We start from the raw sequence: 51040 nt of genomic DNA on the forward strand, positions 1-51040 counted from the left end.
CGCGAAAACCGAGGATCGCGTGGTGCTACCGACAAGCCCAGGGTGGCCCCCTGGGCGCAGGAGGTAGTACCGCGCGAGACCGGTTTATCGCGCGTTGCAGCCGATGCTCCTTCTGCCGCGCAGACTCCTAGCTGCGGGATCCGCACCAACGACAACGGGGCCGCTGGCCCCGTTGTTCATGGTGCGTCCGGCGTCAGGCCCCGCGCGTGATGGGCACGCTGGCGTCGCGGCCGTAGCTGCCGTACTTGCCCAGTTCCCACTTGGCGATGGCGTTGCGGTGCACTTCGTCCGGGCCGTCGGCAAAGCGCAGCGTGCGTGCGTTGGCGTACGCGTAAGCCAGGGGGAAGTCGTCGCTCACGCCGCCGCCGCCGTGGGCCTGCATGGCCCAGTCGATCACCTGGCAGGCCATGCTGGGCGCCACCACCTTGATCATGGCGATCTCGGTCTTGGCGACCTTGTTGCCGGCCACGTCCATCAGCCAGGCGGCCTTGAGCGTGAGCAGGCGGGCCATGTCGATCTTGCAGCGCGCCTCGGCAATGCGCTCCTGCGTCACGGTCTGCTGCGCCACGGTCTTGCCAAACGCCACGCGCGAGGACGCGCGCTTGCACATCAGCTCCAGTGCGCGCTCGGCCAGGCCGATGAGGCGCATGCAGTGGTGGATGCGGCCGGGGCCGAGGCGGCCCTGGGCGATCTCGAAGCCGCGGCCCTCGCCCAGCAGGATGTTGGAGACCGGCACGCGCACGTTCTCGAACGTCATCTCCACGTGGCCGTGCGGGGCGTCGTCATAGCCCAGCACGTTCAGCGGGCGAACGATGTGGATGCCCGGCGTGTTGGCAGGCACCAGCACCATGCTCTGCTGCGAGTGCTTGGGCGCCTCGGGGTCGGTCTTGCCCATGGTGATGAACACGGCGCAGCGCGGGTCGGCCGCGCCGGAGATCCACCACTTGCGGCCGTTGATCACGTACTCGTCGCCCTGGCGCTCGATGCGGGTCTCGATGTTGGTCGCGTCGCTGGACGCCACGGCCGGCTCGGTCATGGCAAACGCCGAGCGGATCTTGCCTTCAAGCAGCGGCTTGAGCCAGCGGGCCTTGTTTTCCTCGCTGCCGTAGCGGGCGATGGTCTCCATGTTGCCGGTGTCGGGCGCCGAGCAGTTGAACACCTCGCTGGCCCAGGGCACACGGCCCATGATCTCGGCCAGCGGTGCGTACTCCTGGTTCGTCAGGCCGGCGCCGTCGTAGCCCGATGCCGCCGCGCTGTCCACGGGCAGAAACAGGTTCCACAGGCCTGCGGCCTGGGCCTTGGGCTTCAGGTTCTCGATGGTCTTGAGGGCGCTCCAGCGCTTGCCGGCCGCCGTGTTGGCCTCCAGTTCGGCGGCGTAGGTACCTTCGTTGGGATAGATGTGGTCGTCCATGAACTGGAGCAGCTTGGCCTGCAGTTCCTTGGTTTTGGGCGAGTAGTCAAAGTCCATGGGGTCTCTCCGTTGGTAATCAGGGGCTTATCCGCGCTGGGCGAACGACCAGGCCAGCTCGGCCATAGGCCGCGCCGTGTCTCCCGAAGCCTTGGCCTGGGCGCTGGAGGCCGTGCCGGCCTCCACGCGCTTGGCGATGCCTTGCAGGATGGCCGCAATGCGGAACATGTTGTAGGCCAGGTAGAAGTTCCAGTCGGCCGCCAGCGCCTCGGGCGTGGCGATGCCGGTGCGCTCGCAGTAGCGGCGGATGTACGAGGTCTCGTCTGGAATGCCCAGCGCCGCCAGGTCCTGCCCGGCAATGCCGCGGCCCAGGGCGGCCGGGATGTGCCAGCTCATGCAGTGGTAGCTGAAGTCCGCCAGCGGGTGGCCCAGCGTGGACAGCTCCCAGTCCAGCACCGCGACCACGCGCGGCTCGGTGGGGTGGAACATCAGGTTGTCCAGCCGGTAGTCGCCATGCACGATGGACACTTGGCTCTCGTCGCGGGCGCTGGCTGGCATGTGGGCCGGCAGCCATTCCATGAGCTTGTCCATCTCGGGGATGGGCTGCGTGATGGAGGCCACGTACTGCTTGCTCCAGCGGCCGATCTGGCGCTCGAAATAGTTGCCCGGCTTGCCGTAGTTCGCCAGGCCCCGGTCCGCGAACTTCACCGTGTGCAGCGCGGCGATCACGCGGTTCATCTCGTCGTAGATGGCGCCGCGCTGCGCGGGCGTCATGCCGGGCAGGGACTGGTCCCACAGCACGCGGCCCTGCATGCACTCCATCACGTAGAACGCGCGGCCGATGACGGACTCGTCCTCGCACAGCACGTGCATGCGCGGCACCGGCACATCGGTGCCGTACAGGCCGCGCATCACCGCGAACTCGCGCTCAATCGCGTGGGCCGAGGGCAGCAGCTTGGCCACCGGACCGGGCTTGGCGCGCATCACGTAGCTGGCCGTGGGCGTGATGAGCTTGTAGGTGGGGTTGGACTGCCCGCCCTTGAACATCTCGACGGTCAGCGGGCCGGCGAAGCCCTCCATGTGGTGCGTGAGCCAGGCGGTCAGCGCATCGATGTCAAAGGCGTGCTGGTCCGAAACGGGCCGGGTGCCGACGAAATGGTCAAAGTTGCTCATGGAGTGCGGAAAGGGGTTCGGTCAGTCAGTTATCGGTTTCTGCAATGCGCATCAGGGCTTCGCGGTCACGCACGACGAGGCCGCCCGGCTCGATGCGGATGGCGTCCTCGCGCTCCATCGCCTTGAGCTCCTGGTTCACGCGCTGGCGCGACGCGCCCAGCAGCTGCGCCAGCTCTTCCTGCGCCAGCTGCAGGCTGATGCGGATTTCGCTGCCGTCCGACAGGCTGGGCACGCCATAGCTGCGCACCAGGTGCACCAGCTGCTTGGCCAGCCGTGAGCGCAGGGGCAGGGTGTTGAGGTCCTCGACCAGCCCGAACAGCTGCCGGATGCGTCGCGCATGCAGGCGCAGCATGGCCTCGTACAGCTCGGTGTGCACGGCCAGGATCTTCTTGAAATCGGCCTTGGCCACGCACAGGATGGTGGTGTCCCCGTGCGCATAGGCATCGTGCGTGCGGCGGTCCCCATCGAAGATCGCCACGTCGCCGAACCAGATGCCCGGCTCCACGTAGGTGAGCGTGATCTGCTTGCCCGAGATGGAGGTGGAGCTCACCCGCACCGCACCGCGTGCGCAGGCAATCCACTCCTCGGGCGGGTCGCCGCGCGCGGCGATCAGGCCGCCATCCTTGAAGCGTTTGACGTAGGCACATCGGAGAATGTCGTGGCGCAGCGAAGGGGAAAGGGATGAAAACCAGCGACCGGAGTTGATCGCTTCACGTTCTTCGATAGTAAGAATCGGGTCGTCCATGGTCTGTCTTTTGCGTGACTGGAAACGGGGCCATTGTCGCGTGAGGGACCTTCGTGCTGCGTCAGGGTTGTCACCTGCGCGTCTGCGGCCGACCCCATGAAAAAGCCCCTGGGCGCCGGGCTGGCGCACAGGGGCTCGCAAAGCGGTGGAGAGGGCGTGCTATTCGTAGCGCGGCGCGCGCTTTTCCAGGAAGGCGGTGATGCCTTCGCCGCCATTGGCATGGTGCAGGTTCTTCACGAAATGATCGCGCTCGCGGCCCAGTTGCTGCGTCAGCGTGGCGTGGGGGGCCTCGCTCAGCAGCTCCTTGATGCTGGCCAGCGTGTTGGGGGCCTTGGCGTTGAGTTGCACGGCCAGCGACAGCGCCGCGTCCAGCGCGGAGCCGGGGTCGGCAAGGCGGTTGACCAGGCCCAGCGCATGCAGCCGTTCGGCGCCGATGCGGTCCCCCGTCATCAGGATCTCGGTGGCCACCTGCCGCGACAACGCCTGCGACAGGCTCCAGCTGGCCCCGCCGTCCGGCGAGAGCGCAACGTTGCTGTACGCCATGACGAACACGGCATCGCGCGCGGCCACGATGAAATCGCAGGCCAGCGCCAGCGAGAAGCCCGCGCCGGCGGCCGCGCCTTCCACTGCGGCAATGACCGGCTTGGGGTAGGTGCGGATGGCTTCGATCCAGTGGTGCAGACCCTCAATGCTTTGCGCTTGCACCGCGGGGGGCTGCTGCCGGTTGGCCAGCAGGCGCTGCAGGTTGCCGCCGGAGCAGAACATGCCGTCGGCGCCGGTGATCACCACGCTGCGGATGTCCGGGCTGCTCTCGGCAACGCTGAGGGCCTCGATGCCGGCGGCATACATCGCCGGGTCGATGGCGTTGCGCCGCTCGGGGTTGCGCAGGGTCAGTACCAGGGTCTGGCCCTGGCTGGTGCTTTGGAGTTCTGCGGGCATGGTGACCTGTGATGGGTGCGGTAGTCAGTGTTCTTCCACATGCGTCAGGCTCAGGCCGATGGCTCCGCGCCGCCGCAGCCAGGGGCTGGGACGGTAGCGCGTGTCGCCGTACACGGTCTGCAGGTTGAACAGCACTTCCAGGATGTTGGTGGGCCCCCAGCGGTCGCCCATGGCCAGCGGGCCGAGCGGGTAGCCCAGGCCCAGCGTGACGGCGGTCTCCAGATCGCGCGGGCTGCAGATGCCCTGCTGGCAGATGTCGCTGGCAATGTTGACGATGGTGGCCACGACCCGCTGCGTGACGAACCCGCCGCTGTCGCGGATCACGCTGACGGGCTTGCCGTCCCGGGCGAACAGGGCATGGGCGGCGTTGCGGATGTCCACGCGCGTGGCCGGGTTGGTGGCCAGCACGCGGCGCTTGGTGGCGGCGTCTTCGATGAGCATGTCGATGCCCACCGTGCGCGCCGGGTCCAGCCGCTCCACCACGGCCACCGTGGTCACGTCAAACCCCAGGGGCGCAACCAGGGTGATGGCCTGGGGCGAGGGGGACTGCCCGGTCTCGATGGTTGCGCCCAGGTCCTTGAGCAGCTGGTACAGCTCGGCCCGCCGGGAGGCCCGCGGCGACACCCACACCGGCGGCAGGTGGGCCACCGAAGGCGGCGGCGCCTCGGCGGGAACCTGTGCGGCACCGTCCACATAGCGGTAGAACCCTTCGCCCACCTTCTTGCCCAGCACGCCGCCGGCCAGGCGCTGCGCGGTGATCACGCTGGGGCGAAACCGCGGCTCTTCGTAGTACTGGTGGTAGATGGACTCCATCACCGGGTGCGAGACGTCGAGGGCCGTCAGGTCCATGAGTTCGAAGGGCCCGAGCCTGAAGCCGACCTGGTCGCGCAGGATGCGGTCCACGGTGGCGAAGTCGGTCACCCCTTCGCCCACGATGCGCAGCGCTTCGGTGCCGAAACCCCGCCCTGCGTGGTTCACGATGAAGCCCGGCGTGTCCTGCGCCTGCACGGGGGTGTGCCCCATCTGCTGCGCGCAGGCCGCCAGGGCGGCGCACACGGCGGGGTCGGTCTTGAGGCCGGCCACCACTTCCACCACCTTCATGAGCGGCACCGGGTTGAAGAAATGAAAGCCCGCCAGCCGCTGCGGCCGCCGCAGCCCCGCGCCGATGGCGGTCACCGACAGCGAGGACGTGTTGGTGGCCAGCACGGCATCGTCCCGCACCACGGCTTCCAGCTCTGCAAAGAGTTTCTGCTTGGCGTCCAGCCGCTCGACGATGGCCTCCACCACCAGATCGCAGGCGGCAAGCTCTGCCGCGGCCTGCACCGGGTGCAGGCGTGCCGCAAACGCCGCGACCTGGTCCGCGCCCAGCCGGCCTTTGGCCGCCAGCTTGTTCCATTGCTCCACCAGCGCCGCCTGGGCCGCCTGGGCAGCGCCCGCTTGCGCATCGAGCAAAAAGACCTCGCTGCCGGCCTGGGCTGCGATCTGTGCAATACCCCGGCCCATGGCGCCGGAGCCCACCACGGCAATGTTGGGAAACTGAATTTTCATAGCGCGCCATTATGGCGTTCGCGTTGCGCGGGCGTTCTGTGCAAGAATGGTTTGCACCTAAAATTGAAATTATTGTGAAATTCAGTAACGCCATTATTGGGGCCGGCCTGTGGGTGGTGGCCGCAGGTGCCTCAGCCTTGTCCTTGGGAGGCGGCAGAGGGACGGTGGTGCTGGGTTCACCCGTGGACCTGTCCTTCGATGTCCAGCCCGACCCGGGCTCGGATTTGGCTTCCTCCTGCGTCGCTGCGCGGGTGATGGCTGGCGACACCGTGGTGAGCGATGCCAAGGTGCAGGTGGTGCCGCTGCCCGATCTGCGGGGGCGTCCCCCGGCCGTGCGGGTGCATGCCGCCATCGCCGTGGATGAACCGGTGGTGACCGTGACGCTCTCCGCCGGATGCGCAGGAAAAGTCACCCGGACCTATACCTTTCTTTCGGAATTCCCTGCCGCCGTGGCGCGGACGGCATCGCCTGTGGATGTCGCACGCCTGCCCTCCGTGGCCGGGCAGGGCGCGGACTTGCCCCGCGTGCAGCAGGGCGCGGCGCCCGCCCGGGCGGACGCCCCGCGCGCGCCGGCTGCCGCTGCGCCAGCGCCGGCTTCGCCCGAGCCCGCGTCGCCGCCGCAGCGCAGCCCGGCGCCCGTTGCGCCCAAGGCCAGGCCGGCATCCCCGGTGGCAGATGCACCGGTGCCGGCGCGCCCGTCGCCGGCCCAGCGGCCTGCGCCAGCGGCACGGTTGGCCAAGAAGGCAGCGCCAGAGCCTCGGCCCGCCGAGAAGCCGCCGAACCGCCTGGTGGTGGAGCCGCTGGACCTGTGGACGGACCGCCCCGTGGCGCTGCGTGCCGCCCCTGAACTGCAGGCCGCCCCTTCAGACCAGCCTTCAGCCGAACGCGCCCAGGCGGCGGCGCTGTGGAAATCACTGAACGCCCAGCCCGGCGATGTGCCGCCCGAGGCCGAGCGGCTGAAGGCGCTGGAAGCCGACGTGGCAGCGTTGCGCGCGCGGGCGGCCCGCGACCAGGCGCAAGCCGCCCAGCTGCAGCAGCAACTGGCCCAGGCCGATACCGACAAGTTCCCGGCCACGGTGGTGTACGCCTTGGCGGGGCTGCTGCTGCTGGCCGGCGCATTGGTGGCGTGGGCCTGGTTGCGCCTGCGCCGGGCCACCGACAAGGCGGTGCGTGCCTGGCGCGACTCCGTGGCGGCCATGGGCGGGCGCGACGCGCTGGCAGCGCACGAGGCGGCGCTGGGCCTGGTGCCGCATCCCGACGATGCCTGGACTTCCTCTGCCGGAACCGACGGCGGCGCGGACGCGGGCGCGCAGACCGTGGCGCTGGTGCCGCCGTTTGTGGCCACGGCGCCGGCCCCGAGCGCTCCGGCGCCGCTGAAGCCTGCGGTGCCCGCGCCTGCGCCCCTGCCCGTGGCGGCCGTAGCGGCGTATGTGCCGGCCCCCGGACCCGCCCCCGTGCCGGCGCCGCAGCCCGTGGTGCACATCGTCAGCCCCGAGGAGCTGTTCGACATCCAGCAGCAGGCCGAGTTCTTCATCTCCGTGGGCGAGCACCAGCAGGCGATCGAAGTGCTCAAGAAGCACATTGCCGAGCACGGCGACACCTCGCCGCTGGCGTATCTGGAGCTTTTGCGCCTGTACCACTCGCTCAGCCGCGTGGAAGAGTTTTCGCAATTGCGCGCGCAGTTCATGCAGTCGTTCAACGCGCAGGTGCCGGAGTTCGCCGGCTTCCACCGCACCGGCCGCATGCTGTACCACTACACCGAGGCCCTGGCGGAAATCGAGGCCGAGTGGAGTTCGCCGGCGGTGCTGCTGGTGCTGGAAAAGATGCTCTTCCGGCGCGAGGCCGAGAGCCCTGTGGAGCGCTTTGATCTGGCGGCGTATGACGATCTGCTGCTGCTGTTGTCGATCGCGCAGACCACGCCCGCCAGCGCGCGCGGCGCCGCGCCGCCGCGCAAGCGCACCACGCCGCTGTCGGCGCCTGCGATGGTGGAAGGCCTGCAGGAACGCCCCGCCGTGCCCCAGCAGGTGCTGGCCCCCGAGCACGACCTGCCGCTGGATTCGCTGAATGCGGCGCTGGAGTTCGACTTTGACGAGGTGTTCCCCTCGGCGCGCCCCGCTGCGCCGCAAAGCGCTGTGGCACCCGCGCCGGTGGACACGCGGGGGGCTCCGCTGGACCTGGACCTGACGGAGCCGCCGCACCTTACGCTCAGCGATCTGCCGCCGGTGCCGGTCACGGCGCCGCCCCCGCCGGGCCACGCCGTCGGCTTTGGCCTGGACAACGATCTGGTGGAACTGCGCCTGGAGCTGGAGCAGAAGAAAACCGACTCGCGCTAGCAGGCCGGTGGTGGGGTTGGCCAATCCGAAGGGTTTGGCGCCGGTGCAGGGCCCGGGCCCACGCCGCCCCGCCTTCGTTCAGCTTTCGCTCAGCCTGCCGCGTCCATCAGGCGCATCAGCTGCGCCGCGGCAGCTTCCGGGTCTGGCGCGTTGACGATGGCGCGCACCACCGCGATGGAGCCCACCCCCGTGGCACGCACCTGCGCAAACTGCTCGGCCCCGATGCCGCCGATGGCCACCTGGGGGTAGTGCCGCATCAGCCGCGCATAGGCGCCCAGTCGGCCCACGCCCTGCGGGGCCGTGGCCATCTTTTTCAGGGTGGTGGGAAACACCGCACCCATGGCGATGTAGCTCGGGCCGGCGGCGTCGGCCCGCACCATTTCGGCATAGCCGTGCGTGCTGACCCCCAGACGGATGCCGCGCGAGCGCATGGCCTGCAGGTCGTCCTGCGACAGCGCGTCCAGGTCTTCCTGGCCGAGGTGGACCCCGTAGGCGCCTGCCTCCAGGGCCGTGCGCCAGTGGTCGTTGATGAACAGCAGGGCCCCGGTGCCTCGCACCGCGTCGACTGCCGCCTGGACTTCGCGCGCAATCGCCTGCGCATCGGTGGACTTGAAGCGCAGCTGCACCGTGGGCACGCCCGCGCGGGCCATGCGCCCCACCCACTGCGCATCGGGCAGCACGGCATAGAGGCCCAGCCGCTGGGGGCAGGGGGCAAAGGCGCGAGGGTGCGGCAGGCCTTGCAGGCCGAAATCCTGGGGATCGTCCGGCCACAGCGCGGGCTCGAAGGCGCCGGTGCGGACGCTGCGCGCCAGCCAAGCCTGGGCCAGGCATTCTGCGTCGTGGGCAATGAAGCCCAGGGCGCTGCACGCCCGCAACGCGGCCAGGTACACGGCCTCCTGCCGGGTGGCCGCGGGCACGGGCTCGGCCTCGAAGCCAGCAAAGCTCGCACCGTGGTGCTGCAGGATCGCCTGCGCCATGGCGCCGGTATCGGCTGCGGCGGTCATGCGTGGTGCCAGAAGGGGGTGCCCAGCACGGGGGTGCTGGGCTGGGCTGCGTCCTGGGCCGACATGGCGCCGGCACGGTGCGCCGCACGGCCTGCGCTGACTGCGTCGGCAAACGCGCCGGCCATGGCCACTGGGTCTTGCGCCAGTGCCACGGCGGTGTTCAGCAGCACGCCGTCGTAGCCCCATTCCATCACCTGGCAGGCGTGCGAGGGCAGGCCCAGGCCCGCGTCGACGAGCAGCGGCACATCCAGGCGCTCGCGCAGCGTGCGCAGGGCATAGGGGTTCACCGGTCCGCGGCCGGTGCCGATCGGGGCTGCCCAGGGCATCACGGCCTGGCAGCCCACGTCCACCAGGCGCTGGCACACCACCAGGTCTTCGGTGCAATAGGGCAGCACCAGGAAGCCCTCCTTGATGAGGTGCTCCGCGGCGCCCACCAGGTTCAGCGTGTCGGGCTGCAGGGTGTAGTCGTCGCCAATCAGCTCCAGCTTGATCCACGGGGTGTTGAACACCTCGCGCGCCATCTGGGCGGTGGTGATGGCCTCTTGCGCGCTGTGGCAGCCGGCGGTGTTGGGCAGCACCGGCACGTTCAGCTGGTGCAGCAGCTCCCAGAAGCTGCTGCCGCTTTCGGCCGGGTTGCTGCCCTGGCGCCGCAGCGACGCGGTGACCATGGCGGGCTGCGCGCGCCGCACGGCGGCTTCCAGCACGGCAGGCGAGGGATAGCGGGAGGTGCCCAGCAACAGGCGGCTGGCGAAGCGCTGGCCGTACAGCACCAGCGGGTCTTGGGGCATCGGAGTGGTCATTTGGTTGCTACTGTATTGATAGCTGCTCGCGCTTGATGAAAAAGCGCTGGTGGCCATTTTCTTAAAATTTTTACGCTGCGCACCCGTGGCTCAGCCGCCGGTGACGGGCGAAATGATTTCCACGCGGTCGCCCGGCTGCAGGGTGTGGACGGCGTAGCGGCTGTTGGGCACGAAGGTGGTGTTCACCGCCACGGCGAACGGCGGCCGCGCGGCGATGGCGGCCACCGCATCGGCCACGGTGGCGCCTTCGGGCAGCTCGTGGGGAATCTGGTTGATGGAAATGTTCATGCGCAGGCGGGGGCGGCCACCGCACCGGTCGCGGACGCTGCGGGCTCCAGCTCCAGGGCGAGGTCAAAACGTGGTGAAAGCTCCGATTGTCCCGTGTTCAGCACTTCCAGCGCGACGTCCAGCATGGCCGGCGCGATCATGAAGCCGTGGCGGTACAGGCCGTTGATTTCCAGCACACCGGGGCGGGGCTGGCGGATCGCGGGCAGGTTGTCGGGCAGCGTGGGGCGGCACTGCGTGGCCAGCTCCAGCACGCGGCCCTCGGCAAAGCCGGGGTGCACGGCGTACACGGCGGAGAGCAGCTCCAGCGTGGAGCGCACGCTCGCCGGCGAGAGGTCGTCCGACTCGATCTCGGTCGCGCCGATCACAAACAGGTGGTCCTGCTTGGGCGCGACATAGATGGGATAGCGCGGGTGCACCAGCCGCGTGGGGCGCTGCAGCGTCACATCGGGCGCATGGATGCGCACCACCTCGCCCCGCACGCCGCGCAGCGCGCTCCAGTCGGCCCGCGCGCCCAGGCCCCGGCAGTCCAGCACCCAGTCGGGCTGGCCGGGCGTGCCGGGGCGGAAGGCCTCGGGCGTTTGCGGGGTGTTCCAGTGCGTGCGCACCGCCAGCCGCTGCATCTCCACCACCAGGGCCGCCAGCAATTGCCGGTTGTCCAGCTGTCCTTCGCCGGGCAGGTAGAGGCCCTGCGCAAAGCGTTGGGCCAGCGCAGGCTCGGCCTGGGCCAGGCCCGCGCTGTCGAGCTTTTGCAGCGCGGGCAACTCGGGCACCTTCTGCTGGTTCGCTTCCAATTGCCGGGTGAGCCGCGAGGCTTCCGCCGCATCCTGCCGGTGCCATACGATGAGCGTGCCCTCTTGCTGGAAGTACACCGGTTCGGCCAGGCCGGCCAGCAGCTGGGGCCAGCGCGTGAGGGCATGGTGGCCCATGCGCACCACGCCCGGCTCGGTGATGGCGGATTCGGCCAGCGGCGCCAGCATGGCGGCGGCCACGGTGGCGGCGGACTGTTCGGCGCCGGGGCCGCCGGCGTCGTAGATGTCCACCCGGTGGCCCTGGCGGGCCAGTTCCACGGCGAGCAGGCGGCCCATGAGGCCGGCGCCCAGGATGGCAAAGGAAGAGGAGGGCAGTGGCATAGCGTGTGTCGGTGAGTCCAGGTGGCGGCGGGCGCAACAATGGACAAAACGGGCTGTGCCGTTGGCAGAAACTCCCCACGCCAGCATGACCTGGATCGGGTAGCGGGGCCGCATGCCGCTTGGCATGGCGCAGCGCGCTGCGCAGGCCCCAGGGTATTTCTCAGTCGCGCACCATTACGGCGGGACACCCCTGTTTCGTCCGGAAAAATCAATTACAGCACAACCCTCCCGCCGACTTTTTGCGCTGGCGCATAAGCCATAATTTTTGCCATGACTTCACAGAACACTGCGCCAGCCACCGGCCGGCGCTATGCGCGCGTGCTCTCCATCGCGGGCTCCGACAGCGGCGGCGGCGCGGGCATCCAGGCCGACCGCAAGACCTTCAGCGCCCTGGGCTGCTACGGCATGACGGCCATCACCGCCATCACGGCGCAGAACACCTGCGGCGTCACCGGCATCCACGGCATTCCGCCCGAGATGCTGCGCGCCCAGATCGACGCCGTGGTGCAGGACATCGGCGTGGACGCGGTCAAGATCGGCATGCTGCACTCGCCCGAGGTGGTGCGCGTGGTGGCCGATGCGATCCGTACCTACCAGCTGCCGCATGTGGTGCTGGACCCGGTGATGGTGGCCACCAGCGGCGACCGCCTGATCGCCGAGGAAACCGTGGCCGTGCTGGTGCGCGAGCTGTTCCCCTTGGCCGAAGTGGTGACGCCCAACCTGGACGAAGCCGGCTGGCTGCTGGGGCGCCCGATTGGCGCCGCCGACCAGCTGGAAGCCGCCGTGCAAGACCTGCGGGCCCTGGGCGCGCCGGCCGCGCTGCTCAAGGGCGGGCACCTGCCGGGCGACTGGGTGGAAGACGTGCTGGCCTTGCCCGATGGCAGCGTGCACCGTCTGGCCTCGGGCCGCATTGCCACCCGCAACGGGCACGGCACGGGCTGCACGCTGTCGTCCGCCATTGCTGCCCATCTGGCGCTGGGCCTGCCCTTGCAGCAGGCCGTGGAGGCCGCGCGCAGCTACATCCTGGGGGCCATTGCCGCCGGGGCCGATGTGACCACCGGCCGCGGGCACGGACCGTTGAACCACGGCTACGCGCCCGTGGCGCAGAAAGTGGTGGTTTTGTAGTGTTTTGGGGCTCCAGCGCTTGCAGGGAAAGCGCTGGCAGCTATCGAAAAAGGAGCAACTAGGCGGCAGCCCGCGGCTGCGTGGCCCAGGCCAGCACCAGGCTGAACGCCAGCGCGGGCAGGGCCGAGCCTGCATCCGCCGCCACCTTGGGCGCCAGGTGGTACACCGCCACCCCCGCCAGCCAGATGGCGACCGGCACCGCCTGCACGGCGGGCGCACGCGCCACCAGCGCGGCGGCATCGGCACCGAATGCCAGCCGCCCCAGGATCACGCCAAACAGCGGCACGAACACCGAGCTGAGCAGCAGCAGGAATGGCTCCAGGCTGTGCATGGGCAGCACCAGCGCGAGGGCGGTGCACACCACCGCCACGCCCAGGCCCCAGCGGCGCACGCTCCAGCGCGGCAGCAGGCTGTGGGCCGACACGGCGCCCGAATACGCGTCGCCATAGGCGTTGTCCACCTCATCGATCAGGATCAGCGACAGCGCAATTAGCCCGCCCTGGGCCAGCAGCAGCGCCTGCACCAGGTCCTGGCTGGGCAGCGTCAGCGCCACCAGCACGCCCAGCGCATAGCACCACATGTTGGCCAGCGCATAGCCCGCCCAGGTGCCGCGCAGCGCGGCGCCGCCGCTCTTGCCGTGCCGCGCATAGTCGGCCACCAGCGGCAGCCACGAGATGGGCATGGCAATCACCAGGTCCAGCGCGGGCAGCATGCCCATGCCGCCTTCGCCCTTGCGCGTCCACAGCGCTTCAAACCCTTGCGCCTGCGCCAGCGACAAAAACTGCCACGACAGCCACAGCAGCGACAGCACCACCAGCGGCAGCGCCACCCGCGCAATCAGCTTGCGCACCAGCTGCACCATCGAGCCGCTGATCAGCAGCATCACCACGCCTCCCCACAGCAGCGTGGCCAGCACGGGCCAGTGGGCACCCGCCATGGCGCCCGACTGCCGGCCGATGGCCACGGTGGCATCGCGCATCACCACCAGCTCAAACGTGCCCCAGCCCACCAGCTGCACGATGTTCAGGAGGATGGGCAGACCCGCAAACGTGCGGCCGTACACCGCGTGCATCAGGCCCGCGCTGGCCAGCCCGCTGTCGGCCCCCAACTTGGCCACCCAGCCCAGCAGGCCCGCACCCACGATGGACCCGGCCACGATGGCAACCAGCGCCTCCTGCGTGCCCAGCGCAGGCATCAGGTACGCGCCCACCTGCATCACCAGCAGCCCCACGCCCAGGCTGAACCAGAGCGAGGCGTGGTCGTGCCACTGGAAGACGCGGCGGTCAGGGGGCACAGGGGCCAGCGCTTCGTTGGTGGTGGGCGCGGCGGGGGATGAGGACATGGATGACTCCGTGGCAGTACAGAGCAGGGGCGGTCCGCCAGTGCACCCAAAAGTCATTTCATTCAGGGCTAGGTCGAAGCGGACGTGCTTCCCTGCGCGAGGATGAACTCAAGCCTGCAAAGAAACGATGCAGGCAACAGGTTCGAGGGGCGTGATCTCAGCCCCTAACTGATATCAGCGAAGGACGCCCCCATTGCGCCTCAAGCGGAGCGCGCTGCGATTCTACGAGCAAGATGAACCAGTTCGACTTTGGCAAACTCGCCAAACACCAGTAACGACGAGATCGGCTTCTGGTAAGGAATCTCAAAAACCTGATTCTTGAGAGTTTGACTATTTGCTCAAGTTGTCGCAATGCAGGCGCCGCTAGGCGATGATTGGTGGGTCTTGCTCCCTCTTGTTTTCTTGATGTGCAATGCGCTGCATTAACGACGATGCAGCTTGCTCCAATGCATAGTAGCGATGAAGAAATATGCCGTAGTAGTTTTGGCTTCCCGTTTTGCAGGTCGTGAGTACGGTATCGACTGCCTCCTGATTTCCCGCTGAAATGGCCTCAAGCCAGAGCTTTTGGCAGTCCAAGTGAAATGTCGAAAACTCTTTATGTGTTTCGAAAAGATCGACTACCTCCGGCCTGAGTTCAGGGAAGTACAGGGCGCACAGTGTCGTAAGAGTGTCAGACGAGTCGCTGGCAATGTCGACTTTGTTGTCGATACGGAGATTCGTTATGTAGTCCCGCATCCTATTCGCTGAAATGAGAAGCTCTTCCAGCTTCACGCGTCGGATGGTCCGCCATTCTTTGTCGAGCCAATCAGTCTTGGTAATCTGAATACGTATTGCTTCCGTGGCCTTTGTTGTAGCTGTTATCTGCAACATGGCGTTCTCGAAGTCAACCTTTGTCGCCAGTGCTTCCGCGCGTCTGGTTACATATGGCCCTACAAGAGCGTCCAGAAATTTGAATATCAGCCACATGCAGGCCATCAGCGCGTAGATATGCCAGTTCGTCAGTAGTTCTTGCATGAACACTGCGTTTGCCACCTCCCGAATCAACTCCTTGTCCATAGCAATCCTCCTGAGACCACATTCTGATTTGGTTGCTTGTGGCAACTATCCGGTTGTTGCTCGCCGGGTGGGATGCATCGCCATCTGAGCTGGCCTCAAGCAGCAGCTGAAGGGGCAGGCGCCACCCCCAACAACTGATGCAGCCTAGGACTGGTCGTCGTGTACTGCAGCGCCACCTTGTCCCCCTTGAGCGCCTCTGCCGCGCCAAACGCGGCCAGTGTGGCTTCGTGGAAGCCGCAGAGGATCAGCTTGCGCTTGCCGGGGTAGGTGTTGATGTCGCCCACGGCGTAGATGCCGGGCACGCTGGTGCGGAAGGCTTCGGTGTCCACCACCAGTTGTTTGCGGTCCATGGCGATGCCCCAGTCGGCGATGGGGCCGAGGCGGGGGGAGATGCCGAGCACGGGAACCAGCAGGTCCAGCGCCAGGGGGCGGGTGCTGCCGTCGGGGTCTACCACCAGCAGGGCGGTGAGCCGGGTGCCCGCGGTTTCGATGCCGGTGATCTGCGCGGCTTCGACGTGCAGGCGCTGGGCGTCGCGCAGCTGCTGCAGGCGCTGCAGCAGGGCATCGGGCGCCTGGAATACGTCGCGGCGGTGCAGCAGGCTCACCCGGGCGGCCGCGCCTTGCTCGGCCAGTTCCACGGCCAGCGCCACGGCGGGCTCGTCGCCGCCGTGCACGACCACATGGCGGCCGGCCACTTCTACGCTGGCGGGCACGCGCTGGTAGTGCACTTGGCTGCCCACGAACGGCTCAATGCCTTCGACCTTGAGCGTGCGCGGCACAAAGGCGCCTACGCCGGCGGCGATGAAGACGGTGCGGGCCAGCAGCTGCGCGCCCTGCGTGGTTTCGACCCGCAGGCGCCCGTCGGCCTGCACGGTGAGGGCGGACACCAGGGTGTTCAGGTGCCACTGGGTTTTGAAAGGGGCAATCTGCTTCAGCAGCAGGGCCGCCAGCTCGCGCCCGGTGCACACGGGGATGCCGGGGATGTCGTAGATGGGCTTGTCGCCGTACAGCTCCACGCACTGGCCTCCCGCATGGGGCAGGGCGTCGATGAGGTGGGCGTTGATGCCCTGCAGGCCCAGCTGGAAGACCTGGAACAGGCCCACGGGGCCTGCGCCGATGACGACGGCATCGGTTTCTTGGATCATGCGCAAGCCACGCGCGCAGCGCCCGAAACGGGCGCTGCCAAAGACCAGTGCCACCGTGGAACTGGCTTTGCCAGGCCACTGGTGGCGTCCCCCTTGGGGGATGGCGCGAAGCGGCTCAGGGGGATCACTTAATCAAGTCGGCGATCTTGCCCGGCTTGCCGTTCCACTCGTCCGCGTCGGGCAGCGCGGGCTTGCGCTTGGTGATGCTCTTCCAGCCGTCGGCAAAGGCCAGGTCGGCGTTGAGCTTGATGAAGGCGATCTGGTCCGCGGGCAGGTCTTCTTCGGCAAAGATGGCGTTGGCCGGGCACTCGGGGATGCACACGGCGCAGTCGATGCACTCGTCGGGGTCGATGACGAGCATGTTCGGGCCTTCGCGGAAGCAGTCCACGGGGCACACGTCCACACAATCGGTGTACTTGCACTTGATGCAGTTTTCGGAAACGACGTGGGTCATGACAGGAGTTGTGTGGGTCGGTGAAAACCCTCGATTTTAAAAGCTTTCACCGACCTTTGGTTACAGGGCCCCTTGCGGCGAAGGGGTGTCTGGGGCGCGCGGGGGCTGATCTGGATCAGTTTCGGGTCAATTGACCAGCACGGCGCCCGCCGTTTTGTGGCTGGCGGTGTCCACCAGGATCAGCGAGCCCAGCACGCGGGCCTGGGTGAACGGCGCGGCGGGAAGGGCCTCCTGCAGCAGCAGTTCCACATGGCCGATGGCGTTGGGGCCCAGCTGCGTGGCGGGCTCTTCGGCCAGGGTGTTGATGTTGAGCTTGTGCACCACGGCTTTCACCTTGGCCTTGACCCAGCGGTGGCCGTGCAGCGCCCAGTACACGCGGCCGGCGACCAGGGGCTCGTCGTCCATCCAGGCGATGGTGGTGCGCAGTTCGCGGCTCGCAGGCCATGCGGGCGTGGCGGTGGGCGTGTCGCCAAAGTCGTCGTCGGCAGCAGGCGCTGCAGCGGCCGTGGGCGCGGCCAGGATCCAGTCCCCGCGCGAGACGTCCACCTCGCGGTCGAGGATGATGCCGGCGCTGGTGCCCGCGGGCACGTCCTTGGGCCGGCGGGCGTGGTCCAGCACCTGGGCCACCGTGGCCAGCTGGCCGCTGGGGAAGATCTGCACGGCGGTGCCGGGCGCGAAGGTGCCTGCAGCCACGCGGCCCCAGAACACGCGGCGGCCCTGGGAGGTGTCGGACGAGGAGGAGAACTTCTCCACCCACTGCACCGGGAAGGCCGGGGCCAGCGCCGTGTCGGCGGGGGTGTTGGGCAGCTCTTCCAGCACCTGCAGCAGCGTGGGGCCGGTGTAGCCGCACCAGCCGGCATGGGCATCGACCACGTTCCAGCCCTTGAGGGCAGACACGGGCACCGTGGCGCGCACGGTGATGCCGGCTGCCTGGGCAAAGGCTTGCAGCGCGCCCTGGATGTGCTTCCAGGCCAGCGCCGGGTCTTCTACCGCGTCGAGCTTGTTGACGGCAAACACCAGCGAATGCACGCGCAGCAGGTGCACCAGCAGGCTGTGGCGGCGAGTCTGCGGCAGCAGGGCCAGGCCGGGGTTCTTCCAGTCGAGCTTGGTGGCGTCGACCAGCACCACGGCGGCGTCGGCGCTGCTGGCGGCCGTCACCATGTTGCGGGTGTACTGCTCGTGGCCCGGCGCGTCGCCAATGATGAACTTGCGCTCTTCGGTGGCGAAGTAGCGGTAGGCCACGTCGATGGTGATGCCTTGCTCGCGCTCGGCGCTGAGGCCGTCGGTCAGCAGGGCCAGGTCGGTCTCGCCCTGGCGCTGCACGCCGGCCAGGTGGTCTTGCAGCACGGCCTTGCTGTCCACCAGCAGGCGGCCGATGAGGGTGCTCTTGCCATCGTCCACGCTACCGCAGGTGATGAACTTGAGGGCAGAGATAGGGTCATTTGGGGCTCCAGCGCTTACTGGATAAGCGCTGGCAGCTATCGAATTGGTAGTGTTTGTCATCAGAAATACCCGTCTTTCTTGCGCTTTTCCATCGACGCATCGCTGGTCTTGTCATCCATGCGCGTGGCCCCGCGCTCGCTCACGTCGGCGGCCAGGGTTTCGATGACGATCTCGGCCGGGGTGGCCGCCGTGCTTTCCACCGGCGCGGTGCAGGTGATGTCGCCCACGGTGCGAAAGCGCACGTCGCGCGTTTCCACCACGTCGCCGTCGCGCGGCGGCGTCAGCTCGGTCACGGGCATCAGCAGGCCCTTCTTGTCCACCACCTGGCGCTTGTGCGTGTAGTAGATGCTGGGCAGGCCGATCTGCTCGCGGTCGATGTACTGCCACACGTCCAGCTCGGTCCAGTTGCTGATGGGGAACACGCGGAAGTGCTCGCCGGGCTGCAGGCGGGTGTTGAACAGCGTCCACAGCTCGGGGCGCTGGGCCTTGGGCTGCCATTGGCCGAAGCTGTCGCGGTGAGAGAAGATGCGTTCCTTGGCGCGGGCCTTTTCCTCGTCGCGGCGGGCGCCGCCGATCAGCGCGTCAAAGCGGAATTCCTCGATCGCTTCGAGCAGCGTCACGGACTGGTGCACGTTGCGGCTCTCGCCCGGGTGGGCCAGGCGCACGGTGCCACGGGCCATCGAATCCTCCACGCTGCGCACGATCAGTTCGGCGCCCAGCTCCTTCGCGCGGAAGTCGCGGAAGTCGGTCACTTCGGGGAAGTTGTGGCCCGTGTCGATCATCAAGAGCGGGTAGGGAATGCGGCCTGCGCCAAACGCCTTCTCGGCGCACTTGAGCATCACCAGCGAATCCTTGCCGCCCGAGAACAGCAGGGCGGGGCGCTCGAAGGCGGCGGCGACTTCGCGCAGGATGAAGATGGTTTCTTCCTCCAGCGCATCCAGGTGCGAGTTGTTGAGGTGGTAGCTCATGTTGTTGTGGTTGTTCTTGTTCTCTTGCAGCAGCGTGGCGTCGGTGCGGGCGTTCATGTCGGCTCCGGCGGGTCAATGGGCCAAGTGCAAACCGCACTCGCGGTTGTCTTCGCCCTTGGTTGGGTCCACGTAGTCGAAGTTGTTGGGCAGGCCGTGCTTCACGCAGTATTCGTGCAGGTCCTTGGACGACCAGTGCAGCAGCGGCGCCACCTTGATGAGGCCGTCGGGGTTGATGCTCACGGGGTCCATCTGCGCGCGCACGGCGGTGTCGGTGGCGCGCAGGGCGGTGAACCAGACCTTGGGCGCGGTCTCGCGCAGGGCGCGGGCAAAGGGCTCGAGCTTCACTTCTTCGGTGAAGGCGGCATGGCGCGGGTCATCCAGCGCGGGCGTGGGGCCGTCCACGGCCTCGCGGTGGGCGCGCGAGCGCAGCGGCAGGTAGATCTTGAGATTCAGCCCCAGCTGCTGGGTCACCTCGTCGGCAAAACGGTAGGTGGCTTCGGTGTTGTAGCCGTTGTCCATCCACACCACGGGCACGTCGGGGTTCACCTGCGACACCATGTGCAGGATCACGGCTTCAAACGGGCGGAAGTTGGTGGTGACGATGGTGGGCTGGCCCAGGCCCAGGGCCCATTCGACCAGGCCGGGCGCATTGCGGCCCAGGTCGGCATTGATGCGGGCGAGGTCGATGGTGTCGTTGTTCATGGCATGGGGGTCTCGGGCATTCATGATCAGGCGGCCTCGCGGAAGTGGGGCAGGGGGTGCGTCACGTCGCCCTGGTAAAAGGCTTTGAAGCGGTCGAACTGGCGCTGGGCGTCGGCCATGTCCAGGCCTTCGCGCAGCACGGCCACGTCAAAGCCGCAGCGCGCCATTTGCACCAGCTGGTCGATCAGCACGTCGCCGGTGGCGCGCAGCTCGCCGGCAAACTTCAGACGCCCGCGCAGCAGGCGGGCCTGGCTGAAGGCCCGGCCGTCGGTGAACTTGGGGAACTGCAGGTCGATGCGGTCCACGCCCGCCAGGTCCAGGTCGAACGGGTTGGCGTCGTTGGGCAGTTCAAGGACCTTCTGGCCCGCGGGGCTGGCCACGTGCTCGTGGGAAGCGATGATTTTCATGGTGTGCAGAGCCTTCAGGCGGCTTCGGTTTCAGCGGGGTGGCGCGCGGCATTGGCGGCGGCCTTGAAGGGGTCGAGGCCGACACGGCGCACCGTGTCGATGAAGTGCTCGTAGCGCGGCCCGTCGGCGTCGCTTGCCAGCAACTGCCGCTCGGCGCGGTAGGTGTCCAGCAGGGCTTCGATGACGCCCGGCACCTCGGCGGCGCTGAACGAGGGGCCGATGATCTTGCCCGGCGTGGCGGGGCCCGAGAGGTCGGAGCCATCGGCCCCGCCCAGCGTGATCTGGTACCACTCCTTGCCGTCTTTATCCACACCCAGGATGCCGATGTGGCCGCTGTGGTGGTGGCCGCAGCTGTTGATGCAGCCGCTGATGTGCAGGTCGATCTCGCCCAGGTCCCACAGCTCGTCCAGGTCCTGGTAGCGCTCGGTGATGGCCTCGGCAATCGGCAGGCTGCGCGCGTTGGCCAGCGAGCAGAAGTCGCCGCCGGGGCAGGCGATCATGTCGGTCAAAAGGCCGATGTTGGGCTTGGCCAGGCCCAGGGCCTTGGCGGCCTGGTACAGCGCGGGCAGCTGGTCGCGGCGCACCCAGGGCAAAAGCAGATTTTGCTCGTGCGTCACGCGCATTTCGCCGGCGGAGAAGCGGTCGGCCAGATCGGCGGCGGCTTCCATCTGCTCGGCCGTGGCGTCGCCGGGGGCGTAGCCCAGGCGCTTGAACGACAGCATCACGGCGCGCAGCTGCGGGTGGCGGTGGGGCAGCACGTTGCGCTGCAGCCAGCGGCCGAAGTCCTTGTCCTCCTCCGCAGCGGTGCGCAGCAAGGCCAGGGTTTCAGCCTCGGCGTTGGCGGGCGAGAGGTCCAGCGCGGGCTCGCGGAAGTTGGCGGCCACGCGGTCGTATTCAGCCTGGGTGATGGTGTGGGGCCCGCCCTCCACTTCGACGATCTGGCGGAACTCTTCTTCCACCTGGTCCACATACGCCTGGCCCTCGGCCTTCACCAAAATCTTGATGCGGGCCTTCCAGCTGTTGTCGCGGCGGCCGTAGCGGTTGTACACGCGGATCACGGCCTCCAGGTAGTTCATGAGCTGGTTCCAGGGCAGGAACTCGCGCAGCACCGGGCTGATGGTGGGGGTGCGGCCCATGCCGCCGCCCACGCGCACCTTGAAGCCCAGCTCTCCCGCGTTGTTCTTGACCAGCTGCAGGCCCACGTCGTACCAGCCCAGTGCGGCGCGGTCTTCACGCGCGCCGTTGATGGACACCTTGAATTTGCGCGGCAGGAACGAGAACTCGGGGTGCAGCGTGCTCCACTGGCGCAGGATCTCGGTGAACGGGCGCGGGTCGGCGATCTCGTCGGCGGCAATGCCGGCCAGCGCGTCGCTGTTGATGTTGCGGATGCAGTTGCCGCTGGTCTGGATGCCGTGCAGGTTCACGGTGGCCAGCAGGTCCATCACGTCGGCCGCCTTGGACAGCGGGATCCAGTTGTACTGCACGTTGGTGCGCGTGGTGAAGTGGCCGTAGCCGTACTTCAGCCGGGTGCCGATGCGCCGGCCGTCGGCCAGCGGGATCTCGCCCAGCTTCTCTTGCGTGGCCTGGGCCTCGGCCAGCAGGGCGGGCTCGGGCTGGTCGTATTCGCGGGCCACGCGGGCCAGCACGCGCAGCTGGGCGCTGGAGAGCTCGCCGTACGGCACGGCCACGCGCAGCATGGGCGCGTAGCGCTGCACGTACCAGCCGTTTTGCAGGCGCAGCGGGCGGAACTGCTCTTCGGTCAGCTTGCCGGCCTGCCAGCGCTCCAGCTGGTCGCGGAACTGCTCGGCCCGCAGGCGGATGAATTGGCGGTCAAAGTCGGTGTATTGGTACATCGTGGAGCAACTCAGATCAGAATCAGTTTGAAGCCCGCCCAGGCGAGCAGCAGGGAGAGGGCGGAGCGAATGACGCGCTCGGGCGTGCGGGTGACCAGGCGCGAGCCCAGCCAGATGCCGGGCAGCGAGCCCGCCAGCAATTGTGCAAGCAAAGGCCAGTCCACCGAGCCCAGCGTGGCATGGCCCAGGCCGGCCACCAGCGTCAGCGGCACGGCGTAGGCGATGTCGGCGCCGATGATGCGCGGCAGCGGCAGCAGGGGGTAGACCAGCAGCAGCACCGTGACGCCGATGGCGCCCGCGCCCACCGAGGTGAACGTGACCAGCGTGCCGATGACGGCGCCCAGCAGCACGGGCAGGCTCCAGTGGCGGGGGCGGGTGGCCTGGGTGTCGCTGCCGGCGCGGCGGGCCTGGTCGGCCGCCTGGCGTTCGCGCGAGAAGGCCACCACCTTGTAGAGCGTGGCGGCCGCCGTCAGCAGCAGGGCAAAGCCCAGCGTGGTGGTCATGATGTGCTGGGCCTGCGCGCTGGCCGGGCCCAGCACCCGCAGCGCCCACAGGGCCAGCAGGGCGGCCGGGATGCTGCCGGCGCACAGCTGCGCCACCACGCGCCAGGGCACCAGGCGCTGGCGCGCCATGCTCACGGTGCCGCCCAGCTTGGTGAAGGCGGCAAACAGCAGGTCGGTGCCGATGGCCAGGTGGGGCTTGATGCCGAAGAAGAAGATGAGCACGGGCGTCATCAGCGAGCCGCCGCCCACCCCGGTGAGCCCGACGATCAGGCCCACCGCAAACCCCGCGAAGACAAACGCCAATTCATGCATGGCGGCGAATGTAGAGGGGCTTCTTATGGAAGCAAACTATTGTTTTGTGCTTCGAATATGCAAATATCGGTATAAGCAGGGGCCGGCGCGCCTCCAGCCCGGGGCGCAGGGGCAGCCTGCTGGGGTGTGGCAGGCTGCGCCCGCAGAGGTCACATGCGCTCGCTGGCCAGGGCGCGGGCCAGCTTGGCGTCCAGGGGCAGCGGTTCGGCGTTGACGCGGGCGGCCAGCAGTTCGCCGCACAGCAAGGCCAGGGTCAGGCCCCGCGCGCCCATGGCCGTGCACACCCACAGGCCGGGCAGCGTCTGGGCATCCACCGGCCCCACGATGGGCAGCCGGTCCGGGGCGGTGCAGCGCACGGCGGCCCAGTGTTCGACGGCGGGCTCGGTGCCACCGTTGTCCCCGGCGGCGGGCCGGGCCTGGAGGGCCTGGTGGAAGCGGGGCGCCAGCGCGCGGGCCGCTGCGGGCGCAAGGGCTTGCAGCTTGTCCCAGTGCAGCCGGTGCGCCGCAAGCTGGTCTGCGGCGCTGGCGGGCAGGGTGGTCACGCCGCGCTCAAAGGTGGAGCCCATGATCCAGCCGCGCTCGGGGGCGTCGCCCGCGGGGCTGGGGGCGTCGTCCCCGCAGCCGAACGACGGCACGAGGTTGCCGTGGCCGTTGGCCGGAAACGGCGCGGGTGGCGGCTGGTGCGCCGGGTAGCGCCCCCAGGAAACCTGCCCGCGCACAGGTTGCAGCGGCCAGCGGTCGGCCAGCAGGGTGGGGCTGCCGGCCCCCGCGGCAATCACCACCAGGGGGGCCTGTGCCAGCACCTGGCCCTGGGCGTCCAGCACCTGCCACTCGATGGGGGCGCCCGCGCTGGCAGGGGCATCGCCTGGCAGGGGGACGGGCACGGCGCGCAGGCTGGCCACGTGGCAGCGGCCGTGCCAGGCCACGCCGGGCTCGCGCAGCAGCGCCTGCACCATTCGGGGCGGGCGTATCCAGCCGCCTTGGAGGTGCCAGCAGGCCACAGCCTCGGCGGGCAAGCCGGCCTGCTCGCGGGCGGCTGGGGGGGCGGAGGTGCTCCAGTCGGCGCCCGGGCCGTCCTGCCCGTCGGCGGGCAGGCCGGGGCTGCCATCGGTGCGGTGCTCCAGCACGCCCGTGGGCCCCCAGTCAAGCCCGGCCTGCAGGCGTTGGCGGGCCTGCTGGAGCGTGAAGCGCACCCCGCTGCGGGACAGGCGCGACAGCACGGCATCGTCGGGCGACACATGGGGCGCAAACACCCCTGCCGGCAGGCCCGAGGCGCCGGCGGCAGGCTCCGGCGCCTCGTCGAGCACTCGCACCTGCCAGCCCCGGCGCGCCAGGCTGGCCGCGGTGGCCGCGCCGGCCAGGCCGCCGCCAATCACCAGGCAGTGGCGGGCCTGCGCGCTGGCGGCGGGGGTGGTTTCGGGGAGGGAGGCGATGCGGGGCCGCGGATCCCACGCCGGGTTGTAGGTGGCGTGCAGGTTGTCGCGCTTGGGCGGCACCCCGGGCACGCGGTGCACCTCAAAGCCGCATTCGGCCAGGGCGTCGCGCACGGCGCGGGCGATGGTCCAGGTGGCCAACTGCGTGCCCCGGCGGCAGCAGCGAGCCACCGCCTTGAGGGTGTGGGCGCTCCAGATCTCGGGGTTGACCGAGGGGCTGAACCCGTCCAGGTACACCGAGTCCGCCGTGGGTGCCTGCTGGCGCAGCATGGCTTGCGCATCGCCGATGTACAGCGTGAGCAGCACGCGGCCGTCTTCAAACGCGAGCCGGTGCACGCCGGGCAGCAGGCCCCACCATTGGGCGTGCAGCTGCTCGGCCAAGGGGGCCAGCTCGGGGTGGGCAGCGGTGGCGCGCAGCAGGTCTGCCGCGCTGACCGGCCAAGCTTCGGTCGACACGAAGTGGAGCAGTCGGGGGCGGTGCTCGTCGGCCCGCCATGCGGCCCAGGTGACGAGAAAGTTGAGCCCGAAGCCAAACCCGGTTTCCAGCACGCGCCACTGGGGCTGCCCCGCCCAGGCCGCCGGCAGGCCGCAGCCTTGCAGGAACACCTTGCGGGCCTGGTCCAGCCCGCCGTTTTCACTGTGGTAGCGGTCGCCAAAGCGCGGGCTGTAGGGGGTGCCGTCGGGCAGCCAGTGGATGGACTCGGACATGGGGTTGCGCGCAACTCAGAAAAAGAAAGGGCGCCACCAGGGCGCCGTGTTGGGGCTGTTTTGTACCGGAATCCGGGGTGCGGGCGGTTGTGCTAGATCACTGGCTGGGCGGGACGTAGCCCGCCGCGGCGTCTGCGCCGCCGCCAAAGAAGTGATTTTGCAGAAACCACTTTTTGCAGTGCTTCACTGCGTTACGCACTGGGCGGGACGTAGCCCGCCGCAGCGTCTGCGCCGCCGCCAAAAAAGTGATTCTCCATCTGGCGCGCCAAGTACTGGCGAGCGCGCGCGTCCGCCAGATTCAGCCGGTTCTCATTCACCAGCATGGTCTGGTGCTTGAGCCAACCGGCCCAGGCTTCCTTGCTCACGTTTTCCCAGATGCGCTTGCCCAGTTCACCGGGGTAGGGCGGAAAGTCGAGGCCTTCGGCTTCCTTGCCGAGCTTGATGCATTGAACGGTGCGTGCCATGGGGGTTCCTTGGAATGATGAGAAAAAAGAGGAGCCGGCCAGCGAGGGCCTGCACAGATGTTTTGGATATAAAGAACTGAAATCTCAGTAGTTCCAGTTTTGAGGAGGGGCTTTCAGAATGCGTTGCATCGGTGTTCCGCACCGCAACCCATTTCCAAAAAAGAGGCCCTCCGTGAACTTTCGCCGCGACTTTATCAAGTTTCCTCTCGCTGCCGCCCTGGTCGGCGGTTTGGCCCTGACGGCATTGCCAGCGTTGGCGCAGTCGGTGACCCTGCTCAATGTTTCGTACGACCCGACGCGCGAGTTGTACGTGGATTTCAACCAGGCCTTTGCCAAGCACTGGAAGGCCAAGACGGGCCAGGACGTGACCATCAAGCAAAGCCACGGCGGCTCGGGCAAGCAGGCGCGGTCCATCATCGACGGGCTGGAGGCCGATGTGGCCACGCTGGCCCTGGCGGGCGACACCGATGCGCTGCACGCCAACGGTGGCTGGATTCCGAAAGACTGGCAAAAGCGCCTGCCGCACAACAGCTCGCCCTACACCTCGACCATCGTGCTGGTGGTGCGCCAGGGCAATCCCAAGGGCATCAAGGACTGGGACGACCTCGTCAAGCCCGGCATCAGCGTGATCACGCCCAACCCCAAGACCTCGGGCGGCGCGCGCTGGAACTACCTGGCGGCGTGGGAGTTTGCCAAGCGCAAGTACGGCAGCGATGCCAAAGCCAAGGACTTCGTCGCCAAGCTGTACGGCAATGTGCCCGTGCTGGACACCGGTGCGCGCGGCTCCACCATCACCTTTGCGCAGCGCAACCAGGGCGATGTGCTGATTGCCTGGGAGAACGAGGCCTACCTGCTGGAAAAAGAGTTCGGCGCCAAGTTTGACGTCGTTGCCCCGTCGATCTCCATCCTGGCCGAGCCCGCCGTGACGGTGGTCGACAAGAACGTGGACAAGAAGGGCACGCGCGCCGTGGCCGAGGCGTACCTGCAATACCTGTACACCGAAGAAGGCCAGGACATCGCGGGCAAGCATTTCTACCGCCCCGCTGTCTCGGAAAAAGCCCAGGCCAAGTACGCCAAGCAGTTCCCCAAGCTGAACCTGTTCACCATCAACGATGCGTTTGGCGGCTGGGACAAGGCGGCCAAGGAGCACTTTGCGGACGGCGCGAGCTTCGACCAGATCTATACGCGGAAGTAAGGACAAGAGCGCCCGCTCAGGCACCGATCTCCGATGGCTCCCACCCCCTCTCCCCTGGTGGGAGAGGGCCGGGGAGAGGGGGGGTGAAACGGGCGCAGCGCGGGTGCAGGCCCCCTCTCCCCAACCCTCTCCCGCGAGGGGAGAGGGGGTCAACCCCAGCGCCGCTGCGGGTGTGCAGGCTGATGCCCCCTTCTGAGATGGGTAAAAAATCAAGCCAAATCGGCCTCTAGCGCTTATCCATAAAGCGCTAGCAGCTATCAAAACAGTAGTAAAGGAACGCTATGTCCGCCTTGTTGATTGCCGGCAGCCCCTCCGAGCGCTCCCGCTCCGCCGCCTTGCTGGACGCCGTGGCCCAGCGCCTGCAAGTGCGCGGCGCCCTGGTGGACCGCATCCACATCCGCGACCTCTCGCCCCAGGCCCTGTTGCTGGCCGACTTTGGCCACCCCACGGTGGTGAACGCCATCGACCAGGTGGCCGACGCCAGCGTGCTGGTGGTGGCCACGCCCGTCTACAAGGCGGCGTACAGCGGCGTGCTCAAGGTCTTCCTGGACCTGTTGCCGCAGACGGCTCTGAAGGGCAAGACGGTGCTGCCCCTGGCCACGGGCGGCAGCCCGCACCACATGCTGGCGCTGGACTACGCGCTGCGCCCCGTGCTGCAGTCGCTGGGCGCCAAGAGCATCCTGCCGGGCATCTATGCCACCGATGCCCAGGTCACGCTGTCGCCCGAGGGCGGCTACCACCTGCAGGCCGACATTGCCGCGCGGCTGGACGACGCCGTCCATGTGCTGGTGACCGAGACCCTGCGCCCATCGCCCGCCCAGGCCACGCGCTTTGCGCCGGTGCCGTTCTCGCAGGTGCGATGTAGCGTCTGACGGCATGGGCGCTGCGATCACGCAGCGCCCATGCCCGCCTTCGTTCCCATCCCTTTTTGATTTTTTGCTGCGCCGGGTGCGCGGGCAGGGCGGTGTGCCGCCTGCTGCCAGCCCATCGGACGCTCTTTCACCCTTTTGCCTCTGGAACCGCACCATGAACGAACTTGCCCGTTTCTCCCTGCAGCGCCGCCAGCTGCTGGCCGCAGGCACCGCCGCCGCTGCCACCACCCTGGCACCCCAGGCCTGGGCCCAGGCGCCGGCCCGCGTGCTGCGCGTGGGTCACCAAAAAGGCTGGCTCTCCATCCTCAAGGGCCGCGGCACGCTGGAAAAGCGCCTGGCCCCGCTGGGCGTGAAAGTGACCTGGACCGAATTCAATGCCGGCCCCGTGCAGCTCGAAGCGCTGAACGTCGGCTCCATTGACTTTGGCGACGTGGGCGAGGCCCCGCCCATCTTTGCCCAGGCCGCCGGCGCGCCGCTGGTCTATGCCGGCGCCACCGTGCCGCGCCCCGCGCTGGAGGCGGTGGTGGTGCCCAAGGATTCGCCCATCCGCAGCGTGGCGGACTTGAAGGGCAAGCGCGTGGCCTACAACAAGGGCTCCAACGTGCAGTACTTCCTGGTCAAGCTGCTGGAAAAGCAGGGCCTGAAATACGGCGACGTGCAGTCCGTCTTCCTGGCCCCGGCCGACGCGCGGGCGGCCTTTGAAAAAGGCGCGGTGGACGCCTGGATCATCTGGGACCCCTTCCTCGCCGCCGCGCAAAAGACGCTGGACGCCCGGCTGCTGGCCGACGCCACGGGCGTGGTGAACAACCGCGCCTACTACTTCACCTCGCGCGAGTTCGCCACCCGGAACGCCGATGTGCTGCGTATCGCCATCGAAGAGGTCAACGCCATCGACACCTGGGCGTCCAGGAACAAGGACGCCGCCGCGGCCGAGCTGTCGGCCGTGCTGGGCCTGGACAAATCCATCACCGCGCTGTACCTGAACCGCGCCCGCTTCGGCACCGCGCCCGTCACCCGCGAGATCCTGGCCGAGCAGCAGGCGATTGCCGACACGTTCTACGACCTCAAGCTCATCCCCAAGCCGCTCAACCTGCTGCACGCCGCGCCGGTGGATCTTTGAGGCCCAGGTCCACGCATTGCAAGGAGTCACCATGGCCCACCTTCCCCTGAGCCCCGAGCGCCGCCGCGCGCTGCAGCTGCTGGGCGTCACCGCCTTTCACTGGGCGCTGGCCAGCCGCTATGCCCATGCGCAAAGTCCGGCCGCGCCCGGCCCCGAACAACTGCGCATCGGCTACCAGAAGTCCGCCGTCAACCTCGTCATCCTCAAGCAGCAGGGCGTGCTGGAAAAGCGCTTTCCCGGCACGCGGGTGAGCTGGCTGGAGTTTCCGGCCGGGCCGCAGCTGCTCGAAGCCTTGTCGGTCGGCAGCCTGGAGTTTGGCCTCACGGGCGACTCGCCGCCCGTGTTTGCGCAGGCCGCCGACAAAGACCTGCTCTACGTGGGCGCCGAGCCGCCCAAGCCCGACAGCTCGGCCCTGCTGGTGCTGCAGGATTCGCCCCTGCGCACCCTGGCCGACCTCAAGGGCCGCCGCATCGCCGTGCAAAAGGGCAGCAGCGCGCACTACCTGCTGGTGCGTGCCGTGGAGCGCGCCCGCCTGCAATGGACCGACATCCAGCCCGTGTACCTGGCCCCGGCCGATGCACGCGCCGCGTTCGAGCGCAAGAGCGTGGACGCCTGGGCCATCTGGGACCCGTTCTACGCGGCGACCGAGCTGGCCATTCAGCCCCGTGTGCTTGCAACCGGCCGTGACCTGGCCAGCAGCAACAACTCGTTCTACCTGGCGGCGCGCCCCTTCGTGCAGGCCCATCCCCAGGTGTTGCGCGTGCTGTTCGAGGAACTCAGCCGCGCCGACCGCCTGGCGCAAGAGGCGCGCAAGGACGCGATCAAGCTCATTGCCGACTTCAGCGGGCTGGACGCGGGGGTGGTGAGCCTGTTCATCCAGCGCCGCCCCGCGTCGCCCGTGGGCCTGCTGAGCCACGACACCGTGGCCGACCAGCAGCGCGTGGCCGATGCGTTTTTCAAGCTCGGCCTCATCCCCAAACCCGTGAACGTGGCCGACATCGTGTGGCGGCCGGCGGCTGCGCAGCTGGCGGCGGCGGCGCGGTCTTGAGTGCGCTTTGACTCCGCCCCCCCTTCAATCCGTTCACGCTGAGCCTGTCGAAGCGTCGCGCACGGCTTCGACAAGCTCAGCCCGAACGGTCCGTTTCCACTTGGCCGCGGCCTTCATACCCACCCTTCGAGGCAATCACCCATGAAAATTTTCTGGTTCATCCCCACCCACGGCGACAGCCGTTACCTCGGCACCGCCAAGGGCGCGCGCCAGCTCAACCACGACTACCTCAAGCAGGTGGCCGTGGCGGCCGACAGCCTGGGCTATGAAGGCGTGCTCATCCCCACCGGCCGCTCGTGCGAAGACCCGTGGGTGGTGGCGGCCAGCCTGCTGCCCGTCACGCGCAACCTCAAGTTCCTGGTGGCCGTGCGGCCCGGCCTGCACCAGCCTGCGCTGGCCGCGCGCATGGCGGCCACGTTCGACCGGCTGTCGGGCGGGCGCCTGCTCATCAACCTGGTCACCGGCGGCGACCAGGCCGAGCTGGAGGGCGACGGCGTGTTTCTGGACCACGCCACGCGCTACGAACAATCGGCCGAGTTCATCCGCATCTGGCGCGAAATCCTCACGCGCAGCCACCGCGGCGAAAGCCTGGACTTTGAAGGCAAGCACCTGGCCGTGAAGGGCGCCAAGCTGCTCTTCCCGCCGGTGCAGCAGCCGCACCCGCCGGTGTACTTTGGCGGCTCGTCGCCCGCCGCGCACGACCTGGCGGCCGAGCAGGTGGAGGCCTACCTGACCTGGGGCGAACCGCCGGCCGAGGTGGCAAAGAAAGTCGCCGACGTGCGCGCCCGTGCCGCCAAGCATGGCCGCACCGTCAAGTTCGGCATCCGCCTGCACGTCATCGTGCGCGAGACGGATGAGCAGGCCTGGGCCGCCGCCGAAGAACTCATCCGCCACGTCGATGACGACACCGTGGTGCGCGCCCAGGCCGTGTTTGCGCGCATGGACTCCGAGGGCCAGCGGCGCATGGCGGCCTTGCACAACCAAGGGGTCAAGCGCACCCGCAAGGACCTGGAAATCAGCCCCAACCTGTGGGCCGGTGTGGGCCTGGTGCGCGGCGGTGCGGGCACGGCCCTGGTGGGCGACCCGCAGACCGTGGCCGCGCGCATCCAGGAATACGCCGCGCTGGGGCTGGACACCTTCGTGCTCTCGGGCTACCCGCACCTGGACGAGGCCTACCGCTTTGCCGAGCTGGTGTTCCCGCTGCTGCCCTTGCCGCTGCGCAACCAGCTCGCCAGCGGCAACCCCTTGTTCGGCAACCCGCTGGGTCCGTTTGGCGAAACCGTGGCCAACGATTTTGTGCCGCGTGCATCGCAGAGCTGACCAGCTTGCATCTCCACCGGAAGCCATCCCATGAACCAGACCGTTAGAGAACTTCAGATATCCCCGCTGGCCGACACGGTGGACCTGCCCATCGCAGGCCCTTGGGTGCCCGCATCCGTGGCGCGCCTCGCCCGGCAGATCGCGCAGCGCCTGCTGCCCTGGGCCGTGCCCATGGGGCTGGTCGTGCTGTGGCAGGTGGCGTCGTCGCAAGGCTGGCTCTCCACCCGCGTGCTGCCCGCGCCGCTGGACGTGGTGCGCGCTGCGTGGGCGCTGGCTGCGTCGGGCGAGCTGTGGACGCACGTCAAGGTCAGCGCCGGCCGGGCCTTGACCGGGCTGGCGATTGGCGGCGGCCTGGGGCTGCTGCTGGGCCTGCTCACCGGCTCCATCAAGCTGTTCGAGACGCTGCTGGACTCCACGCTGCAGATGGTGCGCAACATCCCGGCGCTGGCGCTGATCCCGCTGGTCATCCTGTGGTTCGGCATCGACGAGTCGGCCAAGCTGTTTCTCATCAGCGTGTCGGTGTTCTTCCCCATCTACCTCAACACCTTCCACGGCATCCGCAACGTGGACCCGGGGCTGATCGAGATGGGCCGCACCTACGGCCTCGGCCGCTGGCAGCTGTACCGCCAGATCATCCTGCCCGGGGCGCTGTCCAGCATCCTGGTGGGCCTGCGGTTCTCGCTGGGGCTGATGTGGGTGATCCTGATCGTGGCCGAGACCATCTCGGCGCAGGCGGGCATCGGCTACCTCACGATGAATGCGCGCGAGTTTCTGCAGACCGACATCGTGCTGGTAGGCATCCTGCTGTACGCGCTGCTGGGCAAGCTGGCGGATGTTTTTGCGAAGGGCTTGGAGCGCTACTGGCTGCGCTGGCATCCTGGGTATCAAACGTGACACCCCCCTGAGGCGCTGCGCGCCTTCCCCCCCGCTCTCGCATCGCTGCGCGATGCGGGCAGGAGGACGACGCCAGCGCGGCGGGGCGGCCCTTGCGCGGCGTCCCTCGCATGGGGTCGCGCCCAGTGCCGCCATCGCGCGCAATTACTCACATTTTTATAGCTGCTGGCGCTTGATGGATAAGCGCAGGAGGCCATTTTGACCCATAAATCATCTCCACAAGCCCAGGGCGTGCGCCTGGAAGTGCACGGCGTGGACAAGCGCTACGGCGCGCGCGACGTGCTCAAGAAAACCGAGCTGGTGATCGAGCCCGGCGAGTTTGTCGCCATCGTGGGCCGCAGCGGCTGCGGCAAGAGCACGCTGCTGCGCCTGGTGGCGGGGCTGGAGCCGGCAACGGCCGGCGAGATCCGCATCGACGGCGCCAGCGTGGCGGGCCTGCAAAGCGGCAGCACCCGCATCATGTTCCAGGACGCGCGCCTCTTGCCCTGGAAGCGCGTGCTGGACAACGTGGCCCTGGGCCTGCCGCCCGCGCAGCGCGGTGCGGCGGCCGACGTGCTGGCGCGCGTGGGCCTGGGCGACCGCTTGGGCGAGTGGCCCGCACGCCTGTCCGGCGGCCAGCGCCAGCGCGTGGCCCTGGCACGCGCGCTGGTGCACAGCCCGCGCCTGCTGCTGCTCGATGAACCGCTGGGCGCGCTGGACGCGCTCACCCGCATCGAGATGCACCGCCTCATCGAAGGCCTGTGGCGCCAGTCGGGCTTCACCGCGCTGCTCGTCACCCACGACGTGCAGGAGGCCGTGGCCCTGGCCGACCGCGTGGTGCTGGTCGAAGACGGCCAGATCGCGCTGGACCAGCGCATCGCCCTGCCGCGCCCGCGCGCGCACGGCGATGCAGGCTTTGCGCAACTGGAGCAACGCATCCTCGACCGCGTGCTGCAAAAGCCCGGCGCCGAGCCGCAGCCCGAGCCCACCTGGCCCGGCGTACCCGCGCACGGGCTGCGCTGGGCGGTGTAGGCGGTATGCACCCCCTGAGTCGCTTCGCGCCTTCCCCCTCTCCTGCGGGAGGGGGGCGCCACCGGTGGCCTGGCAAAGCCAGTTCCACGGTGGCCCTGGCGGGGAGCGCGCCGCTTTCGGGCGCTGCCACGCGTTGCTAGCGTCCTGAATTCCTCTTTATTTTTTCAACGGACTTTTCAAGGAGAACCCTCATGTCCATCCAAGCCATCAACGTTCGCAACCAGTTCAAGGGCAAAGTGCGCGAGATCATCCGCGGCGACGTCGTCTCCGAGGTCGATGTCGAGACCCCCTGGGGCATCGTCACTTCCGTCATCACCACCCGCTCGGTGGACGACCTGGGCCTGGTCGTGGGCTCCGATGTGGTCGCGCTGATCAAGTCCACGGAGGTGTCGATCGCCAAGCTGTGAGGGCGGGCGAGGGCCCCATGCCGCCCAGCGCTGAAAAAAAGCGCTGGCGGCCATGAACAGTGGAGCAAGCCAGCGGCCCTGGGGTGCGCGCTGCCGCGACCGGGGGCGCCGTGGCGCCTGGCCCGGGCGCTGCGCCTGGACGCGGGGGGCCGGGGAACCGGCTTCAGTTTGTTCCCTTAATGGGGAACGGGTCTTATGGTCACGCGCGCCCCGGCGGCGCTAGGCTTGCGGCATGCCGAAGAAAAACCACGCGTTGGATGCCTCTGCGCTCACCCTGGTCGACACGTGCTGCGAGGCCTCGCTCGCGTTGCTCGAGAGCAACCTTACGCCGCACGGCATCCTGGCCGCCAGCCGCACTCCGCAGGCGGTGGCGCGCCGCTACACCCGCATCTTCGGGCGCGACGCGGCCATCTGCGTGATGGCCATGTGCGGCAGCGGCGTGCCGGCGCTGGAAGAGGGCGCCGTGGCCAGCCTGGACGCGCTGGCCGCGCAGCAGGCCCCCAACGGCCAGATTCCCAAGTATGTGGACCCGGAAGGGCGCGATGCCGACTTTTGGTACCTGGGCTGCATCGACGCCACGCTGTGGTGGCTGATCGCGGTGGACCACGTGCGCCGCCACGGCAAGGTGGGCAGCGACCGCTGGGCTGACGGCGTGGCGCGCGCTCTGGCGTGGCTGCTGGCCCAGGAGCACCAGCGCTTTCGGCTGCTGCAGCAGAACGAGGCCAGCGACTGGGCGGACATCATGCCGCGCTCGGGTTACGTGCTGTACACCAACGCGCTGTGGTACGACGTCAAGCGCCGTTTTGCCCTGGAGCACGCGCAGGACACGCACCACCACTTCAACCACCTGTTCAACCCCTTTCAGCGCGACCTGCACCAGTACCACCGCGCGCGGCTGCTGCAGCACTACGCGCGCCGGGGGCGCAACGACCGGGGGCTGTACCTGAGCTTTGTGAACCTGGCCGTGGCCGGGCACGAAGGGGACGTGTTCGGCAATCTGCTGGCCATCCAGTGCGGGTTGGCCGACGAGGCCATGGCGCACAGCATCGTGCACACCGTGCTGGCGGCCCACGCCAGCGATCCCTATCCCGTGCGTGTAGTGCTGCACCCCCTGTCGCAGGACGACCCGCAGTGGCGGCCCTACATGGGCCGGCACCGGCAGAACCTGATGTACCAGTACCACAACGGCGGCATCTGGCCCTTTGTGGGCGGATTCTGGGTGATGGCGCTGGCCAAGCTGGGGCTGCGCAACAAGGGCTGGACCGAACTGGCCCGGCTGGCCGAGTTGAACGCGCTGGGCGACTGGCGGTTTACCGAGTGGTTCCACGGCCGCTCGTTGCAGCCGGGCGGCATGGCCGGCCAGAGCTGGAACGCGGCCACCTTTTTGCTGGCGCGCCGGGCGCTGCAAGGGCAGTGGACGGCTTGGTAGATTTGGGGCAAAAAGTGCCTCTGGCGATTGTCTGGCAAGCGCGAGCAGCTATCAATAGCAGAGCGTTCGAGCCCGCTGCCCCTGCGCGTTACTGCGGCAGGCAGGCCGCGAAGTCGCTGCCCGGGGCGGCCAGCTCGGCCCGCTCCAGCGGCACGGTGGTGTCGCTTTGCGAGGGCGCCTTGGTGGTGCGCGAGCCGTTGGCCCACTGCCAGCGCTGGCCGTCAAACCGGTAGATGAAGGTGTGCGTGCGGTTGGCCACCAGGTGCACGGGCGACAGGATGATGGCGCGCGCATCGGCCTCGCTGGGCGCGGTGGCCTGGGCCTCGTTGTCCTTCACCACGATCTTGCCCAGCAGCGGAGTGATGGGGGAATCGGTGGTGGTGACGTCGCGCTGCACCAGGGCGGCGCTGTAGCCGTGCACGGTCCAGCGGCCGTCGCCCGTGGGCTGCACGGTGGGCTGGCGGGCCTCCACGGCGCGGGCGCAGGCGGCGGCCAGGGCGTCCAGCGCGGCCTCGGCGGCGGCGGCCACTTCGGGTGCCACGGGCGGCTTGGACGATGTGGCGCGGTCGCAGCCAGAGAGCGCCAGGGCTGCCAGCAGCGCGGCGGTAGCAGTCGCTAAGGTCGAGGCGGCCGCAGCGCCGGGGCGGAAAAGCGGGGTGGGGGAGTTTGGTTTCAGCACCCGCCCATTGTGGCGGTGCGGCCTGCGTGGGCCTTGATGCGAATCAAGCCGCTTCGGATCCGGCCAGTGGTAGCCACACGCAAGCGGCCAGCCCGCCGCCGGGGGCCGGCTCCAGCGCCAGGCGCCCGCCCATGAGCTGGGCATAGCGGGCGACGATGGACAACCCCAGGCCCACCCCCAGGCCCAGCTGCTGCCCGGGCTCGCCCTGCGCCCAGCGCTGCTGCAGCTGCTGCGCCAGAGCCGGGTCCACGCCCGGGCCGTTGTCGGTCACGCACAGTCGCGCATAGCCATCTTCGCGGCCCAGGGCCACGGTGATGCGGGGCGGGGCACCGCGCCCGTAGCGCTGGGCGTTGTCCAGCAGGTTGTTCAGGATGCCTTCGAGCAGCGCGGGGTTGCCGCGCACCTCCAGCGGCGTGTCCAGGCCCTCCGCACCCAGGTCGATCCCCAGTCCGTCGGCGCGGGGCAGGTGGCGCAGCAGCACTTCGCGCACCAGGGCGGGCAGTGCCACGGCCTGCAAGGGCAGGGCGATGCGGCTCTCGGCCACGCGGGCCAGCGCCAGCAGCTGGTCCACCGTGCGGCTGGCGCGCTGCTCGGCCTGGGCAATGCCTTCGAGCTCGCTGCGCCAGACGGCCGGGTCGCTGTGTGCCAGCGCATGCGCGGCCTGGGCGCGGATGCCGGCCAGGGGCGTGCGCAGCTCGTGCGCCACGTTGCCCGCGAATTCGCGCTGGGCTTCCAGACCCTGCTGCACACGCTTCAGCAGGGCATCCAGGGCCTCGCCCAGGCGCTGTACTTCGTGGGTGGCGGCGCCTTGCGCCAGGGCGGCGGGCAGCGGCTGCAGGTCGGCCGCGTCGCGGTGGTCCATGGCGTCCTGCAGGTCCGTCAGGGGCTGCAGGTCGCGCTCGATGCCGCGCAGCAGCCCCGAGCCCAGCACCACCAGCAGCCACAGCTGCGCCAGGCCGGAGTACACCAGCAGCCGGCGCAGCAGCTGCGTGCGCTCGGCGGTGGTCTGGGCCATCACCACGGTGTAGGGCTGCGGCCCGTCAATGCGCAGGCTGACGCGACGCAGCTCCCGCCCGTCGCGCACCAGGTGCGAGAACGTGTGGGCGCCGTTGCCCGGCGGCAGCCCGCCCGGCGCCAGCTCGGCGTCGCCCGCCAGCAGCGCGCCATCGGGGCCATAGATGGCAAACCATACGGTTTCGCTCTGGTCGAAGCGCAGCAGCCCCAGCTCGCGCGGCGTGAGGTCCAGGTGCAGGGCGCTGCCGCCGTTCGCGGGCGTGGCTTCTGCCCCGCGCACGTGCGCCGCCAGCGCGTGGGCATCGTCCAGCAGGGCGCGGTCGAAGGCCTCGGCCACAAAATGGTTGCCCACGCCCAGCACCACGGCGCTGCCCAGCCCCCACACCAGCACCAGCGAGAGCAGCACGTGCCGCCCGATGCGCTGGCGCAGCGTGGGCGGGCGGCTGCCCGGTTCAGGGGCGCGCAGCGGGGGGCGTGCCTGTGTCATCTTCCAGCAGATAGCCCAGCCCGCGCAGCGTGCGGATGGCGGCGCCGCTGCCCGCGATCTTGCGCCGCAGGCGCGAGAACGAGGCCTCCAGCGCGTTCTCGCCCACCGCTTCGCCAGCCCCGGACAGGCGCTCCGACAGGTCGCCCTTGCTGAGCACGCGGCCCGGCGGAGTCATCAGCTCCCACAGCAGGTCGAATTCCCGCGCGGGCATTTCCAGCGGCTGTCCGTCCACGCTGAAACGGCGGGCCTGGCGGTCCAGCACCAGCCGGCCCACCGTCACCTGGTCGGCCGTGCCGCTGGCGCGGCGCAGCAGGGCGCGCAGGCGGGCTTCCACCTCTTTCAGCTCGTACGGCTTGCCCAGGTAGTCGTCGGCGCCGGCGTCCAGCCCGGCAATGCGTTCTTCAGTGCTGTCGCGGGCGCTGAGCACCAGCACGGGGGTGCGGTCGCCCCGGGCGCGGGCGGCGCGCAGCGCCGTGAGGCCGCTGCCCAGGCCGCTGCGCGCGTGCGCGGCGTGGGGCAGGTTCAGGTCCAGCAGCACGGCATCAAAGGGCTGCACGGCCCACCAGTGCTGGGCTTCTTCGACGGTGTGGGCCCGTTCGACGCGGTGGCCCGCGTTTTCAAGACCCTGGGCCATGGTGCGGCTGAGCACGGGGTCGTCTTCCACCAACAGGAGGCGCATGGAGGTCGGGGTTCTACGTGAAATTACGCATGGCCGAGATCAGCCAGCAATCAGGTTCGATGGGGATAGTCCGCCTGTCAGCATACCCCAGCCCTGGGCGCCATTTGCGCCGCCCGATGGGGTCATCCGCGTTTCAGGAGACAAACTTTTCATGATCAACCGCAATCTCGTCAGAGGCGTTGCCCTCATGGCCTTGGCGCTGGGCTTCGGCCTGCCGTCGGTGGGCTATTCATTGGGGTCGCTCGGCCACGCAGGGCCGGGGATGTTCCCCTTCATTGTCAGCTGCATGCTGTTTGTCATCGGGGTCATCACCGTGGTGCGCGCACGGCTGGTGGCGCCTGTGCCCATGGATTTCCAGGTGCGCAACATCGCCATCATCCTGGGCAGCCTGTGCGGCTTTGCCGCGCTCTCGCACTTTGTGAACATGATCGCGGGCATCGTGTTCCTGGTGTTCTGCTCCGGCTTTGCGGCCAGCACGTATTCGTGGAAGCGCAGCCTCAAGATCACCGCCGTGCTGATCGCCATCGCGTTCGCGTTCCAGAAACTGCTGGGCGTGAGCCTGCCCCTGTACTGAGGTTGCTGCCATGGAAGTCTTGAACAACCTCGCGTTTGGCTTCAGCCACGCATTGACGCTGCAGAACCTGATGTTCTGTGCCCTGGGCTGCACCGTGGGCACCCTGGTGGGCCTGCTGCCGGGCCTGGGCCCGCTGGCGACCATCAGCCTGCTGCTGCCGCTGACCTATTCCATCGACACCACCGGTGCGCTCATCATGCTGGCCGGCATCTACTACGGTGCGCAGTACGGCGACAGCGTGAGCGCCATCACCATGAAGATCCCGCATGCGAGCAGCATCGTGGCGTGTATCGACGGGTATGCGATGACGCTGAAAGGGAAAACGGGGCTGGCCCTGTTCACCGCCGGCTTCTCCAGCTTCATCGGGGGCACGGTGGCCATCGTGGTGCTGGCGTTCCTGGCGCCCAGCCTGGGCGAGGTGGCCTTTTTGTTCGGCCCCGCCGACTACTGCGCGCTGATGCTGGTGGGCTTTGTGTGCGTGAGCTTCGTCACCACCGGCAGCCTGCTCAACGGCCTGGCCATGTGCATGGTGGGTGTGCTGCTGGGCTCCATCGGTACCGACGTGAACAGCGGCATGGCGCGCTTCACCTGGGACGCACCGTTCCTGGCCGACGGCGTGGGCATTGTGAGCATTGCGCTGGGCTGTTTCGGCATTGCCGAGATCTGCAAGAACCTGGATTCGCGCGAAGAGCGTTCGCCCTTCAACGGCAAGATCAAGCTCATGCCCACCTGGCCTGAGTTCAAGCGCATCATTCCCAGCGCCTTGCGCGGCAGCGTGGTGGGCTCGTTCCTGGGCATCCTGCCCGGCGGCGGCCCGGTGATTGCCCAGTTTGCCGCTTATGCGCTCGACAAGAAGGTCAGCAAGTACAAGGACGAGATCGGCACCGGCTGTATCGAAGGCGTGGCCGGCCAGGCCGCCGCCGACGAGGCCGCCGCGCGCACCAGCTTCATCCCGCTGATGAGCATCGGCATCCCCGAGAACGCCGTGATGGCGCTGATGATGGCCGCGTTCATCATCAAGGGCATCCAGCCCGGCCCCAACATGATCGCCGGCCACCCCGAGCTGTTCTGGGGCCTGGTGGCCAGCATGTGGATCGGCAACGTCTTTCTGCTGGTGCTGAACGTGCCGCTGGTGCGCTACTGGCTGTCGGTGTTCAAGATTCCGTACAACGTGCTGTTCCCGGCCATTCTGTTCTTCTGCTGCATCGGTACCTACAGCATCAACAACAACCTGGACGACGTGTTCATCACCGTGGCCTTCGGCGCCCTGGGCTACCTGTTCATGCGGCTGGAGATGGATCCCTCGCCGCTGATGCTGGGCTTCATCCTGGGCCCGATGCTGGAAGAAAACTTCCGCCGCTCCATGCTGCTGTCGCGCGGCAGCTTCGGTGTGTTCATCAACCGGCCCATCAGCGGCACGCTCCTCGGGCTCATCGCGCTGTTCATCCTCTGGCAGCTGGTGGTGTTCTTCCGCCAGCGCAGCCGGACCAAGGAGCTGGTGGCAGCGCCAGCGGCCGTCTGACGCCAGATCGCAGACTATTGGATTGACTCTCTGTGCTGCATTTGCAGCTTTGCAGGCCGGGCACCGCGAGGTGGCCGGCCTTTTTTTTATTGAAGTTGCCACCAGGCCGGCAGCAGCGCGCGCACCTCGGCGCGCGCAAACCGGTCGTCCATCAGGTGCACCACACCTTCGTCGCTGGGCGTGCGGATCACGCGGCCCGCCGCCTGCACCACCTTCTGCAGGCCGGGGTAGAGGTAGGTGTAGTCGTACCCGTCGCCGAACAGCGCCTGCATGCGCTGGCGGATCTGTTCGTTCACGGGGTTCACCTGGGGCAGGCCCAGCGTCGCCAGAAACGCGCCGATCAGGCGCTTGCCCGGCAGGTCGATGCCTTCGGCAAACGCGCCGCCCAGCACGGCAAAGGCAATGCCCTGGCTGGTGTCGGTGAAGCGGGCCAGAAAATCGCGCTGCTCGCCCTCCAGCATGCGGCGCGACTGGCGCCAGTGCGGCAGGTGCGGGTGGTGGCGCTCGAACACGTCGGCCACCTGCTGCAGGTATTCGTAGCTGCTGAAGAACGCAAGGTAGTTGCCCGGCCGTGCGGTGAACTGCTGCGCCATCAGATCGGCAATGGGCGCGAGGGATGTGGGGCGGTCCGGGTAGCGGGTAGAGATGCGCCGGGCCACCTGCACGTGCAACTGCCGGGCATGAAACGGCGACTCCACATCCACCCACGCAGGGTGGTCGGGCAGGCCCAGCAGGTCGGCGTAGTAGCGCGCGGGCTGCAGGGTGGCCGAGAACAGGGTGCTGGTGTGGGCTGCGGCCAGCCGAGGCTGCAAAAAAGGTGCGGGCACCACGTTGCGGGTGCAGACCACGGAATCGCCGGGCTTGGCGGCCGGGCGGTGGGCTGCGGAAGCTTGCGTGATGTCCACCAGCGAATGCGCATCCAGCAGTTCGGCCATGCGCACCAGGTGCACGGCGTCGAAGTAGAAGGCCTGCAACGCCGCGTCAGGCTCGGCGGGGTGGTCGGCAAAGTGGTCCGACAGCGTGCTCCCGCATTCCTTGAGTGCGGCCAGCAGCTTGTCGGGGAAGGCGTCGTACACCGCATAGGCGGCGGTCTGCGCCTTGTCGAGCGCCACCCACTGGCGGCGCACCTTGTCCAGCGCCTTCTTCACCGCGGGGTGGCGCGTGGCGGCGGGCGACTGCCGGGCCTGCGCCAGGCTGTCCGGCCGCAGCTCGGCCGTGTACATCTTGCGGGCGCGCTCCACCAGGTTGTGGGCCTCGTCCACCAGCAGCGCGGCGCGCCACTGGTTGGCTTGCGCCAGGCCATGCAGCAGGCCGCCCAGGTCGAAGTAGTAGTTGTAGTCGCCCACCACCACGTCGGCCCAGCGCGCCAGCTCCTGGCTCAGGTAGTAGGGGCAGACCTGGTGGGCCAGCGCCACCTCGCGCACGCGGGCTTGCTGCAGTAGCGCGGGGGCAGAGCGGGCGTCGTCGGTGGTCGGTGCCACTGCCGCAGCGCGGGCGGCGGGCAGGCGGTCGTAAAAGCCCTGCGCCAGCGGGCACGACTCGCCATGGCAGGCCTTGTCGGGGTGCTCGCAGGCCTTGTCGCGTGCCACCAGTTCCAGCACGCGCAGCGGCAAGGCGGGGGCGCTGTCCGCCAGCCGCGCCAGCGCATCCAGCGCCATCTGCCGGCCCGAGGTCTTGGCCGCCAGAAAGAACACCTTGTCGATCTGCTGCCCCGGCGCGGCCTTGAGCAGCGGGAACAGCGTGCCCATGGTCTTGCCGATACCCGTGGGCGCCTGGGCCAGCAGGCAGCGGCTGGCCACCGCTGCCTTGTACACCGCCTCGGCCAGCGGGCGCTGCCCGGCGCGGAAAGCGCCGAAGGGGAAGGCCAGCGCGGCCAGCGCCGCGTCCCGTGCGGCGCGGTGCGCCACCTGCGCTTCGGCCCAGGCCAGGAAGCGCTCGCAATGCGCCTCGAAATGCTGCTGCAGGTCGGTCGCGCTGTGGCGCTCCGTGAAGACCGTCTCCTTCTGCGTGCCGATGTCGAAGTACACCAGCGCCAGGTCGATATGGCCCCAGCCCTCCTGCTGGCACAGCAGCCAGCCATAGATGCGAGCCTGTGCCCAGTGCAGCGCGCGGTGCGATGCGGGCTGCCGGTCCAGGCGGCCCTTGAAGGTCTTCACCTCGTCCAGCCGCTGCTGCGCGGTGTCGACACCATCCGCCCGGCCGCGCACGCGCAATGTCTTGTACTGCCCGGCCAGCGCGACCTCGGCGCGGTAGTCCTTGCCGCGGCGTTCTGCCACCGCGGCGTGGCCCGCGATGCCTTCGAGGGCCGTAGGGGCGGGCGTGAAGCGCAGGTCCAGGTCGCCCTGCTTGGCCGTGAACTCGCACAGCTCGCGCACCGCGACGGTGTAGGTCATGGCGGTGGCTCGGCGCAGGGCGGGGCGCCGGTATCGGGCGGCAGCGCCTCGGCATCGGCCTCGCCCAGATGGGCCTGCGCCAGCTCGCCCTCGCTGCGCAGGGGCGTGGCCTTGCACAGCGCCATCCACACCGCAAAGGGCAGGGTGCAGCGGCTGTGCCGTGCGGGGCGCAGCAGTTCAAAACGCCCCTCGTCCACGCTGCCGTGCAGCACCCAGATGCCAAAGTGCTCGGGGATCTCATCGGGCTCGGCAATGCCGGCCGGGAAGACGTAGTAGCACTCCTCGCAGAGCCACTGGTAGGCCTGCCGCTTGGCGTCATGCCGCAGGTCCGACAGCAGGTCGGCCCGGCTGGCCTTCACCTCGTGCACCATGGGTTGCAGGTAGGCGGGCACGGAGGTGTTGCGCACCGAGAAAAGATCGGGCCGGGCCATGCGCCACACGTTGGCGGCGGCGCGGGCCGCGGGGGCGTGGTCATCGTCGGCCCAGAGCGGCGCCATGGCAGGCGCAGCGTGGGCGGCCGCGCCGGCCGTGTCCGCGGGCGGCATCCCAGCGCCCACCGGCACGCTGTCGACCACCGCGCGCAGCGACAGCTCCGTCCACACAATGCGCCCCGCCGCCAGCAACTGCGCCGCAAACTTCTGCCCCAGCCGGTCGTGCAGGCTCAGCGCCCGCACGCCGCGTTGGCGCGCCTGCGCCAGGGTGCGAATGCCTTCGTCGGTGAGGCGCAGGGTTTCGCAACCATCGGGTGCCGTGTGCAGGCTGATGAGCCCGGCCGCCAGCAAGTCGATCTCCAACCCATCCTTGCACGGCCACCCCGCAGAGCGCCAGATCTGCATCAGGCGCGTGCGGTGGAAGCGGGTGATAGGGATGGCGGGCGGGGAGTCCGAAGTGGGGGAGGGCAGCACCGTCATGGCGGGGTGGGTGGGCTGGCACTGATTTTAATCACAGTGTCTGGCGGGCTGCTATTAGGTGAGGTGACAGAGGGGGAAAGAGAAATTTGAGTCAAATTGGCTTCTTTCGACCTATGGGTAAGCGCTGGCAGCTATTGAAATAGGAGCATTTTCGCCCCCCTTGCGGGGACGGCATGGAGAGGCCAGAGCGGACATCGTGGACTGCGCCGTGGGCTTCTACAACCCCATCAAGCTCCACTCCACGCCGGATGTCAGTCACCCCACAACGACGCAGCAAAGCCCGGCAGCGCGGCGGCGCGGCTCACCTTGCAGGTTCAAAAGTGTCTTTTTGATATGCGCAGATCAAATAGCACTTAGTCGATTCATTGTATTGATGGATGAAGAACGCACGCCGAAGATTGGGCATGCCTGCACCCAGGCTGTGCCGGCGCTGAGCGGCACCTTGGCACATCCCGCTTCATCCGGGTGGAGGTGGTCTGACACCCCATCTCGGCGAAGCGTCATTTCTTTGTTCATTGCCCAAGACCCGGCAAACCCGGGCATCACTGGAGACACGCATGCAATCCCATCCCCTTCGCTTCAAGCGCCACCTGCTGGCGCTGGCTTGCACGGCCTTCGGCTTTCTGGTGCAGCCCGCCCGGGCCCAGACCGAAAGCTGGCCCGCCAAGCCGATCAAGGTGATCGTGAACTTCCCGGCCGGCGGCGCGGCCGACCAGATTGCACGCGCGGTGGCTGTGCCACTGCAGACTTCGCTGGGCCAGCCCGTGGTGGTTGAGAACCGGGGCGGTGCAGGCGGCAACATCGGCGGGGAAGCCGTGGCCAAGTCGCCGGCTGATGGCTACACACTGCTTTTGAGTTCGGGCGGAATGGTGTCGGTCAATCCCTACCTGTATCCCAAGATGCCGTTCGACCCCGCCAAGGACTTGGTGTCCGTAGCTGCGGCAGCGCGGGTGATGGTATTTCTCGAAGTCAGGCCGACGCTGCCGGTCAACAACATCCAGGAGTTCATGAAGTACCTCAAGGCCAACCCCGGCAAGTTGACTTTTGGCACGCCGGGCAACGGAAGCTCGCCACACCTGGCGGCTGAGATGCTCAAGGCCCAGGCCGATGTGTTCGCTGTGCATGTGCCTTACCGCGGGGCGGCCCCCGCCATGCAGGACCTCCTGGGCGGGCAAGTGGACTTCATGTTCGATCCCGGCATTGGCCTCTCGCATGTCAAGGCGGGCAAGCTCAAGCTGCTCGCGGTGGGCAGCGCCAAGCGTTCGCCCCTGTTCCCCGACGTGCCCACGCTCGATGAGGTGGGGCTCAAAGGGTTCGATGCCGACACGTGGTTTGGCTTTTACGCTCCTGCCGGCACACCGCCCGAGGTGGTGGCGCGCCTGAACCGCGAGATCAACAAGGTGCTGGCCACAACCGCCGTGAAGGAGCGCATCACGGCAATCGGTGGCGTGCCCGCCCCCATGTCTCCTGCCGACTTCCATGCCCGCGCCGCCATCGACAGCACGCGTTTTGGCGCGCTGATCAAGGCGCGCAATATCCAAGGGGACTGAAGGCTGCGCCGGCCGCAACGAATGGCCTGGGGTCGATGACAGGTTCCAGTTCACCGCCAGCGGCTACGGGAAGGGTGTGGTGGTCGAGTTGGGCCAATGGAGCGGCTGGCAACGGCTCAAGTCCCTTGACTGCCGCGAAGGCGCCGGACCGCTGCGTGGCGCGCCAGGCGTTGCGGCCTGAAGGGATGCGGGCCGCAAGCACAGCCCCTGCGAAGAGCGGTCCAGGGACCGCTCTTCGCCCATCGGACCGGGCTCGTGGCCCGTCAGTCCAGGGAAATGCCGCGCTCGCGGATCAGGCGGGGCCAGTACTGGCTTTCCTGTGCCCAGTGCTTCTGCATGGCGGCGGCATCGGACGGTGTGGGCTCAATGCCCATGGCCGCGAACTGAGTCCGCACGGGTTCGGACTGGATGGCCTTTTGCAACTCGGTGCTGAGCTTGGCCACGATGTCTTTGGGCGTGGCCGAAGGGACGACCAGGCCCTGCCATGCGACCGCCTCGACGTCGGTGTACCCCAATTCCATGAGTGAAGGCACATCCGGCAGCGCGGCCAGCCGCGACTTGGAGAACGTGGCCAGCGGCTTGAGCTTGCCTGCCTTGATCATCTGCATGCCGGCGGCGGAGTCCACCACCATCAGGGGGAGTTGCCCGCCCACCACATCCTGGATGGCAGGTGCCGCGCCGCGGTAGGCGATGTGGACCATGTCCAGCTTGGCACGCGACTTCAGCATCTCCATGGCCAGGTGGTGGGGGCTGCCCACGCCGGGCGAGCCAAAACTGAGTTTCCCGGGGTTGGCCTTGGCGGCCTCCAGCAGAGCCTTCACGTCGGCGTAGCCTGCGTTCGGGTTCACCGCCAGCAGCAGCGGGAACCGCGCCATCATGCCCACCGCCGTGAAGTCCTTTTGCGGATCGTAGGAGAGCTTCTTGAACAGAGCCGTGTTAAACACCAGCGTTCCATTGTCGGCGGTGAAAACGGTGTAGCCGTCCCCCGGTGACTTGGCCACGTTTTCTGCGCCGATCACCGTGGCGCCGCCGGGCTTGTTGTCGATGAGCACCGATTGGCCCAGCTGTGCCGACAGCTGCGTGCCGACCGCACGCGCCAAAGCGTCAGAACCACCACCCGCGGCGTATGCGACAACCCAGCGGATGGGTTTGGAGGGGTAGGCGTCCGCCTGAGCCAGGCCGCAATAGGTACCGGCCAGGACGGCAGCACCAATCAAAAGGGAACGTCGATTGCGCATGAATGTCTCCTGTAATAGTTAGGACGTTGCAAAAACGGTGAACTGATGGGGCGGGATCTCAGCGGGCTGTGGTCACCACGCCGGCGATCCGTGCTTCCACCAGACGCACCAGGCGCAGCAGGGTGCGGGTACAAGGCACGGGCACGCCGCTGCGGTCTGCAGCCGCAACGACGGCGCCGTTGATGGCTTCAACCTCAGTCCTGCGGCCCGCCAGAACGTCTTGCAGCATGGAGGGCTTGTGGCCGACGTGGCGCGAGATGGCATCGGCCACGCGGGCCGCGCACCCATCCCGATCCACCGCGATCCCCTGGGCTTGCGCCACTGCCAGGACCTCGTCCACCACGGCAAAGGCCAGGTCCCGACCGTCATCAATGGCGCCAAGCTGGTCCACGGTGCAGTGGCTCACAGCACAGATGCTGTTCAGCGCAGCGTTGAAAGCCACCTTCTCCCAGATGGCGGACCACACCGCCGGGTCAGCGGTGCACGCCAGCCCGGCATCGGCGAGGGCCTGCACGACCCTGGCGAGCATTGGATGTTCGCTGCCATCGGCCGACATGAGCCGCACCACGCCCTGGCCATGGGAATGCACGTGGCCCGGCCCCACCAGATCCGCCGGCCATGTGGTCACGCCGATCAAGATGCGGCTGGGTGCCACATGGCGCTGGATGACTTCCACGTTGCCAAGGCCGTTCTGCAGCGACAGGACCTGCGTCTCTGTCCCGATCAGGTGGGCCACGCCGGCTAGCGCACTGGCAGTGTGCAAAGTCTTGGTGAACACCAGTAGCAGGTCCGGCGACCCTTCGGCCTGGGAAGGCTGGCAGGCCCGCAGTGCGTGGATGTGGCGATCCCCCTGGTCGGTGTGCAAACGAAGACCATTCACCCGAATGGCTTCCAGGTGCGCGACATTCACGTCGATCAAGGTCACGGAATGGCCTCGCTCTGCGAGCAGACCTCCGAACAGGGACCCCATGGCCCCAGCGCCAACGATAGCGATCTTCATGGTGCGAAACCTGTAGGCTGTGCGGCTGAGCCACCGGCGGGTGTGCCGCAGGTGGGTGCGCCGCCCCCAAAGTGGCAAGGGGGGCGTGAGGGAGTCATGGCGTGGGCTTCTTCAAGGAAGGTGGGAGTGACTGTGGGTGGCAATTCCGTGGGGAGGTCAGAACGGGTAGTGCCGCGCCGTGGTCTGCACCGTGATCCAGCGCAGGTCGGTGAAGGCTTCGATGCCTGCGCGCCCGCCAAAGCGGCCCCAGCCACTGGCCTTGACGCCGCCAAACGGCATCTGGGCCTCGTCGTGCACCGTGGGGCCGTTGATGTGGCAGATGCCCGACTCGATGCGCTGCGCCACGCGCCAGCCGCGCGCGGTGTCGGCAGTGAATACGGCGGCCGACAGGCCGAAGGCGTTGTCATTGGCGCAGGCGATGGCGGCTTCCTCGCCGTCGACCCGCACGATGGCCTTCACGGGCGCAAAGGTTTCCTCGCTGTAGATGCGCATGGCCGGGGTTACGTTGTCCAGCAAGGTGGCGGGCATGAGCGTGTTGTCGGCCTTGCCGCCGCACACCAGCTTTGCGCCCTTGGCCAGGGCGTCGTCGATGAGCTCGTTGACGCGGCGCACCGTGCGCATGTCCACCACCGAACCCAGCACCACCGGCCCCTTGCGCGGGTCGCCCAGCGGCAGGGCCTGGGCCTTGGCGGCCAGCTTGGAGACAAAGGCATCAGCGATCTTCTGGTCCACCACGATGCGTTCGGTGGACATGCAGATCTGCCCGGAGTTGGCAAAAGCGCCAAACGCTGCGCCGTTGACGGCCGCGTCCAGGTCGGCATCGTCCAGCACCAGCAGCGGGGCCTTGCCGCCGAGTTCCAGCACCGAGGGCTTGAGGTGGAACGCGCAGCGCGCAGCGATGATGCGCCCCACGTGGGTCGAGCCGGTGAAGTTCACGCGCTTGACGGCCGGGTGCGCGATCATGGCCTCCACCACCTCGGCGGCGTCCTCGGGCGCGTTGGTCACAAAGTTGACCACGCCGGGCGGCAGCCCGGCCTCTTGCAGGGCCTGGATGATGAGCCCGTGCGTGGCAGGGCACAGCTCGCTGCCCTTGAGCACCACGGTGTTGCCACACGCCAGCGGCACGGCCACCGCGCGCACGCCCAGAATCACCGGCGCGTTCCACGGCGCCATGCCCAGCACCACGCCGGCGGCCTGCCGCGTGCCCATTGCCAGGCTGCCGGGCACGTTCGATGGGATGACCTCGCCGCTGATCTGGGTGGTCAGCGCGGCCGCCTCCACCAGCATGTCCGCGGCCAGGTGCACGTTGAAGCCGGCCCAGATGCCGGAAGCGCCGATCTCCGAAGCCATGGCGGCGGTGAACTCCGCGGCCTTGGCTTCGAGGGACTGCGCGGCCTTGAGCAGCAGCGCGCGGCGCTCGCCGGGCGCTGTCTGCGACCAGGCCGGAAAGGCGGCAGCGGCGGCCTCCACGGCCGCGACTGCGTCCTGCGGCGTGGCGGCGGGCGCCGTGGTGGCGACCTCCCCATCCAGCGGGTTGGTGCGCGTGAATGTGGCGCCATTGCTGGCTGCGCGGGCCGCGCCGTTGATCAGCATGCTGATGGTGTTGCTCATGTCATGTCTCCTGGTTGATGTGTTGGGTGTTCAAAGTCCGGTGCCGGGGTCAGGCGACCACCAGCTCGATCAGGCAGGGGCCCGTGGCGGTGAGCGCGGCGCGCAAGTCCTCCGCCAGCCGTGAAGGGTCGTCGGCCCGCGTGGCAGCCATGCCCTGGCCGCGCGCCAGCGATACAAAGTCGAGCTCGGGCAGGTCCGTGCCGGCGGGTTTCTCGCCCGGGGCGAAGCCAAACACCGGCGCAAAGTCCTGCAAGGCCGCATAGCGGCGGTTATTGAGAATCACGAAGGTGATGGGCAGGGCGAGCTGCGCGGCGGTGTACAGCGCCTGGATGGAGTACATGCTGGAGCCGTCGCCGATGAGCGCGATGGTGCGCCCCTTCGTCCCCATCCGCTGGCGGCCCAGCGCCAGGCCCACGGCCGCCGGCATGCCGTAGCCCAGGCCGCCGCTGGCCATGGTGTAGAAGCTGCCTGGCCCCGCCATGGGCAGCCGCGCCTGCATCACGCCGCGCGAGCCCGGGGCCTCTTCCACCACCACGTCCTCTTCGCGGCGTACCTCGTTGAGCACCTGAAGGGCATAGGCGACCTCCATGGGGCTGCTGCCGGCTGCGGGCTCTGGCCGCGCAGCCGCCGCGGGCAGCGGGCGCTGCGGTGGGTTGCACGCCTGCAGCAATGCACCCATTGCCAGGTGCAGGCTGGCCACCAGGCTGTTGCCGGTGGGCGTCCAGGCTGCCATCTGCGGGTCGTCCACGATCTGCCAGAGCGCGGCGCCTTCGGGAAGGTGCGAGCCCTGTCCTTCGACGTGGTACAGAAACGCGGGCGCCCCCAGCACCAGCACCAGGTCGTGCCCCGCGAGCTTCTCGACAATGCGCTCGCGCATGGCGGGCAGAAAGCCGCCAAAGAGGCGGTGGTTCTCCGGAAACGCGCAGCGCGCGCTCATGGGCGCGGTGTACACCGGCGCTTGGTGGCGCTCGGCCAGTTCCACCAGCATGTCCATCGCGCCGTCGCGGTCCACCCCCGTACCCGCCACGATGGCCGGGCGGCGCGCACCGTTGAGCGCATCGGCCACCTGGCGCAGCACAGCGGGGTCTGGAGCGATGCTGCGGCTGACTTGCCGCGGCTGCACATAGTCTGCGGGCTGGTCCCAGTCGTCCGCAGGGATGGAGACAAACACCGGCCCACGCGGGGCTTGCATCGCCACGTGATAGGCCCGTGCCAGGGCCCGGGGAACATCCTCGGCCCGTGCGGGTTCGCATGCCCACTTCACATAGGGCTTGGGCAGATCGACAGCCTGGGTGGCCGACAGGAACGGGTCAAACGGCAGGATGGAGCGTGCTTGCTGGCCGGCGGTAATGATGAGCGGCGTCTGGTTCTTGAACGCCGTGAAGATGTTGCCCATGGCGTGGCCCACGCCGGCTGCGGAGTGCAGATTGACCACGGCCGCGTTGCCGGTGGCTTGCGCGTAACCGTCGGCCATCCCCACCACCACCGACTCCTGCAGGCCCAGCACATAGCGGAAGTCGCCCGGGAATTCGCGGAACATGGGCAGCTCCGTGGAGCCAGGGTTCCCAAAAATGGTGTCGATCTGCAAGTCACGCATCAAGCGAAAGAAGGCGTCCCTTACGGTGGGCTGCTGTGGCGCGTCGGTTGGCATGGCTTGTGATTCGCGGCTGTTGTCAGGAGCGGCCAGTTTCGGGAGATTCAAAGAATTCGACAACAATATGAACTTACTAAGTACTATTGGTTTGCCGAATATGGAGCCCATTGACCTGAACCTGCTGCGGGTGTTCGACGTCATCTATCGCACCCGCAACGTGAGCCGTGCCGCCGAGCAGTTGGGCATGTCGCAGCCGTCCACAAGCCAGGCGCTCACCAGGCTTCGGCTGACTTTGAGCGACCCCCTCTTCGAGCGCACACGCAACGGAATGAGGCCCACACCGAGGGCCGATGATCTGGCTCAGTTTGTTCAGATGGGCCTGGCCCAGCTGGATGCCGGGCTTGCGTCCGACACGGTGTTTGATCCGCTGAAATCAACCGCAGAGTTGCGCATCCACCTCACCGACATTGGTGAGGCGCGCTTTCTGCCGAGCTTGATGGCGGAGATCCGGCAAAAAGCCCCCGGTATCCGGGTGAGTGCGAGCACATGGCAGCAGTCGCAGATCGCTACCGCTCTGGACAACGGTGAGATCCATCTCGCCATCGGCTTTCTCCCCGAGTTGAAGAGTTCGGCGCACGAGAGGTTGCTGCAAGACCGCTACGTGGTCCTGTTGCGCGCGGGACATCCGGCGACGGCGCTACTCAAGCGCAACGCACTCACCGTGAGGAAGATGCAGACGATGGATCTTGTGGCGGTGCGCTCGCACACCCAAACCCTTCAGATGCTGAAGACGGCAAACCTGGAAGGACAGATCAAGCTGACGACCTCGACCTTTCTTGCGCTTCCTGCCATCGTGAGAAATACCAATCTGGCAGCGCTGATGCCGCTGGCGGTTGCACGCGACTTCTTGCCGCGAGAGGAATTCATGTTGCTTGATACGGATTTCCCGGCAAACCAGTTCACGGTCTCTGTGCACTGGAGCCGCCGACATGAACACTCCCAACTGGTTCGTTGGTCCAGGAAAGTGGTTCTGGACCTTTTCAAGAGCGCGTAGCTTTCTTTTGCCATCTGTTCAGACCGGACACATGGTTAACAGGTGTGCGGGGACATGGTTTACAGATTTGATTAAACGGCTTCGGTGTCGGTCAGGTCAATCACCAGACAGCGGTGATGCGCGAAGAACACTTCAAAGCAACCGTCCTTGTCCTG

At 68.1% G+C, this 51040-nt stretch carries 45 protein-coding genes and 1 riboswitch; of the genes, 15 read left to right on the forward strand and 30 right to left on the reverse strand.

The annotated features are described in order from the left end of the window. Nucleotides 1-193: 193 nt before the first annotated feature. The 5 genes from LWW96_RS01565 to LWW96_RS01585 form a co-directional block, all read right to left on the reverse strand. Entirely contained in the window at nt 194-1468 is a 1275-nt protein-coding gene (locus tag LWW96_RS01565) for an acyl-CoA dehydrogenase family protein (RefSeq protein ID WP_291483912.1), read from the reverse strand. A gap of 27 nt (nt 1469-1495) precedes the next feature. Further along, complete coding sequence (locus LWW96_RS01570; RefSeq protein ID WP_291483913.1) at nt 1496-2581, reverse strand: phosphotransferase; 1086 nt, start codon at nt 2579-2581, stop codon at nt 1496-1498. 25 nt (nt 2582-2606) lie between these two features. Beyond that, nucleotides 2607-3326: a Crp/Fnr family transcriptional regulator gene (locus LWW96_RS01575; RefSeq protein ID WP_291483914.1), complete on the reverse strand. Its 720-nt coding sequence runs from the start codon at nt 3324-3326 to the stop codon at nt 2607-2609. Between the two features lie 159 nt (nt 3327-3485). Beyond that, entirely contained in the window at nt 3486-4265 is a 780-nt protein-coding gene (locus LWW96_RS01580; protein ID WP_291483915.1) for an oxepin-CoA hydrolase, alternative type, read from the reverse strand. Nucleotides 4266-4289: 24 nt separating this feature from the next. Next, the gene (locus LWW96_RS01585) at nt 4290-5813 is read right to left on the reverse strand and encodes a 3-hydroxyacyl-CoA dehydrogenase (protein ID WP_291483916.1); all 1524 of its coding nucleotides are present in this window, start codon (nt 5811-5813) and stop codon (nt 4290-4292) included. A gap of 167 nt (nt 5814-5980) precedes the next feature. On the opposite strand from LWW96_RS01585, the gene LWW96_RS01590 reads away from it, so the two are divergent. Continuing rightward, nucleotides 5981-8146 (forward strand): hypothetical protein, encoded by a 2166-nt coding sequence (locus LWW96_RS01590; RefSeq protein WP_366117925.1) that lies wholly within the window; start codon nt 5981-5983, stop codon nt 8144-8146. Nucleotides 8147-8235: 89 nt separating this feature from the next. Here the strand turns inward: LWW96_RS01590 and thiE are convergent, their stop codons facing one another. From thiE to LWW96_RS01610, 4 genes are all read right to left on the reverse strand, one after another. After that, nucleotides 8236-9150, reverse strand: coding sequence for a thiamine phosphate synthase (gene thiE / locus LWW96_RS01595; protein ID WP_291483918.1), 915 nt, complete (start codon nt 9148-9150; stop codon nt 8236-8238). Then, the gene (locus LWW96_RS01600) at nt 9147-9950 is read right to left on the reverse strand and encodes a thiazole synthase (RefSeq protein WP_291483919.1); all 804 of its coding nucleotides are present in this window, start codon (nt 9948-9950) and stop codon (nt 9147-9149) included. Before LWW96_RS01600 ends, thiE begins: the two co-directional genes overlap by 4 nt. 90 nt (nt 9951-10040) lie before the next feature. After that, complete coding sequence (gene thiS, locus LWW96_RS01605; RefSeq protein WP_291483920.1) at nt 10041-10238, reverse strand: sulfur carrier protein ThiS; 198 nt, start codon at nt 10236-10238, stop codon at nt 10041-10043. Continuing rightward, nucleotides 10235-11368: an FAD-dependent oxidoreductase gene (locus tag LWW96_RS01610; protein ID WP_291483921.1), complete on the reverse strand. Its 1134-nt coding sequence runs from the start codon at nt 11366-11368 to the stop codon at nt 10235-10237. The genes thiS and LWW96_RS01610 overlap by 4 nt, the downstream gene beginning before the upstream one ends. A 55-nt stretch (nt 11369-11423) precedes the next feature. Beyond that, a riboswitch (TPP riboswitch) is annotated at nt 11424-11570 on the reverse strand. A gap of 68 nt (nt 11571-11638) precedes the next feature. Here LWW96_RS01610 and thiD point away from each other — a divergent pair. After that, the gene (gene thiD, locus LWW96_RS01615) at nt 11639-12493 is read left to right on the forward strand and encodes a bifunctional hydroxymethylpyrimidine kinase/phosphomethylpyrimidine kinase (RefSeq protein ID WP_291483922.1); all 855 of its coding nucleotides are present in this window, start codon (nt 11639-11641) and stop codon (nt 12491-12493) included. A gap of 58 nt (nt 12494-12551) precedes the next feature. Here the strand turns inward: thiD and LWW96_RS01620 are convergent, their stop codons facing one another. The 12 genes from LWW96_RS01620 to LWW96_RS01675 form a co-directional block, all read right to left on the reverse strand. After that, nucleotides 12552-13835, reverse strand: a complete 1284-nt coding sequence (locus LWW96_RS01620) for a cytosine permease (RefSeq protein WP_291483923.1) — start codon at nt 13833-13835, stop codon at nt 12552-12554. A gap of 363 nt (nt 13836-14198) precedes the next feature. Next, a complete protein-coding gene (locus LWW96_RS01625) occupies nt 14199-14891 on the reverse strand; it encodes a hypothetical protein (RefSeq protein WP_291483924.1) in 693 nt (230 codons plus the stop codon). Between the two features lie 95 nt (nt 14892-14986). Next, entirely contained in the window at nt 14987-16036 is a 1050-nt protein-coding gene (locus tag LWW96_RS01630) for an NAD(P)/FAD-dependent oxidoreductase (protein ID WP_291483925.1), read from the reverse strand. A gap of 124 nt (nt 16037-16160) precedes the next feature. Next, nucleotides 16161-16490 (reverse strand): ferredoxin FdxA, encoded by a 330-nt coding sequence (gene fdxA / locus LWW96_RS01635; RefSeq protein WP_291483926.1) that lies wholly within the window; start codon nt 16488-16490, stop codon nt 16161-16163. Between the two features lie 126 nt (nt 16491-16616). Then, on the reverse strand, nt 16617-17993 hold the full coding sequence (locus tag LWW96_RS01640; RefSeq protein WP_291483927.1) for a GTP-binding protein: 1377 nt from the start codon (nt 17991-17993) through the stop codon (nt 16617-16619). Next, complete coding sequence (gene cysD, locus LWW96_RS01645; protein ID WP_291483928.1) at nt 17993-18958, reverse strand: sulfate adenylyltransferase subunit CysD; 966 nt, start codon at nt 18956-18958, stop codon at nt 17993-17995. The genes LWW96_RS01640 and cysD overlap by 1 nt, the downstream gene beginning before the upstream one ends. A 15-nt stretch (nt 18959-18973) precedes the next feature. Beyond that, entirely contained in the window at nt 18974-19603 is a 630-nt protein-coding gene (locus LWW96_RS01650; protein ID WP_291483955.1) for a phosphoadenosine phosphosulfate reductase family protein, read from the reverse strand. Between the two features lie 26 nt (nt 19604-19629). After that, nucleotides 19630-20010, reverse strand: coding sequence for a DUF934 domain-containing protein (locus LWW96_RS01655; protein ID WP_291483929.1), 381 nt, complete (start codon nt 20008-20010; stop codon nt 19630-19632). A 14-nt stretch (nt 20011-20024) separates the two neighbouring features. Further along, a complete protein-coding gene (locus LWW96_RS01660; RefSeq protein ID WP_291483930.1) occupies nt 20025-21863 on the reverse strand; it encodes a nitrite/sulfite reductase in 1839 nt (612 codons plus the stop codon). Between the two features lie 11 nt (nt 21864-21874). After that, nucleotides 21875-22678 (reverse strand): sulfite exporter TauE/SafE family protein, encoded by an 804-nt coding sequence (locus tag LWW96_RS01665; protein WP_291483931.1) that lies wholly within the window; start codon nt 22676-22678, stop codon nt 21875-21877. A gap of 149 nt (nt 22679-22827) precedes the next feature. After that, nucleotides 22828-24819 carry an FAD-dependent 5-carboxymethylaminomethyl-2-thiouridine(34) oxidoreductase MnmC gene (gene mnmC / locus LWW96_RS01670; protein ID WP_291483932.1) on the reverse strand — a complete coding sequence of 664 codons (1992 nt, stop codon included), beginning with the start codon at nt 24817-24819 and terminating at the stop codon, nt 22828-22830. Between the two features lie 191 nt (nt 24820-25010). Further along, nucleotides 25011-25283, reverse strand: coding sequence for an oxidative damage protection protein (locus LWW96_RS01675; RefSeq protein WP_087745509.1), 273 nt, complete (start codon nt 25281-25283; stop codon nt 25011-25013). 172 nt (nt 25284-25455) lie between these two features. Here LWW96_RS01675 and LWW96_RS01680 point away from each other — a divergent pair, with 172 nt between their 5' ends. From LWW96_RS01680 to LWW96_RS01720, 9 genes are all read left to right on the forward strand, one after another. Beyond that, entirely contained in the window at nt 25456-26478 is a 1023-nt protein-coding gene (locus LWW96_RS01680; RefSeq protein ID WP_291483933.1) for a sulfate ABC transporter substrate-binding protein, read from the forward strand. 281 nt (nt 26479-26759) lie between these two features. Next, a complete protein-coding gene (gene ssuE, locus LWW96_RS01685) occupies nt 26760-27350 on the forward strand; it encodes an NADPH-dependent FMN reductase (RefSeq protein WP_291483934.1) in 591 nt (196 codons plus the stop codon). 154 nt (nt 27351-27504) lie between these two features. Beyond that, entirely contained in the window at nt 27505-28470 is a 966-nt protein-coding gene (locus LWW96_RS01690) for a sulfonate ABC transporter substrate-binding protein (RefSeq protein ID WP_291483935.1), read from the forward strand. 31 nt (nt 28471-28501) lie between these two features. Continuing rightward, nucleotides 28502-29518: a sulfonate ABC transporter substrate-binding protein gene (locus LWW96_RS01695; protein WP_291483936.1), complete on the forward strand. Its 1017-nt coding sequence runs from the start codon at nt 28502-28504 to the stop codon at nt 29516-29518. Between the two features lie 141 nt (nt 29519-29659). Then, nucleotides 29660-30838, forward strand: a complete 1179-nt coding sequence (gene ssuD, locus LWW96_RS01700; protein WP_291483937.1) for an FMNH2-dependent alkanesulfonate monooxygenase — start codon at nt 29660-29662, stop codon at nt 30836-30838. Between the two features lie 30 nt (nt 30839-30868). Further along, nucleotides 30869-31732, forward strand: coding sequence for an aliphatic sulfonate ABC transporter permease SsuC (gene ssuC, locus LWW96_RS01705; protein WP_291483938.1), 864 nt, complete (start codon nt 30869-30871; stop codon nt 31730-31732). Between the two features lie 198 nt (nt 31733-31930). Next, entirely contained in the window at nt 31931-32743 is an 813-nt protein-coding gene (locus tag LWW96_RS01710) for an ATP-binding cassette domain-containing protein (protein WP_291483939.1), read from the forward strand. Nucleotides 32744-32934: 191 nt separating this feature from the next. Beyond that, on the forward strand, nt 32935-33150 hold the full coding sequence (locus tag LWW96_RS01715; protein WP_291483940.1) for a molybdopterin-binding protein: 216 nt from the start codon (nt 32935-32937) through the stop codon (nt 33148-33150). 232 nt (nt 33151-33382) lie between these two features. Continuing rightward, a complete protein-coding gene (locus LWW96_RS01720; protein WP_291483941.1) occupies nt 33383-34579 on the forward strand; it encodes a glycoside hydrolase 100 family protein in 1197 nt (398 codons plus the stop codon). A gap of 88 nt (nt 34580-34667) precedes the next feature. Here LWW96_RS01720 and LWW96_RS01725 read toward each other — a convergent pair whose 3' ends face one another. Genes LWW96_RS01725 through LWW96_RS01735 form a run of 3 tightly spaced genes read right to left on the reverse strand, consistent with a single transcriptional unit; the run spans nt 34668 to nt 37438 of the window. Further along, nucleotides 34668-35258, reverse strand: a complete 591-nt coding sequence (locus LWW96_RS01725) for a hypothetical protein (RefSeq protein ID WP_291483942.1) — start codon at nt 35256-35258, stop codon at nt 34668-34670. Between the two features lie 43 nt (nt 35259-35301). Beyond that, nucleotides 35302-36759, reverse strand: coding sequence for a sensor histidine kinase (locus LWW96_RS01730; RefSeq protein ID WP_291483943.1), 1458 nt, complete (start codon nt 36757-36759; stop codon nt 35302-35304). Then, nucleotides 36725-37438 carry a response regulator transcription factor gene (locus LWW96_RS01735; protein ID WP_291483944.1) on the reverse strand — a complete coding sequence of 238 codons (714 nt, stop codon included), beginning with the start codon at nt 37436-37438 and terminating at the stop codon, nt 36725-36727. The genes LWW96_RS01730 and LWW96_RS01735 overlap by 35 nt, the downstream gene beginning before the upstream one ends. 151 nt (nt 37439-37589) lie before the next feature. Here LWW96_RS01735 and LWW96_RS01740 point away from each other — a divergent pair, with 151 nt between their 5' ends. Both LWW96_RS01740 and LWW96_RS01745 read left to right on the forward strand, forming a co-directional pair. Continuing rightward, nucleotides 37590-38012 (forward strand): tripartite tricarboxylate transporter TctB family protein, encoded by a 423-nt coding sequence (locus LWW96_RS01740; protein ID WP_291483945.1) that lies wholly within the window; start codon nt 37590-37592, stop codon nt 38010-38012. A gap of 10 nt (nt 38013-38022) precedes the next feature. Beyond that, nucleotides 38023-39534, forward strand: a complete 1512-nt coding sequence (locus LWW96_RS01745) for a tripartite tricarboxylate transporter permease (protein WP_291483946.1) — start codon at nt 38023-38025, stop codon at nt 39532-39534. Nucleotides 39535-39620: 86 nt separating this feature from the next. On the opposite strand, the gene LWW96_RS01750 is transcribed toward LWW96_RS01745, so the two are convergent. Both LWW96_RS01750 and LWW96_RS01755 read right to left on the reverse strand, forming a co-directional pair. Beyond that, entirely contained in the window at nt 39621-41927 is a 2307-nt protein-coding gene (locus LWW96_RS01750; RefSeq protein WP_291483947.1) for an ATP-dependent DNA helicase, read from the reverse strand. After that, nucleotides 41924-42838 (reverse strand): hypothetical protein, encoded by a 915-nt coding sequence (locus LWW96_RS01755; protein WP_291483948.1) that lies wholly within the window; start codon nt 42836-42838, stop codon nt 41924-41926. The genes LWW96_RS01750 and LWW96_RS01755 overlap by 4 nt, the downstream gene beginning before the upstream one ends. 557 nt (nt 42839-43395) lie before the next feature. Between LWW96_RS01755 and LWW96_RS01760 the strand changes: the two genes are divergently transcribed. Continuing rightward, complete coding sequence (locus tag LWW96_RS01760) at nt 43396-44388, forward strand: tripartite tricarboxylate transporter substrate binding protein (RefSeq protein ID WP_291483949.1); 993 nt, start codon at nt 43396-43398, stop codon at nt 44386-44388. 263 nt (nt 44389-44651) lie between these two features. On the opposite strand, the gene LWW96_RS01765 is transcribed toward LWW96_RS01760, so the two are convergent. From LWW96_RS01765 to mdlC, 4 genes are all read right to left on the reverse strand, one after another. Further along, complete coding sequence (locus tag LWW96_RS01765; protein WP_291483950.1) at nt 44652-45626, reverse strand: tripartite tricarboxylate transporter substrate binding protein; 975 nt, start codon at nt 45624-45626, stop codon at nt 44652-44654. A 58-nt stretch (nt 45627-45684) separates the two neighbouring features. Continuing rightward, nucleotides 45685-46626 carry a 2-dehydropantoate 2-reductase gene (locus tag LWW96_RS01770; RefSeq protein ID WP_291483951.1) on the reverse strand — a complete coding sequence of 314 codons (942 nt, stop codon included), beginning with the start codon at nt 46624-46626 and terminating at the stop codon, nt 45685-45687. A gap of 156 nt (nt 46627-46782) precedes the next feature. Continuing rightward, nucleotides 46783-48237: an aldehyde dehydrogenase gene (locus LWW96_RS01775; RefSeq protein ID WP_291483952.1), complete on the reverse strand. Its 1455-nt coding sequence runs from the start codon at nt 48235-48237 to the stop codon at nt 46783-46785. A 49-nt stretch (nt 48238-48286) separates the two neighbouring features. Continuing rightward, the gene (gene mdlC / locus LWW96_RS01780) at nt 48287-49834 is read right to left on the reverse strand and encodes a benzoylformate decarboxylase (protein ID WP_291483953.1); all 1548 of its coding nucleotides are present in this window, start codon (nt 49832-49834) and stop codon (nt 48287-48289) included. On the opposite strand from mdlC, the gene LWW96_RS01785 reads away from it, so the two are divergent. Next, nucleotides 49776-50885 carry a LysR substrate-binding domain-containing protein gene (locus tag LWW96_RS01785; RefSeq protein WP_291483954.1) on the forward strand — a complete coding sequence of 370 codons (1110 nt, stop codon included), beginning with the start codon at nt 49776-49778 and terminating at the stop codon, nt 50883-50885. The two genes, mdlC and LWW96_RS01785, sit on opposite strands and share 59 nt — an antisense overlap. Nucleotides 50886-51040 lie beyond the last annotated feature (155 nt).

The sequence above is a fragment of the Acidovorax sp. genome (genome assembly GCF_021287135.1).
Lineage (GTDB): Bacteria > Pseudomonadota > Gammaproteobacteria > Burkholderiales > Burkholderiaceae_C > Acidovorax.

Bases quoted from the DNA above. Each gene is read 5' to 3' on its own strand.
- LWW96_RS01785 (WP_291483954.1), top strand. From the start codon at position 49,776: ATGGGCAGCTCCGTGGAGCCAGGGTTCCCAAAAATGGTGTCGATCTGC.
- LWW96_RS01740 (WP_291483945.1), top strand. From the start codon at position 37,590: ATGATCAACCGCAATCTCGTCAGAGGCGTTGCCCTCATGGCCTTGGCG.
- LWW96_RS01715 (WP_291483940.1), top strand. From the start codon at position 32,935: ATGTCCATCCAAGCCATCAACGTTCGCAACCAGTTCAAGGGCAAAGTG.
- LWW96_RS01625 (WP_291483924.1), bottom strand. From the start codon at position 14,891: ATGGACAAGGAGTTGATTCGGGAGGTGGCAAACGCAGTGTTCATGCAA.
- LWW96_RS01755 (WP_291483948.1), bottom strand. From the start codon at position 42,838: ATGACGGTGCTGCCCTCCCCCACTTCGGACTCCCCGCCCGCCATCCCT.
- LWW96_RS01650 (WP_291483955.1), bottom strand. From the start codon at position 19,603: ATGAACAACGACACCATCGACCTCGCCCGCATCAATGCCGACCTGGGC.
- mdlC (WP_291483953.1), bottom strand. From the start codon at position 49,834: ATGCGTGACTTGCAGATCGACACCATTTTTGGGAACCCTGGCTCCACG.
- LWW96_RS01640 (WP_291483927.1), bottom strand. From the start codon at position 17,993: ATGACAAACACTACCAATTCGATAGCTGCCAGCGCTTATCCAGTAAGC.
- ssuE (WP_291483934.1), top strand. From the start codon at position 26,760: ATGTCCGCCTTGTTGATTGCCGGCAGCCCCTCCGAGCGCTCCCGCTCC.
- LWW96_RS01600 (WP_291483919.1), bottom strand. From the start codon at position 9,950: ATGACCACTCCGATGCCCCAAGACCCGCTGGTGCTGTACGGCCAGCGC.
- LWW96_RS01585 (WP_291483916.1), bottom strand. From the start codon at position 5,813: ATGAAAATTCAGTTTCCCAACATTGCCGTGGTGGGCTCCGGCGCCATG.
- mnmC (WP_291483932.1), bottom strand. From the start codon at position 24,819: ATGTCCGAGTCCATCCACTGGCTGCCCGACGGCACCCCCTACAGCCCG.
- thiS (WP_291483920.1), bottom strand. From the start codon at position 10,238: ATGAACATTTCCATCAACCAGATTCCCCACGAGCTGCCCGAAGGCGCC.
- LWW96_RS01665 (WP_291483931.1), bottom strand. From the start codon at position 22,678: ATGCATGAATTGGCGTTTGTCTTCGCGGGGTTTGCGGTGGGCCTGATC.
- LWW96_RS01570 (WP_291483913.1), bottom strand. From the start codon at position 2,581: ATGAGCAACTTTGACCATTTCGTCGGCACCCGGCCCGTTTCGGACCAG.
- LWW96_RS01750 (WP_291483947.1), bottom strand. From the start codon at position 41,927: ATGACCTACACCGTCGCGGTGCGCGAGCTGTGCGAGTTCACGGCCAAG.
- LWW96_RS01575 (WP_291483914.1), bottom strand. From the start codon at position 3,326: ATGGACGACCCGATTCTTACTATCGAAGAACGTGAAGCGATCAACTCC.
- LWW96_RS01745 (WP_291483946.1), top strand. From the start codon at position 38,023: ATGGAAGTCTTGAACAACCTCGCGTTTGGCTTCAGCCACGCATTGACG.
- ssuD (WP_291483937.1), top strand. From the start codon at position 29,660: ATGAAAATTTTCTGGTTCATCCCCACCCACGGCGACAGCCGTTACCTC.
- LWW96_RS01610 (WP_291483921.1), bottom strand. From the start codon at position 11,368: ATGCCACTGCCCTCCTCTTCCTTTGCCATCCTGGGCGCCGGCCTCATG.
- LWW96_RS01620 (WP_291483923.1), bottom strand. From the start codon at position 13,835: ATGTCCTCATCCCCCGCCGCGCCCACCACCAACGAAGCGCTGGCCCCT.
- LWW96_RS01770 (WP_291483951.1), bottom strand. From the start codon at position 46,626: ATGAAGATCGCTATCGTTGGCGCTGGGGCCATGGGGTCCCTGTTCGGA.
- fdxA (WP_291483926.1), bottom strand. From the start codon at position 16,490: ATGACCCACGTCGTTTCCGAAAACTGCATCAAGTGCAAGTACACCGAT.
- LWW96_RS01760 (WP_291483949.1), top strand. From the start codon at position 43,396: ATGCAATCCCATCCCCTTCGCTTCAAGCGCCACCTGCTGGCGCTGGCT.
- thiE (WP_291483918.1), bottom strand. From the start codon at position 9,150: ATGACCGCCGCAGCCGATACCGGCGCCATGGCGCAGGCGATCCTGCAG.
- LWW96_RS01695 (WP_291483936.1), top strand. From the start codon at position 28,502: ATGGCCCACCTTCCCCTGAGCCCCGAGCGCCGCCGCGCGCTGCAGCTG.
- LWW96_RS01775 (WP_291483952.1), bottom strand. From the start codon at position 48,237: ATGAGCAACACCATCAGCATGCTGATCAACGGCGCGGCCCGCGCAGCC.
- LWW96_RS01765 (WP_291483950.1), bottom strand. From the start codon at position 45,626: ATGCGCAATCGACGTTCCCTTTTGATTGGTGCTGCCGTCCTGGCCGGT.
- LWW96_RS01675 (WP_087745509.1), bottom strand. From the start codon at position 25,283: ATGGCACGCACCGTTCAATGCATCAAGCTCGGCAAGGAAGCCGAAGGC.
- cysD (WP_291483928.1), bottom strand. From the start codon at position 18,958: ATGAACGCCCGCACCGACGCCACGCTGCTGCAAGAGAACAAGAACAAC.
- LWW96_RS01660 (WP_291483930.1), bottom strand. From the start codon at position 21,863: ATGTACCAATACACCGACTTTGACCGCCAATTCATCCGCCTGCGGGCC.
- LWW96_RS01630 (WP_291483925.1), bottom strand. From the start codon at position 16,036: ATGATCCAAGAAACCGATGCCGTCGTCATCGGCGCAGGCCCCGTGGGC.
- LWW96_RS01580 (WP_291483915.1), bottom strand. From the start codon at position 4,265: ATGCCCGCAGAACTCCAAAGCACCAGCCAGGGCCAGACCCTGGTACTG.
- LWW96_RS01690 (WP_291483935.1), top strand. From the start codon at position 27,505: ATGAACGAACTTGCCCGTTTCTCCCTGCAGCGCCGCCAGCTGCTGGCC.
- LWW96_RS01735 (WP_291483944.1), bottom strand. From the start codon at position 37,438: ATGCGCCTCCTGTTGGTGGAAGACGACCCCGTGCTCAGCCGCACCATG.
- LWW96_RS01720 (WP_291483941.1), top strand. From the start codon at position 33,383: ATGCCGAAGAAAAACCACGCGTTGGATGCCTCTGCGCTCACCCTGGTC.
- LWW96_RS01655 (WP_291483929.1), bottom strand. From the start codon at position 20,010: ATGAAAATCATCGCTTCCCACGAGCACGTGGCCAGCCCCGCGGGCCAG.
- ssuC (WP_291483938.1), top strand. From the start codon at position 30,869: ATGAACCAGACCGTTAGAGAACTTCAGATATCCCCGCTGGCCGACACG.
- thiD (WP_291483922.1), top strand. From the start codon at position 11,639: ATGACTTCACAGAACACTGCGCCAGCCACCGGCCGGCGCTATGCGCGC.
- LWW96_RS01565 (WP_291483912.1), bottom strand. From the start codon at position 1,468: ATGGACTTTGACTACTCGCCCAAAACCAAGGAACTGCAGGCCAAGCTG.
- LWW96_RS01730 (WP_291483943.1), bottom strand. From the start codon at position 36,759: ATGACACAGGCACGCCCCCCGCTGCGCGCCCCTGAACCGGGCAGCCGC.